The sequence below is a fragment of the Streptomyces sp. NPDC001980 genome, assembly GCF_040296885.1.
GTDB lineage: Bacteria > Actinomycetota > Actinomycetes > Streptomycetales > Streptomycetaceae > Streptomyces.
Genome location: NZ_JBEOYD010000046.1, coordinates 1 through 56,222, shown reverse-complemented (window position 1 = coordinate 56,222; position 56,222 = coordinate 1). Strand labels below are relative to the sequence as shown.

Sequence of the window (56,222 nt, the reverse complement as noted above, 5' to 3'; positions counted from 1 at the left end):
CCAGCCGTTGGTGTACTTCTGCCAGTCGGCGGCGTGCCCGTAGTCCAGGGACCAGGAGGCTTCCAGGTGGATCGGGCGGCCGGTGGCGGCGATCGCCTTGTGCCAGGCGGCGACGTCGGCGACGTTGTCGTACTGGTCGCCGCTCTTGCCGGAGCCCGGGCCGACGCCGTCGAGCTTGAGGAAGTCGTAGCCCCAGTCGGCGATCAACTGGGCCTGGGAGTCTATGTACTTCTGCGCGCACGGCTTGTCGAAGTCGATCTTGTACGAGCTGTCCCAGCCGTTGGTGGTACGCAGGTCGTCGTAGACGATGTCGGCGGTGGTGCAGCCCTCGGCGTTCCAGATCGGCGTCTTGCCGTCGCCGTACGCGCCCTTCTCCAGGCCGGCCGGGAGGTAGATGCCGGCCTTGAGGCCCTTGGCGTGGATGTGGTCGGCGACGGCCTTCATGCCGCTGGGGAAGCGGGCGGGGTCGGCCTTCTGGCGGCCGTACTGGTCGTAGCCCTGCTTCCAGTTCCAGTCCATCCACCAGCCGGCGTCGATGTTGACGTAGTCGTAGCCGTACTTCTTCAGCTTGCTCGCCAGGGCGTCGGTCTGCTTGAGGACGTTCGCCTCGGTGAGGTAGCTGTAGTCGCCCTTGTCGTTCAGGCCCGGGTACTTGGACGACTGCATGCTCCAGCTCGACCAGCCCATGTACGGCTTGGCGGCGATCGGGGCGGGCGTGTCGGCCTGCGCGGCGGGCACGGTGGCCGCGAAGGCGGCCGTCAGCGCCAGCACGAGGACGGTTCTCAGCCCGCGTACGGGCAGGGCGGAATTCGAAGGTGACCGCATGGGCCCTCCAGGGTTCGGGGTCTTGGGCGGCTCAGCCCTTGCCCGTCGGTGTGGGAGAAGAGGTGATGAAGGACTGGATCGCGGCGGCCGCGGCCCCGCGCGCCCACTCCTCGAAGGCGAGTGGGCGGGTCTGTACGTCGCTCTGCGCGGCGGAGCCGAAGGCGGCCGCGGTGAACGAATCGAGGATCTGCTCGGCGAAGAGGTCGTAGGCGGCGAGTCCCTCGCCGGAGATGATCACGCGTTCGGGGCCGAAGAGATTGGCCACCGTCGCGATGCCCCGGCCGATGGCCTCGCCGGCCCGGGCGTACACCTCGCGCGCTCCGGGCACGCCCTCGTGGGCGAGGGCCACCGCCGCCGCGGAGTCGGCGACCTGACGGCCGGTCACCTCCCGCATGCGGGTGACGATCGCGGCGTCCCCGGCGATCGCCTCCACACAGCCGCGGTTGCCGCAGTGGCAGAGGGGCCCGGCCGGGTCGATGGCCACGTGCCCGATCTCCCCCGCCACGCCGTGCGCGCCGGACACCACCTGGCCGTGGATCACCAGTCCGCAGCCGATGCCGGCGCCGACGGTGACGACGGCGAAGTCGGAGAGCCCGACCCCGGCGCCGAACCACTGCTCGGCGACGGTCAGGGCGCGGACGTCGTTGTCGACGACGACCGGCAGTCCGGTGGTCATCGCGGCGAGTTCGGCGAGCGCCACGTTCCGCCAGTCGAGGAAGGGCGAGTAGCGCACCACCCCTTCGGCGCGGTCCACGTCGCCGGAGACGGCGATGCCGAGGCCGAGCACGGGGGCGCCGAAGTCCTCGGCCTCGGTGCGCAGTTCGTGGGTCAGGTCGGCGACGGAGGTCAGGACGGCCTTGGCCGCGCGGTCCGTGACCGGCAGCCGGCGGGCCAGCAGGATCCGGCAGCACAGGTCGGTGAGGACCGCGATGACCTCGTCGCCGGTCACCTTGACCCCGATGAACAGTGCGCGTCCGCCGTCCACCCGTACCAGGTTGGCGGGGCGCCCGAGGGCGGGCCGGGCCTCGCCGTCGGCGTCCTCCGCCAGGTACCCGGCCGCGAGCAGCGGCCGGACGGCCTTGGTCACGGCCGCCGGCGACAGGCCGGCCCGGCGGGCCGCCTCCAGCCGGGTGAGGGGGCCGTGGGACAGGACCGTGGTGAAGATCTGCGAGACGGCCGGCGTGTGGGCCGGGAACGTCTCGGCACGGGAGGTGGAGCGCATGGCCGGGAACTTAGGTGGCTTATTTTCCGCTGTCAATAAAAGAAACAGGAATCACCTGATGGTTGACTGTGAGGCTCCCGTGGCCTTCAAATAGCGGGTGAGGCGGGGGCGTTGGCCCGTGTTCCGCCGACAGGACTCATCCGCTTGCGCCAGTTGGAGTGATCCGCTGCCACCAGCGGAACCGATCCGGGTGCCCAGCCCCCCGACGGGGCACCCGGATCAGCGGTGGGGCGCGCCCGTCAGTGGCGGGCGGCCGGCGTGTCGGCCTCGGTGACGTTGACCGCGGCCCAGGCCTGGTCGACCGTGCGGTACTCGACGCCGCTCGCGCCGTAGAGGTCCTCGGCCGCCTTCAGCGTCGCGATCCGCGCGTCGTGGAAGTCGGTCGAGGAGACCATGTACCGCGTCAGGGCACGGTAGAAGATGGCCGTGGCCTTGGCGCGGCCGATGCCGGTGACCGTGGACCCGTCGTAGGTCGGCGAGTCGTAGGTGGTGGCGCCGATGGTCTTGCGGCCGCTGCCCTCGGCGAGCAGGTAGAAGGCGTGCGAGGAGACGCCGGAGCCGGCGTGCACCTCGGCGTCGGCCACCTCGGGCGACCAGTAGTCGACGGTGCCTTCGAGGCGGTCGAGCGAGGGGTGGTCGAGGCGGCGCAGGAACTTCTGGCGCAGGCCCAGCTTCTCGCCCAGCAGATAGTTCGGCGGGTTCTTCTGGTTGTTGGCGAAGAACTCCACGCCGGAGCCGAAGATGTCGGCCAGCGACTCGTTCAGCGCGCCCGGTTCGCCGAACTGGTTGCCGTCGTTGTCGACGCGCGTCGGTTCGAGCTTGGCGGTGGCGTCCACCACGCCGTGGGTCAGCTCGTGGCCGGTGACGTCGAGGACGACCAGCGGCTTCTTGATCTCGGCGCCGTCCCCGTCGCCGTACAGCATGCAGCCGCAGACCGAGTCCCAGAAGGCGTTGCCGACCTTGTTGCCCCAGTGGACCATGGCACGGGCGGGCTTGGAGTTGTTCGCTATGCCCTTGCGGCCGAAGGTCTTCTTGTAGAAGTCCAGGGTCTCGGTGATGCCGTACTGGGCGTCGGCGGCGGCGCTGCCCCGGCTGGTGGTGGTGCCGTTGCCCCAGCTGTCGGTGGTGCTGGTGAACTTGACGCCCTGGCCGAAGCTCTCGGTCTCCTTGCCCTTGGCGTCCCGGGTCTCGGTGCCGTAGCGGGTGGGGTCCTTGAGCAGGAAGCTCTTGCGGGCGGTCTGCGTGGTGGTGAGCGGGACCTTGCCGACGAAGAGGGACCTGCCGGAGCCGTGGGCGGTCGCCGGGTAGTGGGCCGCGGCGGAGACGGACGCGCCGGCGAGGGCCCGGGCCTGCGCGCCGATACCGGTGGCCGGGTCGAGGGTCTCGCCGTGGCTGCGGAGGGTGTCCAGCAGCCTGGGCGAGAGGAACTCGTCGCTGTCCGGCGTGTTGCTCCGCACCTCGCCGGTGAGGGCGTCGACGACGACCGTGCTGGAGCCGTTCGAGCCGTCGACCGCCACCTGGTAGGCGAGGGCGGCGGCGCCGTCCCGGGCGTCCACCACGAGCTGTGCGGTGCCGGCGTCGCCGTCGGCGGCCGCGGCGGCCTTCTCCTCGGCCTGCCGGGCGGTCAGCCTGGCCTCGGTGGCGGCGGGCCCGACGGTGTGGTCGGCCGCGCGGGTGACGCCGGTATAGGCCAACCGGTGGGAAAGATGGACGACGAGGTCGCCGCCGAGCACCGGCATGCCCAGGTGGGTGCGGACGAAGCGGACGTGACGTGCCCCTTCGGGGTCGATCATCACGTCCTGCGGCTGGAGCTCGTCGCCCGCGCCGACACCGGTCGCCGCGGCATGGGCGAAGGCGGCGGCCCGGGCCGCCGCCACCACCTGCGCGGCCGTCGTGGCAGAGGCCGTGGCCGACTGCCGTTCCCCCGTCGCGGGACCGGCGAAGGCCGTGCCGGCCAGGCCCGTGGCGGCCGTGGTCACGGCGACGGCGACCGCCACGCTGCGTATGTGCGCGCTACGCACTGATCAGGGTTCCTTCGTTCGAAGACGGCCGGGGTCACCAACCGCCTTGCGGCAGGGCGCCGTTGGGCGCCAAGGGGGCTGGTCGGGCCCCAGGCCGCAACCCTTCCGGACGAATCATGTCCATGTAAAGCGCAATTCGTTACGTTTCTTGCCTTTGGTGGCAATACTTGACGAACCCGCACCGCACGGTGATCAGGGAGTGACCAACTGTGCGTCGGCTGTGGAGATGTGACGGGATGCGAGAGGGTTCCCCGAACCGGATGTGACTCATCTCGCATCGAAGGCAGCTCAGAAGAGGAGCAGGTCCGAATGGTCTCGGCAATGGTGTGCAGAAGTGCGGTGCTCGGGGCGGTGACGCTGTCGCTGCTCGCGGTCCCGGCCCAGGCGGCGCCCCTGAAGACGGCGGCGAAGGCGCGGGCGGCCGCCGCCCTCCCGGCGCCCGACACGGCGGGGCTGACCGCGGTGCTGCGCTCGGTGGTGGCGAAGGGCGCGCCCGGCGCGATGGCCCGCATCGACGACGGCACGCAGGTGTACCGGTCCGCGCAGGGCATCGCCGACCGCGGGACCCGGCGGGCCCTCACCACCACCGACCGCTTCCGGGTGGGCAGCGTCACCAAGACGTTCTCGACGGTGGTCCTGCTGCAGCTGGTGGACGAGCACAGACTCGCCCTGGACGCGCCGGTCAACCGCTACCTGCCGGGGCTGCTGCCGGACGACCGCATCACCGTGCGGCACGTCCTGAGCCACCGCAGCGGTCTCTACGACTACACCAACGACATGTTCGCCAGCAGCGTGTCCGGCTTCGAGGCCGTGCGGAACAAGGTCTTCACCTACCGCCAGCTGATGGACCTGTCCCTGAAGAAGGCGCGCACCAACGCGCCGGGCGCCGCCTACTCGTACTCGAACACCAACTTCGTGGTCGCCGGCATGCTGATCGAGAAGCTCACCGGGCACAGCGTGCGCACGGAGTACGTGAACCGCATCTTCAAGCCGCTGAAGCTGAACGACACCTTCTACGTGCACCCCGACACGAAGATCCCGGGGCAGCACGCCAGCGGCTACCTCACCGCGGACCGGGCGGGCGCCGCGCCCGTCGACGCCACGGACCAGACGGTCTCCTGGGCACAGAGCGCGGGCGCCATCATCTCCAGCGCACGCGACCTCGACACGTTCTACTCGGCGCTGGTGCGCGGAAAGCTGACGTCGGCCGCCCGCCTCGCGGAGATGGAGCGCTTCACCCGCGTCAACGCCAACACCTCCTACGGCCTCGGGCTGCGCCGCCGCGACCTGTCCTGCGGGGTCTCGGTGTACGGCCACACGGGCGCCGTGCAGGGCTACTACACGTACGCCTTCACCAGCAAGGACGGCAAGCGCAGCCTCACCGCGCTCGCCAACGCCTCCAACAGCTCCGACGTGCTCAACACGCTGGCGGCCACGCTGGAGCCGGCGTTCTGCGGCAAGCAGAAGTCGCCGCGGAGCACGGCCGTGCCGCTCGAGCGCGAGGACGTGGCACCGGCCGCGCCGCGCGAGCAGTAGCGCCCCGACTCCCGGAGGGAACCTCGCGCCCGGGCCGGACGTTCAACCGGCGACTCCCCCACCGGGCGCGACGTTCGGCCCCCGACCGCGTAGAGGCGGCGCGATGAGCGAGCTGGTCCCCGGGGGCAATCTGCCCCTTCCGGGCGGCGCGCTGACCCTGCGGGTGCCCGGTCCCTTCGACGTGTCGGCGCTGATCACCGACGAGAGCGGCAAGGTCGGCGGGGACGCCGACTTCGTCTTCTACAACCAGCCGGACGCGCCCGGCGTCCGGCTGCGCGGTGACACGCTGACCGTCGAGCCGGGCCTGCTGCGGGCCGGCGCCCAGCGCGTCACCCTCACGGTGACCGCCGCCGAGCCCGGCACCCCGCTCGGCCGGCTGCCCGCCGCCACCCTGCACGTGACCGACCGCCTCGGCCGTACCCTGGCCCGGTTCGCACCGCCGCGCCCGCAGACGGAGACCCTGCTGCTGCTCTCCGAGATATACCGCCGGGGCACCGGCTGGAAGCTGCGCGCGATCGGCCAGGGATACGCGGACGGACTGGCCGGGCTGGCCCGGGACTTCGGGGTCGACGTGGTCGAGGACCGGCAGCCGTCCCCCGGTTTCCGCGCCACGATCCCGACCCAGCGCACGGCGGCCTCCCCGGCCCGCCCCTCGACGGCGGCGCTCCCCGATCCGGACGGTCTGCTGGGCCTGGTCAACTCCGCCCGCGCCCGTGCCGGCCACCCGCCGGTGGCCCCGGACACCCGGCTCACCTCGGCCGCCCTCGCCCACGCCACGGCGATGGCCGACGCCGGCCGGCTGGCGACCGAGAGCCGCGACGGCGTCTCCGTCCACCAGCGGATCAGCGGTGCCGGATTCGCCTATGTCACGGTCGGCGAACACCTCGTCTCCGGTCCCCGCACCCCCGCCGAGTTCGTCGACTACTGCCTGCGCACCGAGGACGCCCGGCGCACCCTGCTCGACCCGGCGTTCACCCACGCGGGCCTCGCCCACGCCCGCGGCCCGCGGGACGGGGACACCTACTGGACCGCGCTGTGGGCCAGACCCCTCACCCAGGCCGAACTGACCCGCACCCGCGCCGAGGTCGTCGACCTCACCAACCGGGAGCGCACCCGGGCCGGGCTGCGGCCGCTCGCGGCGGATCCGCAGCTGGCGGCGGCCGCACAGGCGTACAGCACGGACATGGCGACCCGCGACTTCTACTCGCACACCTCCCCGGAAGGCACCCAGCCCTGGGACCGGGCCGCCGCCGCGGGCTCCCGGCGGCGCACCATCGGCGAGAACATCGCCTGCGGCCAGCGCTCCGCGGCCGAGGTGGTGGAGGGCTGGATGAACAGCCCGGGCCACCGGGCCAACATCCTCAAACCGGACTTCACCCACATAGGCACCGGCTTCGCCGGCGGCGGCCGGGCCGGCACCTACTGGACCCAGCTGTTCGGTGCCTGAACCGGTACCGTCCGTGATCTTGGCGGAACGGGTCCGTCCGGGACACCATGCCCGACATGAAGGGTGATCTCTTTTCCAGTCAGCACATGGTGGCGCCGGCGCTCGAGCCCGGCATGACGGTCGAGAACGCGAAGTGCGTCAGGTACGCGGTCAACGGCGAGATGTACGCCCGCCAGGGCGCGATGATCGCGCACCGCGGCAGTCTGAAGTTCGAGCGCAAGGGCCAGGGCGTGGGCGGAATGCTCAAGCGCGCGGTCACCGGCGAGGGGCTGCCGCTGATGTCCGTGCAGGGCCAGGGCGAGGCCTGGTTCGCGCACGAGGCGCAGAACTGCTTCATCGTCGAGATAGAGCCCGGCGACCAGTTCACCGTGAACGGCCGCAACGTCCTGTGCTTCGACGCCACACTGTCGTACGAGATCAGGACGGTGAAGGGGTCGGGCATCGCCGGCGGCGGTCTGTTCAACAGCGTGTTCTCCGGCTACGGCAAGCTCGGTCTGATCTGCGACGGGAATCCGCTCGTGATCCCGGTCTCGCCGCAGGCCCCGGTGTACGTCGACACGGACGCCGTGGTGGGCTGGACCGCGCACCTGCAGACCTCGCTGCACCGCTCGCAGTCCATCGGGTCGATGCTGCGCGGCGGTTCGGGCGAGGCGGTCCAGCTGATGCTCCAGGGTGAGGGCTATGTCGTGGTCCGGCCGAGCGAGGCGACCCCGCAGAAGGCGCAACAGCACTGACACCGGCGCCCTGGTCCGAGCGGACCGGCCGCCGCGGCCGGTCCGGGTTGACCAGGGCGGTCCGGCCGGGTCAGGGTGCGAACGGCGCGGACCGTCGCTCCCGCGCCGGAAGGGTGAACCGCCTTGAACGGCATCATCGGCATCTCGGACATCGAAGCCGCGGCCCGGCTGGTCGCCGGACACGTCGTACGCACCCCCACCGTGCCCAGCCCCGGCCTGTCGGAGCTGCTCGGCGCGCCGGTCACCGTCAAGCTCGAACTCCTCCAGCGCACCGGCTCCTTCAAGGCGCGCGGTGCCACGGCGAAGCTGCTCTCGCTGACCGAGGCCGAGCGGGCGGCCGGCGTGGTGGCGGTCAGCGGCGGCAACCACGGCATCGCCCTCGCGGTGATGGCCGCGGCCCTCGATGTGAAGGCGACGGTGGTGATGCCGCGGACGGCGCCCGCTCGGTCGATCGCGCTCGTCGAGGCGGCCGGTGCGTCGGTGCGGCTCACCGACGGCATGGACTCGGCGTTCGAACTGGTGCCGCGGCTGCGGGACGAGGGGCTCACCCTGGTCCATCCCTTCGACGACCCGGTGGTGATCGCCGGACAGGGCACGGTGGGCCTGGAACTCGCCGAGGACGCGGACGACCTCACCGACGTGATCGTCAGCATCGGCGGCGGGGGCCTGATCGCGGGCGTCGCGGCGGCCCTGCGGGCCCGCCGCCCCGGGGTGCGGGTGTGGGGCGTGGAGACGGCGGGCGCGCAGGCCATGTCCGAGGCGCTCGCGGCGGGCGGTCCGCTGCCGGTCGCGGTGTCGTCGATCGTGACGACGCTCAGCGCGCCGTCCGTGTCCCGGCTGACGTACGACCATGCGGCGGCGCTGGTGGCGGAGGTGCTGGTGGTGCCGGACCGGGAGGCGGTGCGGGGCAGTCTGGAGTTCGCCGAACACGCCAAGGTGTGGACCGAGCCGGCCGCCGGCTGTCTGCTGCCCGCGGCCCGGCAGGTGCTCGAGCGGGTCGGTGCCGGGGCGCGGATCGGCCTCGTGGTGTGCGGGGGCAATGTGACACACCGGGAGATCTCGGAGTGGACGGAGCGCTTCGGACTGGGCTGACCAGCGGATCGCAGCCGGGCTTTTACCGTCGGTTACCCGCAGGTCGAAGCCCGGTCATTCACTGTTTTCCCCAAGTACCCGGCCGGTGCCGCCAGTTGAATAAAAGGCAAGAACGGTCCCCGAGTTGCAGATTCTTTGAACAAACCCAGGCACGTCCCGCGTACCTCTGGTTAATGACGAGGCAGGGGTTTCAGCGAGGGATGACGATGGTCAAGGCGCATGTCTCCGCACAAGAGTTGGTCGCCGGAAGGTACCGGCTCCTCGAAGTCGCCGACCGCGAGCCGAACCGCGTCAGCTGGTACGCGGAGGACGTGCAGGCCGAGCGACCGCGTCTGGTGACCGAGATCGCGTTTCCCGAGGCGCCCACCGAGGACACCGTGCGCCGGGCCACCGCCCGTATTCTGCGTTCCTCCGAGGTGATGAGCGCGCTGCGGCCCGGCCGGGTCGCCATGGTGATCGACGCCTTCGAGGAGGCGGGCGTGCTGTGGACGGTGACGGAGGTGATCGACGGCACGCCGCTCAGTGAACTGCTCGCCCAGCAGTCCACGTTCAACTACGTGCGGGCCGCGCGCATCGGGCTGGAAGTGCTCGACGTGCTGGAGGCCGCGCACGCCGACGGCTACACGCACGGCGAGCTCAGCCCCGGCCAGATCTTCGTCCGCGACCGGGGCCCGGTGGTCATCACCGGGTTCGGCCTGGCCGGCGCGACGTTGTCGCCCCGGGTCACCGCGCCGTCGTACGCCTCGCCGGAGCAGGCCCGCGACGAGCGCATCGGCCCCGCCGCCGACCTGTGGGCGCTCGGCGCGATCCTCTACACGATGGTCGAGGGGCGGCCGCCGTTCCGGGACCGGGGCAAGGCCGAGGCCACCCTCAAGGGCGTGGACCGGCTGCCGTTGCGCACCCCGCTGCGGGCCGGCCCGCTGACCCAGGTGGTGCAGGGGCTGTTGCGGAAGAACTCCCGTGAGCGGCTGAGCCGGGCGGTGGTGCGTCAGGCACTGACACGTGTCCTGGACGAGGACCCCGACACGGTCGAACAGCCCGCACCCGTCTCCCGGCTGCGCGGCGCCTATGTGGCCGCCCGGGCCTCCGGGTGGAGCAGATCCACCATGATCGGCGGAACCGCGCTGGCCGTGGTGACCGTCTCGGTCGCGGTGCTGGCCGCGACCCAGGGCCTGCCGGGCGCCTTCTCGGCGGGCTCGGCCCCGACCGCCTCCGCCACGGCCGGCGACCCGGCCAACCGCACGGACGGCAACGCCCCCAGCCCCTCCCCCTCACAGACGGCGTCCTCCTCCCCCTCACAGACGGCGTCCTCCTCCCCCACCCCGTCGGCCTCCGCCTCCGCCTCTCCCTCGGCCACGGCCTCGCCGGGTGCCCTGCCGGCCGGCTTCCACCGCTACACCGCCCCCGAGGGGTTCTCCGTGGCCCTCCCGAAGGGCTGGAAGCGCCTCGACACCGCCCGGGACGACGTCGCCTACCGCGTCACCTTCGGCCCGGGCGGCGACGACCTGCGCACCCTGGCGGTCACCTACAGCACCCAGGCGGGGCCGGACCCGGTCGCGATCTGGCGGGACGACGTGGAGCCGGGGCTGGAGAAGCTGGACGGCTACCAACGGGTCGGCGAGATCAAGGCGATCACCTACCAGGGCCACAAGGCCGCGGACATGGAGTGGCTGTCCGGCACGGGTGCCGACCGGGTGCACACCTTCGGCCGCGGCTTCCTGCTCGGCGGCGGCCGCAGCTTCTCGCTGCGCATCACGACACCCGCCGCCGCCTGGGACGACGCCGCGGACAAGCTCGCCCTGAAGACCTTCCTGGAGACGTTCCGCACCTCCGCGAGCTGATTCGCCGGGTGCGGCGCGACGCCCTCGGCCGGTCTTCGACGGTCCGGCAAACCCCGGCCAATAGGTCGATATAGGCTGCCCGTCGGTACGTATGCAGTTCGGCAGCCTTCAGGAGTGTCCTCCGTGACCCTAGCGATCGACCCGACCGAGACGTCCAGCGCGTCCCCGGCTCCCCTCTCCGATCTGGTGGCGCGGGACGCCCGCGAGTTCGGCGCGTATGTACGGACCGGAGGCTGGACGTTCGGGCTGATGGTGGCCCGCAGCGTGCGGCCGGGAGGGCAGGGCGCGGAGGAGACGCCGAAGGTGTCGGCGAAGGAGTTCGCCGAACTGGCAGGCTGCTCCGCGGAGCGCGTCATGCGCTACTACAAGGCCTGGGACAAGGCCGCGGACGACGGTCTGGTCCCGCACTTCGAGGCCCTCGCACCGGGGCAGGAGGTGGAACTCCCGGACTCGGACGTCTGGTTGACCTACTACGTCTCCCGCAGCAGCGCCGGCTCCGAGCGTGGCACCGCCATCGCGGAGGCCGCCGAGGCCGAGGGCATCCGGCCCACCAAGGCCCTCGAGGTCGCCGAGAACCCCACCGCGCTGCGCGCCGCGATCCTCGCCGACCCGTCCACCGCCCGCGCCGCCCGCTCGGCCCTCCTCGACCGCATCAAGGAGGACCCGGACCTGCAGACCGTGCTGGCCCGGGACGTGGTCCGCACCGCCGACCTGAAGAAGGCCGTGGCCACCGAGAGCCGCTCGGCCGACCGGATCGGCTACGTCCGGCAGATCGCCGAGTCCGGCCAGATCAAGACCCCGGCCGGGCAGACCGTGGACGCGCCGTCGGAGCTGCGCCAGGAGGCCGAGCGCCATCTGTCGCTCCTCGACGAGCTGGACGAGGACGAGGACACCGGCGAGTGGGCTACCGAGGCCTACGACACCATGAAGAACCTGGTCGTGGAGGCCGTGGAGGCCGACCCCGAACTGCGCGTCCAGGAGAAGCGCACCAAGTTCTACAACAGCCTCCAGAAGGCGACCAAGGCGTTCGAGGAGCTGACCTTCGACGACGCCCAGGACTTCTACGAGGACGACATGGTCCAGCGCCTGGAGGACCTCCAGCAGGCCATCGGCTCCTGCCTGGCCGCACTGCGCGGCACGACGGGCACGCAGGACTCGTAAAACGGGTGGAACCCGCAGGACTCGAAGGGCAATTCCGCTCGGGATTGAGCGTTTTTCCCGCGAGAGGGGTACTAGAGGGCACCAAGCCGATCGTTCTCGGAGGCCACTCGCGTGAACCCCATCGTGCACAGGACCTTGGTCGTACAGCTCCGGGCGGACGGGACGGGCCGCTGTCCCGTCCTCGTCCATCTGTCGTACGACGCAGGTGACCCGTTCGCCGTCACCGCGGTGTTCACCCTGGACGGCCGGGTGCTCGCCCGGTGGCGGCTGGACCGAGAGATGCTGAACGACGGGCTGAGAGAGCCGGTCGGAGTCGGGGATGTGCGGCTGCGTCCCGTACGGCAGGGGCGCTGGAGGGAAGTGCGCATGGACTTCCTCGGCGACCCCCTGCCCGGCGGCAGCCGCCACCACGCGGTGGTGTTCGCGTGGGCGCCCGCGCTGGCCTCCTTCCTGAGCGACACCTACCTGGCCGTGCCGCCCGGCCGCGAAGAGATCCCGGTGGACGACGTACTCGCGGAGATCCTCGCCACCGGCTGAGCAGCCGTGCTCGGCTCAGCGGGTCGTGTGACGGTGCCGGGACCACAGCGGCATGCCGTACCAGCACACCAGGTACCAGACGACGACGGCCGCCACCGCCCAGGTCACATGGCTGCCGCCGGTGGCCACCCGGAGGATCAGCACCAGGGAGGCGGTCATGGTGGCCAGCAGCAGGAAGAGGCCGATCAAGGTGAGCCGGGACGCCATCCGCACCGCCTGCGGCTTCACCTTGCGGCCGGCGACCAGCCGGTGCAGCGACACCGGGCCGATGAGGGCACCCGTGGCGGACGCGCCCAGGATCACGGTCACGATGTAGATCGTCTTGTCCACGTCGGACAGCTGGGCGTACTTCTGCTGGAAGACCACGGTGAGCAGGAAGCCGAACAGGATCTGCACACCGGTCTGGGCGACGCGTACCTCCTGGATGAGCTCGCCCCACATCCGGTCGGCGCGCTCCTCCTCCGTCTCGTCGCGCCCGGTCCGCCGCTCCTGGTCGGTCATGGAATACGGGTAACCGCCGGGCCGGTCCGCCAAACGGTACGGGCGGCCGGGAGCGGCACCGCTCCGCTCCCGGCCCACACCACTGCTACCAGCGGGTTTCCACCTGGTCCTTGATCCGGCGGTCGTACAGCTCGCGGATCGCGGCGACCGTCTCCCCGGACAGCTCCGGGAGCTTCGCGGCGGCCGCGTTGGCACGCGCCTGCTCCGGGTTGCGGGCGCCCGGGATCACTGTGGTCACGCCAGGCTGGTCGATGATCCAGCGCAGGGCGAGCTGGGCCGGTGTGTATCCCTCGGGAGCGAGGGCGGCGAACTCGGCGGCGGCCTCGACGCCCGTCGCGTAGTCCACGCCGGAGAAGGTCTCGCCCTGGTCGAAGGCCTCGCCGTGCCGGTTGTAGGTGCGGTGGTCGTCGGCCGCGAAGACCGTGTCCTTGGTGTACTTGCCGGACAGCAGCCCGGAGGCGAGCGGCACGCGCGCGATGATGCCGACACCGGCCTTCCGGGCGGCCGGGAGCACCTCGTACAGCGGCTTCATGCGGAACGGGTTGAGGATGATCTGCACGCTGGCCACGCCCGGGCGGGCGATCGCGGTGAGGGCCTCCGCGCTGGTCTCGACGCTGACGCCGTAGGCGGCGACGCGCTCCTCCTCGACCAGGGTGTCGAGGGCGTCGTACACCGCGTCGGAGGAGTAGACCGAGGTCGGCGGGCAGTGCAGCTGCACCAGGTCCAGGCGGTCCACGCCGAGGTTGCGGCGCGACCGGTCGTTCCACGCGCGGAAGTTGTCCAGGACGTAGTTCTCCGGGATCTGGTCGACCCGGCGGCCCATCTTGGTGGCCACCAGTACGTGCAGGTCCGGCCTGCCGCGCAGGAAGGCGGCGATGGTCTGCTCGCTGCGCCCGTCGCCGTACACGTCGGCGGTGTCGAAGAAGGTCACCCCCGACTCCGCCGCCGTCTCCAGGACGGCGAGCGCCTCCTTGTCGTCCACCTCGCCCCAGTCGGCGCCGAGCTGCCATGTGCCGAGGCCGACGACCGATGCCCGCTGTCCCGACCTGCCGATTACACGTTCGTCCATGGCGTCAGTCTGTCATTCGCCACCGACAACGGTGTCAGGGGCCGGTCCGTCCGAGCCCACCTGTGAATCCTTCACTCACACGAGTGATTGTGGTGGACGGAAACCGGAGGTGTGTCAACCAGCGCCTAGCGTGACGACATGGTTGACCATTCACCGAACAACGTGCCTTCCGCGGACGGCTGGAGCCGTCGGGGCTTTCTGCGGTCCGCCGCCGCGCTCGCCGCCGTTCCGGTACTGCTCGCCGCCGATCCGGCCGTGGCCGCCGCCGAGCTGCCCGGCTTCCCGACGGAGGTCGAGCTCTACCGTTCCGCGTACCGCAACTGGGTCGGCGAGATCACCGCCGACGGGCTGTGGGCCTGTGCCCCGGCCGACGCCGGTCAGGTGCTCGCGGTCGTCGACTGGGCCTGGCGCAACGGGTGGCGGGTACGCGCGCGTGGCTCCTCGCACGGCTGGTCGCCCTTGACGATCACGGAAGGGACCGGAGCCGACGACCAGGTTCTGCTCGTCGACACCGCGAGCCGTCTCACCGGGCTCTCCCTGGACTCCGATGCGGCGGTCCGGGCCGGGACCGGGGTCACTTCGGAGGCGCTGCTCACCTTCCTGGAAGGCCACGGCCTCGGGCTCACCGCAGCGCCCGCGCCGGGCGATCTGACGCTCGGCGGCGCGCTGGCGATCGACGCGCACGGTACCGCCGTGCCGGCCGACGGCGAGGAGCCGCTGCCCGGCCGCACCTACGGCTCGCTGAGCAATCTGGTGCTGTCGCTGACGGCGGTGGTGTGGGACGGGAGCGCCGGAGCGTATGTCCTGCGGACGTTCCGGCGCGACGAGGCGGACTGCGCGGCGCTGCTGACGCATCTGGGCCGTGCGCTGGTCACCGAGGTCGTGCTGCGGGTGGGGGCGAACAGCAGTCTGCGGTGCGTCAGCCGGACCGACATCCCGGCCGCCGAACTGTTCGCCGCGCCCGGTTCGGGCGGCCGGACCCTGGACGGCTTCCTGCGGCGCTCGGGGCGGGTCGAGGCGATCTGGTTCGCCTTCACCGAGTACCCGTGGCTGAAGGAGTGGAGCGTCGCACCGACCAGGCCGCTCACCTCGCGGCACGTCACCTCGCCGTACAACTACCCCTTCTCCGACAACGTGCCGACCGTCGTCGCCGACCTGGTGGGGCGGATGGTGTCCGACGCCGCCTGGTACCTGGCGCCGGTCCTCGGGAACGCGCAGCTGGACGTGGCGGCGCTCGGGTTGGTGGCGACGCTGTCCTCGGACATCTGGGGAGCGTCGAAGAACACGCTGCTGTACATCAAGCCGACCACCCTGCGGGTCGGCGCGAACGGGTACGCGGTGCTGACACGGCGGGCCGACGTGCAGGCGGTGGTGCACGAGTTCACCTCGTTCTACCGGGAACGGCTCACCGCGTACGCCGCGTCGGGGCGGTTTCCGGTCAACGGGTCGGTGGAGATCCGGGTGACGGGGCTGGACGAGGCGTCCGATGCCGGGGTGGCCGGGGCGCAGGTGCCGTTGCTGTCGGCGGTGCGGCCTCGGGAGGGGGCCGACACCGCCGTGTGGCTGGATGTGCTGACGCTGCCGGGGACGCCTTACGCGGAGGCGTTCTTGCGGGAGTTGGAGGGGTTTCTCTTCGAGAGGTTCGAGGGGACTCGGGTCGAGTGGTCCAAGGGGTGGGGTTATACGGAGTCGGGTGTGTGGAGTGACGAGGTGGTGCTCGGTACGAGGATTCCGGAGTCGTTCGGGGGTGCTGTGTGGGATGCGGCGGTCGAGGTACTGGATCGCCTTGACCCACACCGGGTTTTCGGCAATGGGTTCCTGGACGGGGTGCTGGTGCGCCGTTGACGGCTGCGGGCCGGTGGGGGCTGGTCGCGGCCACGCGGCGGAGCCGCAGATCTGCACAGCCCCGCGCCAATGAAGGGGCGCGTCACGTAACCGGCGTTCAGAAGTAATGGCCCTCTTCCAAGTCGGCGATCAGGCCCGGCTGTTCCGGCTTCCAGCCCAGGAGGTTCCGGGTTCGCTCGCTCGATGTCGCGTTGTCGATGGCCGCCGCCCTGCCCAGCCAGCCGAAGTGGGCCTGCGCCTCCTCGGCCGGGATGCTCTTCAGCGGGACGTCGAGGCCGCTGCCTATCGCCGCCGCGATGTCCTTGAGGGGGATGCCCTCGTCGGCCGCGCCGTGCAGGCCGGTGCCCGCCGGGGCCGACTCCAGGGCCAGGCGGAACAGGCGGGCGGCGTCCAGGCGGTGGACGGCCGGCCAGCGGTTGGTGCCGTCGCCGACGTACGCGGCGACGCCCTTCTCGCGCGCGACGTCGATCAGCCGGGGCAGGAAGCCCTTGTCACCGTGGCCGTGCACCGAGGGGGCCAGGCGGACCACCGCGCTGCGTACGCCGCGCTCGGCCAGGGCGAGCGCGGCGAGGTCGGGGTCGGCGCGGTAGGTGCCCGGTACCGGGGTGTCCTCCTCTGTCGCCACCCCGTCGACCGAGGCGAGCATCATGGTTCCCGAGGTGACCACGAAGGGCCGGTCCGAGCCCGCCAGGGCCGCTCCGATCGCCTCGATCACGCGCAGGTCGCTCTCCGCCGCGCGGGTGAGGTCCGGGAAAATGTCGTGGTTGAAGGCCAAGTGGATCACGCCGTCGGTACCGGCCGCCGCGCCGGCCAGGTCCTCCGGGTCGTCGAGGCTGCCGCGGTGCACTTCGGCGCCCGCGGCCCGCAGGGTCTCGGCCGACCCGTCCGAACGGGCGAGGGCGAGGACCTGGTGGCCCGCGCCGAGGAGTTCGGGGATGACGGCGGAGCCGATGAAGCCGCTGCCGCCGGTGACGAATACCCGCATGGTGGGTGCTCCTTCGAGGGAGGGGATGGTGCCTCCATCGTTCGGCCGGCGGGCGGCAGGCGTCCAAAGCCTGTTTCGAGATACGCAATGCATTTCAGGCATCGGCGCAGGTCGTCGGCCGTATCCTGGCGGCATGGCTGATCCGGCTTCCGCCCCTGACCTCGATCTCCGGCTCGTGCGGTACTTCACCGTGGTCGCCGAGCAGCGGCATTTCGGGCGGGCCGCCGGCGCCCTGCACATCACCCAGCCGGCGCTGAGCCGGCAGATCCAGCGGCTGGAGCAGGTGCTGGGGGCGCGGCTCTTCGACCGCACCCCCCAGGGCGCCCGGCTCACCGAGGCCGGCGAGGTGTTCCTGCCCCGGGCCAAGGCGTTGCTGCGGGCGGCCGGCGAGGCGGCCGCCGTCACCCGGGCCGCCGCCGAGCCGAGCCGGATCACCGTCGGGTACATCAACGGGATCTTCGTCACCCCGGCCGTGCGGGATCTGCGCCGCCGGTTCCCGGACGCCGACGTGCGGACCCTGCACCTCGACTGGGACGAGACGCGCGAGTCCTTGCTGACGGGGCGCGTGGACGCGGCGGTGACCCGGCTGCCGCTGCGCACCGACGGCCTGCGGGTGACGGTCCTCTACGACGAGCCGCGTGTGCTGGTGGTGCCGCTGGACCACCGACTGGCCGGGAAGGAGTCGGTCACGCTCGACGACATCGCCGACGAGCCGCTGCCCCGGGGGAAGGACCCGCTCTGGAACGCGTTCTGGCGCGTCGATCCCCGGCCGGACGGCAGCCCGGCGCCCGACGGTCCGCTGATCGGCGCGGTGGAGGACAAGTTCGAGCATGTCGCCGCCGGGCAGGCCGTGGCGATCGTGCCCCTGGTGCCCGGCGCGACCATCCGCCCCGACCTGACCACGGTCCCGCTGCACGGCGTCGAGCCGAGCCACGTGGTGCTGGCGACCCGCGCCGGGGACGGCCACCGGCTGACCGCTGCCTTCCGCAGGTCGGCCGAGGCGCTGCTGACGGGACCGACGCCGGAGCCGGACTAGGCGCTCCGCCGGAAGTGCCGCGATCTGCCGTCTGCCGAGGACCCGCTCAGGGCGTCAGCTGGGCCTGGACGGCCGGGCCGTAGCGGTCGGCGATGTCGCCGACGTCGGTGGCCGCGGAGTCGCGCAGCCGCGGGCCGCGCGCGATGCCGTACATCACGCCCAGGCCGATGAGCTGGGCGACGGCGAGTTCGGCGCGCAGGTCCGGGTCGGGTCCGGTGAGCCGGGCGGCGAGGGCGTCGACGACGTGGGCGCGGAAGTTGGCGCGCAGCACCTCGCCGTGGTCGCCGTGCAGCGGCGCGAAGGCGATGCGCAGCAGCGGGTCGGCGCCGCGGTCGCGCTGGCTCTCCAGGACGTGCCGGACCATGTGGCGGCCGAGGTCCTCGAGGGGTGCGTCCAGCAGGGCGGCCGCGTCGGTGTCGAAGGACATGACCCGGGCGAACAGGCTGTCCTTGTTGCCGAAGTACTTGAGGATCAGCGGTGCGCTGACCCCGGCGCGTTCGGCGACGTCCTTGAGGGTGATGTCGGCGTGCGCGTGCCGGGCGAGGAGGTAGCGGGCGGCCTTGAGGATGGCCGCCTTGGTGGCCTCGGCGTCCCGGCGGGCGGGGGCGGGCGCGGCGGGGGTGCCGGATCGGGTGCTCACGGCACTCATGCTCCCTCCAGTGCGTCGTCCCTGGCGCTCTCGGCCCGGCCCCGGGCGCGGGGGGTGTCGTCGGGGCTCTTGTCGCCGGGGATGGAGAGGGCGGCGGCACCGGCCGCGAGGGCGACGACGCCGGCCATCGCGAAGGCCAGCAGGTAGCCGTGGAGCGTGGCGGTCGGAGCGCCGCCGACGAGGCTGGTGTGGTGGGTGAGGACGACGGCCACGGCGGCGCTGGAGGTGGCCTGGCCGATGGTGCGCATGAGGACGTTGACGCCGTTGGCGGAGGCGGTCTGGTTCGCCGGGACGGCCCGCAGGATCAGTGTGGGCAGCGCGGAGTAGGCGAGGGTGGTGCCGGTGGCGACGACGGTGGCGCCCAGGATGATCATCCACAGGTCGCGGCTGTCGGCGATGCGGACCACGTATCCGCAGGCGATGACCGCGGCGCCGAGGGCCAGGGTGATGCGCGGGCCGCGGGAGGCGGAGATCCGCGCGGAGAGCGGCGAGAACAGCAGCATGGTCACGCCGCCCGGGAGCAGGCACAGGCCGGTGGCCACGATCGACAGGCCGAGGCCGTATCCGGTGGCCTTGGGCGCCTGCACCAGCTGGGCGGTGACGAGGGAGTTGGCGTAGAAGGCGAACCCGGTGAGCAGGGCGGCGACGTGCGAGAGGCCGACCCGCGGCCGGGTCACGAGGTGCAGGTCGACCAGGGGCTGCTCGGTCCGCAGCTGCTGCCACCACCACAGGGCCAGCACGAGGACGGCGGCGCCGAAGAGTCCGAGGACGCGCGGGCTGCCCCAGCCCCACTCGCCGCCCTGCGAGACGCCGAGCAGCAGGCAGGTCAGCCCGACGGCCAGCCCGAGCGCCCCGAGGACGTCGAACCGGCCGCTCTCGCGCACCGGCGACTCCCGGACCGCCCACCAGACGGCCGCGACGCCCAGCGCCCCGAGGAAGCTGGTCAGCCAGAACATGGTGTGCCAGTCGTAGTACTGCACGACCAGCGCGGCCAGCGGCAGGCCCAGTGCGGCGCCGATGCCGACGGTGGAGCTCATCAGCGCCACCGCCGATCCCCGGCGCTCGGGCGGGAGTTCATCGCGCAGGATGCTGATCGAGAGCGGTACGACGGACGCGGCGGCGCCCTGCAACGCGCGGGCGACGATGAGCACGGTGATGTCCGACGACAGGGCGCACATCACGGAGCCCACGGTCATCAGCGCGAGGGCACCGGTGAGCACCCGGCGCTTGCCGTACATGTCGCCGGCCCGGCCGAGCACCGGGGTGAGGACGGCCCCGGCGAGCAGGGTCGCGGTGACCGTCCAGGAGACGGCACCGGCCGAGGAGTGGGTGAGCCGGGGCAGGTCCGGCAGGAGGGGGACGACGACCGTCTGCATGACGGCCATGAGGATCCCGCCGAAGGCCAGCACCGGAATGGTCAGCCGCTCCCGCAGCGGGGGCGGGGCGGCGGGCGATCCCGGGCGGCCGGCTATCGGGGCGGGCTGGTCCATCGACACTCCTGCGGGCGACGCGGATAACGAGGTGAATACCCATTCACCCTATCGAGTGAATAGTCTTTCACCCAAACCGATCCGCGGCCGTACGGCGCCTATGACCGCACGTGCAGGGCGCGCGCCGCCCGTGGTCCGAGCCACCGCTTGAGCCTGCGCAGCGCCTCCAGCCGCCCGGCGGCCTTGTCGAGGCCGTAGTAGAGCTGCGGCGGGACGTACGGCAGCAGGGGCGAGTGCCGCTGCCCGAGCAGGGCGAACATGCGGTGCGGGGGCAGGCCGATGTAGCGGGGCAGGTTCTCGTACCACTGGGCGCTGAGGCGGGCGGCGCTCTGGGCGGAGACCAGTTCGGCCCTGCGCCGCCGTTCGTAGGCGGCGAGGGCCTCGGGCAGGACGGCATGCTCGCGCAGCGCGTCGGCGAGGCACATCGCGTCCTCCAGGGCGAGGGTGGTGCCGGCGCCGATGGAGTAGTGGGTGGTGTGGGCGGCGTCCCCGAGCAGGACGAGGTTGCCGTGGTGCCAGGTGCGGTTGGTGAGTGTGCGGAAGGTCGGCCAGGCCGCCGAGGAGCCCCCGACCAGCGGGTGGCCGTCGAGGATGCCGACGAACAGCTTCTCCAGCAGACCCAGTTGGTCGGCCTCGCCCATCGCGTCGAGACCGAGGCCGGTGAGGGTGTCCGGGGCGCACTCGATGACGCAGGTGCTGTGCCCGTCGTCGTACGGGTAGCCGTAGCACCAGACCCAGCCGTGCCCGGTCTCGACGAAGGCGAAGGTGAAGGAGTCGAAGGCCCGGGTGGTACCGAGCCACACGTAGTGGTTGCGGCCCTCGGTGGCCTCGGTGCCGAAGTGGCCGGCGTGCTGGGCGCGCAGGGCGCTGTGGATACCGTCGGCGGCGACGACCAGGTCGGCCTCGGGGAGGTTCCCGGGGGTGATCTCGTCCTCGAACTCCAGCCGGACGCCGAGGCCGCGAGCGCGTTCGGCGAGGATCTCCAGGAGGCGGTGGCGACCGATGCCGTGGCCCGCGTCGCCGGGCTGCCGGGTCGCCTGGTCACGGATGTGGGCGACCCCCTGGGTCCAGCGCACCGAGCTCGCCTCGATGGCCCGGGCCGACTCGGGGTCACAGGTGTGGAGCCGGTCGAGCAGGGCGCGCCAGTAGGTGACGCCCCAGCCGTAGGTGGAGCCCTCGGGGTTGCGTTCGTGTACGGCGATGTCGTGGGACGGGTTCTGCCGCTTGAGCAGGATCGCGAGATACAGGCCCGCGGGCCCGCCTCCGACGCAGACGACCTTCACGCACACACCCCTAAGTGTCACCGAACGTGGTCAATTGGCACCGGAGGGTAGCAGCGCGAGGACACCCGGCCGGGTTTTCGAATCGCGCCAGATTGACGCCGTGAGCCACACCACCCGGACGGCGGACCACCGCGAAAGATCACCGGAAAGCCGCGCGCCCGAGCAAGGAATTCCCCGTTCCGGGTGCGGCGGGACCATCGCCACGGCAAGATCATCTTCGTTCAATCTTGTATGACATGTAGCTAATTGTCCTGATCGTAGCCAACCCGATCCGGGCGATTTCTCCCGCTCCGAGACCGCCGGATAGGCATACAGGGTCAGCACCCGCACCCGTCACAGGAGCACCCGTATGCCCGAACTCACCCGCCGTCGCGCGCTCACCGCGGCAGCCGCCCTCGCCGCCGCGGCCGGCACCCAGCCTCTCCTCGCGCCCGGCGCCTCGGCCGCCGGCCACTCGCACGAGGGATCACTCGAACCCTTCGACGAGGTCTACAAGGGCCGCCGAATACAGGGCCGACCGGCCGACATGGACGGCATGGGGGACATGGGCGGAATGAAAGGAATGACCGGCGGTCACCACCACGGACACGGCGCCGGATACGCGGTGTTCGTGGACGGGGTCGAACTCCACGTGATGCGGAACGCCGACGGCAGCTGGATCAGTGTGGTCAGCCACTACGACCCGGTCGCCACCCCGCGCGCCGCCGCCCGGGCCGCGGTCGACGAGCTGCAGGGCGCCGCGCTGCTGCCGTTCCCCGCCAACTGACCGCCCGCACAAGGAGCACCCCGCACATGACCGTACGCAAGAACCAGGCCGGACTGACCGCCGACGAGAAGCGGCGGTTCGTCGCCGCCGTCATCGAGCTGAAGCGCAGCGGGCGTTACGACGACTTCGTGCGCACGCACAACGCCTTCATCATGTCCGACACCGACGACTCCGAGCGCACCGGCCACCGTTCGCCGTCGTTCCTGCCCTGGCACCGCAGATTCCTTCTCGACTTCGAGCAGGCCCTGCAGTCCGTGGACTCCTCCGTCGCGCTCCCCTACTGGGACTGGAGCGCCGACCGGACCGTCCGCGCCTCGCTGTGGGCGCCGGACTTCCTCGGCGGTACCGGGCGCAGTTCGGACGGGCGGGTGACGGACGGGCCGTTCGCCGCCGGCGACGGGAACTGGCCGGTCAACGTCCGCGTCGACGGCCGTACTTATCTGCGCAGGTCGCTCGGGACGGGCGTGCGCGAGCTGCCGACCCGGGCCGAGGTCGACTCGGTCCTGTCCCTCGCCACGTACGACATGGCGCCCTGGAACAGCGCCTCGGACGGCTTCCGGAACCATCTGGAGGGCTGGCGCGGGGTCAACCTGCACAACAGGGTCCACGTCTGGGTCGGCGGGCAGATGGCCACCGGGGTCTCCCCCAACGACCCCGTGTTCTGGCTGCACCACGCCTTCGTCGACAAGCTGTGGGCCCGCTGGCAGCGTCGGCACCCGGAGGCGGCCTACGTGCCGGGCGGCGGCACGCCGGACGTGGTGGACCTGGACGAGACGATGAAGCCGTGGAACGACGTGCGGCCTGCTGACCTGCTCGACCACACGAAGTTCTACACGTTCGACACCCTGGAGGCCTGATCAGGCCGCTGTATCAGGCCGCTGTACCGGGCCGCTGTATCGGGCCGCCGCGTCAGGCCTCGGCCGCCGTACGGCACTCCGGGTGGCCCCAGCCCTGCGTGTTCTTGGCGATCGGCTCGCCGGCCGCGTAGGAACGGCCGCACAGGCAACGGCCGGGGAACTTCGCCTTGATGGTGCGGGGCGAGGAGCCGCCCGCCGCGCTCTTGCGGGGGGCAGCCTTGCGGCGCGGGGCCGCGGCGGAGGCGGCCGGCGCCTGTGACGGCGGCGGTGCCGCGGAGCCGAGGGCGCTGCCCGCGGCCTCCTGCACCGTGGCCGCCTGGCTGGCCGCGCGGTCGGCGAAGTCGTTCAGCGGGTCGCCGTCGACCTGGTGGGCGGGGACGTACCGGAAGTCGACCGTGCGGCCGTCGAGGAGTTCGTCGATGCGGACGACCAGGTCCTGGTTGGCGACCGGCTTGCCCGCGGAGGTCTTCCAGCCGTTGCGCTTCCAGCCGGGCAGCCAGGTGGTGACGGCCTTCATCGCGTACTGCGAGTCCATCCGCACCTCGAGCGGCACGTCCGGGTCGGTGGCCGCCAACAGCTGCTCCAGGGCGGTCAGTTCGGCCACGTTGTTGGTGGCCTTGCCGAGCGGCCCGGCCTCCCAGCGGGCGGGAGTCGCCGCGTCGTCGGACACCACCCAGGCCCAGCCCGCCGGTCCCGGGTTTCCCTTAGAAGCCCCGTCGCACGCGGCCACCACTCGTTCACGCATGGCCCCGATCATGCCACGGCCGGGCGGGGTGCCCGGCCGTGGCCCGGGATCCGCCCAGGTCAGACGTCCGTGGTCGGCGGCATCTCACCCTCGGTGGTCGTGACGTCGATCACCGAGAAGTTGGCGCCCTGCGGGTCGCTGAGCGCCGCGAACCGGCCGAAGGGGCTGGTCATCGGCCCGAAGCGGAGCACCGCGCCGAGCTTCGTCGCCTTGGCGACGGCCTCGTCGCAGTCGGCGACGGTGAAGTACACGTTGACGTACGAGGGCACCTCGGGCGGGAAGTCGTCGGTCATCCGCATCCGGCCGAGGACCAGCTGCTCACCGAGGCTGAACGTGCGGAAGTCGACGTTGTCGTCCTCGATCTGCCGGACCGTGTAGGGGAAGACGGCCGCGAAGAAGGGGTCGGCCTTCTCCGGCTCGCGGGTGAAGACCTCCGCCCAGCAGTAGGCACCGGGCACGGCCGTGGCCTCGAAGCCCTCGTGGACGCCGCCCTGCCAGATCCCGAACACCGCGCCGCTGGGCTCACGGGCCAGGCACATCGTGCCGAAGTCGCCGACCTGCATCGGCTCCATCAGCACCTCGCCGCCGTTCTCCCGGATCCGCGCGGCGGCGGCCGCCGCGTCCGACGAGGCGAAGTACAGGCACCACTGCGACTGCCCCTCCTGACCGGGCATGGGCGGTACGACGGCGGCGACGGCCTTGCCGTTCGCGTAGGCCTGGGTGTAGTTGCCGTACTCCGAGGACGACTCGCCGAAGGTCCAGCCGAGGACCTCGCCGTAGAAGCTCTTGGCCCCCTCCAGGTCGCTGAACATCGCATCGGCCCAACAGGGGGTTCCTTCAGGTTGTACCGCCATCGCCGCGGCCCTTCCGATCGTGCGGGTTCTCCCGGTTCCTCACGCTAGCCACCGGGAGGTCCGCCCGCGCGCCGAACGCCGGACTCCGGCGGACACTGGGGAAGGGAGTCGGCGGCCTTCGGCGGACGGGGCGCGGTATGGCGGACGTGATGCGGGCGTGGTCGGTGGATCGGCCCGGGCCGGTCGAGGCGGATCCGCTGCGGCTGGTCGAACGGGCGGTGCCGGTGCCCGGGGCGGACGAGCTGCTGGTGCGGGTGCGGGCCTGCGGGGTGTGCCGTACCGATCTGCATGTCACCGAGGGAGATCTGCCGGTGCACCGGGCCGGGGTGACGCCGGGGCACGAGGTGGTCGGCGCGGTCGCGGGCATGGGTGCCGAGGTGACGGACTTCGCGGTCGGCGACCGGGTCGGGGTGGCCTGGCTGCGGCGCACGGACGGGGAGTGCGCGTACTGTCTGCGGGGCGCCGAGAACCTGTGCCCGCACTCGGAGTACACCGGCTGGGACGCCGACGGCGGTTACGCGGAGTACACGACCGTGCCGGCCGCCTTCGCCTACCGGCTGCCCGGCACCCTCGACGACATCGCGCTCGCGCCGCTGCTGTGCGCGGGGATCATCGGCTATCGGGCGCTGCTGCGGGCATCGCTCCCGCCGGGCGGGCGGCTCGGTCTGTACGGCTTCGGGGGCAGTGCCCATCTGTGCGCGCAGGTGGCGCTCGCCGAGGGCGCGCGGGTGCATGTGCTCACCCGGGGTGCCGAGGCGCGGCGGCTGGCCGTGGAGCTGGGCGCGGCCTCGGCGCGGGACGCCTACGAGGCGCCGCCCGAGCCGCTGGACAGCGCGATCCTGTTCGCGCCGGTCGGCGACCTGGTGCCGGTCGCGCTGCGCGCCCTGGACCGGGGCGGGGTGCTGGCGGTCGCGGGCATCCACCTCAGCGACGTGCCGTCGCTGAACTACGAGCGCGAGCTGTTCTACGAGCGGGAGTTGCGCAGCGTCACCTCCAACACCCGTGCCGACGGGCGGGAGTTCCTCGCCCTCGCCGAGCGGCACGGCGTGCACGCGACCACCCACGCCTACCCGCTGTCAGAGGCCCCGCGGGCGCTGCGGGACCTGAAGGCCGGACGCTTCGACGGGGCCGCGGTGCTGGTGAACGACCTTTCCTGAGCCCAACCCCCGGGCAGCCCGGGTACGAGAGCGGGCGACCGGCGCACGATCGGGAAACACCACCCTTTCCACCCCGAACACCAGGTTTGCGCAACTAAGGCATGCAACCGCCCCTTTCGCGCCGTACCCGTAGATCACCAGGGCTGTTTGGCTTGTCCGTGCGCACCACCACCTCGCACACCACCGACCCTCCGGGTCACCGTTGTTCACCTCTCTGCTGGAGGGAATGTGTCCACACCGGACAGCGTCATCGGTTCCGCCGTCGACGAGCCCGAGCCGGATCCGACCGCCGACGGGCAGCTCACCAGCCTGAGCACCCGGGCGGCACGCCAGCTCGCCACGACCACCAAGTCCGAACCGCAGATGCAGGCCATCACCTCCCGGTGGCTGCTGAAGACGCTGCCGTGGGTGGACGTCAAGGGCGGCACCTACCGGGTCAACCGGCGCCTCCAACTGCGCACCGGGCGGGGCCGGGTGAGCTTCGAGCACAACGGCGGGGACGACATCCGGGTCATCCCTCAGACCCTCACCGAGCTGCCGATCCTGCGCGGTTACGACGACCCGGAGGCGCTGAACCAGCTCGCGGACCGGTTCCAGCCCCGCGAGGTCCGCGCCGGGCAGGTGCTGTTCGAGGCCGGGCAGCCGGTCACCGAGACCTATCTGGTGGTGCACGGCCGGTTCATCCGGTACGCGGCCGGCAAGTACGGCGAGGAGGAGGTCGTCGGGGTCGTCACCGACGGCGACCAGATGGGCGACGAGGCGGTCGGCCAGACCGATCCGCTCTGGCTCACCTCGGTGCGGGCCGAGACGGCGGGTGTGGTCCTGGCGCTGCCCTGGGCGGTCGCCGAGGAGATCATGGACCGGGTGCCGTCGCTCGGCGCCCATCTGCAGGCCTATGTCGACCGGCAGCGGCTGCCGATGAACCGCAAGGGCGAGGCCGAGGTGCCGGTGCAGGCCGGCCACACCGGCGAGCCGACCCTCCAGGGCGGCTTCGTGGACTACGAACTCGCGCCGCGCGAGTACGAGTTGTCGCTCACCCAGACCGTGCTGCGGGTGCACTCGCGGGTCGCCGACCTCTACAACCACCCGATGGACCAGACCCAGCAGCAGTTGCGTCTCACGGTCGAGGAGATCCGCGAGCGCCAGGAGTGGGAGCTGGTCAACAACCGGGAGTTCGGGCTCCTGCACAACATCGACTACGGGCAGCGGATCAGCTCGTTCACCGGTCCGCCGACCCCGGACGACATGGACGAGCTGATCTCCATGCGCCGCAAGACCAAGGTGATCCTGGCGCACCCGAAGGCGATCGCGGCCTTCTTCCGGCAGTGCAACCGGCGCGGCCTGGTGCCCCCGTCCACCAACGTCGACGGGCACGAGATCCCGGCCTGGCGCGGGGTCCCGATCTACCCGTGCAGCAAGATCCCGATCAGCGACGACCACACCACCAGCATCATCGCGCTGCGCACCGGCGAGGCCGACCAGGGAGTCATCGGCCTCTACCAGACCGGTATCCCCGAGGAGTTCCAGCCCGGCCTGAACGTCCGCTTCATGGGCGTCAACGAGCAGGCCGTCATCAACTACCTGGTCACCGCCTACTACTCGCTCGCCGTCCTGGTCCCCGACGCGGCCGGGATCCTGGAGAACGTCCAGCTCGGCCGCACCGCCGACTGACGGCCTGGAGCACATCCATGAGCACAACCACCACCTCCTACGCCCTGCCGGGACCGCCGAACATCGCGGAGCGACTGCGACCGGCCAAGCGCACCGGGACGGTCCCCGGACTGCACTACCGGCCGGCGGTGCCCGCCGACCCGGAGAAGGCCGCCGAACTCGACCGCCGCCTGGAGGCCTGGGCCCACGAGCTGGACCTGTTCCCCGCGGCCTGGAAGGGGGACTTCTCCGACTTCCAGTTCGGCCGGGCCGTCGTCCTCCAGCATCCGGGCGGCCTCGACCTCGACCGGCTCAGCGCGGCAGGCAAGCTGCTGCTCGCCGAGAACATCGTGGACTCCTGCTACTGCGAGGAGGACGAGGGGCGCGGCGGATCCCGGCGGGGCCTCGGCGGCCCGCTGATCATCGCCCAGTCGGCGCTGGACCCCTACCACGGCATCCCGGAGCTGGAGGAGGAGTGGCGCGAGGGCATCCGGGCCACCGGACCCCTGCGGTCGTACCACTTCGCCCTCACCGACTTCGCGGCCTTCGCCACACCGAGCCAGACCGACCGGTTCGTGCACGACATCGCCCGGCTGCACCTCGGCTACCTCGGCGAGGCCGCGTGGATGGAGACCGGGTATGTGCCGCGGGTCTGGGAGTACCTGGTGATGCGGCAGTTCAACAACTTCCGGCCGTGTCTGTCGATCGTCGACGCGGTGGACGGCTACGAACTGCCCGAGCAGCTCTACGCCCGCCCGGAGATCCAGCGGATCACGGCCCTGGCCTGCAACGCCACCACCATCGTCAACGACCTGTACTCCTTCACGAAGGAGCTGGCGAGCGACCCGGACCACCTGAACCTGCCCCAGGTGGTGGCCGCCAACGACCGGCGCGGACTGAAGGCGGCCTATCTGAAGTCCGTCGACATCCACAACCGGGTCATGGAGGCCTTCGAGGAGGAGTCGGCCGCCCTGTCCGCCGGCTCGCCGCTGGTCGCGCGGTACGCCGAGGGGCTCGCCGCCTGGGTCGCCGGCAACCACGAGTGGCACGCCACCAACACCAACCGCTACCACCTGCCCGACTACTGGTAGCCACCGAGCCAATCCGAAACACCGTCAGAAACACTTCGAGGAGAACCTGTTGACCACCGCCCCTGTCGCTCGGAAGACCACCACGTCAGCCCCGGTGCCGACCCAGTCCAGGTACCAGAACAGCGTCGCGGAGTACTGGAACGCCGAGGAGAACCCGGTCAACCTCGAACTCGGAAAGATCGACGACCTGTACCACCACCACTACGGCATCGGTGAGGCCGACTGGTCGGTGCTCGACGAGACCGACCCCGCGCTGCGCAAGGAGCGGGTCACCGCCGAGCTGCACCGCCTGGAGCACGCCCAGGCCGAGCTGCTCGCCTCCCATCTCGGCGCCCTCAAGCCGGCCGACCGGGTCTTCGACGCGGGCTGCGGCCGCGGCGGCGGCAGCATCGTGGCGAACCTGCGGTACGGCTGCCACTCCGACGGGGTGACCATCTCCGCCAAGCAGGCCGACTTCGCCAACGAGATGGCCCGCAAGCGGGAGGTCGGCGACAAGGTCCGCTACCACCACCGGAACATGCTGGACACCGGCTTCGAGACGGGCGCGTACGCGGCCTCCTGGAACAACGAGTCCACGATGTACGTCGAACTGGAGCTGCTGTTCGCCGAGCACGCCCGGCTGCTGCGCCGTGGCGGACGCTATGTGACGATCACCGGCTGCTACAACAACGCCTACGGGCAGGCCTCCCGCGAGGTGTCCCTGATCAACGCGCACTACATCTGCGACATCCACCCGAGGTCGGAGTACTTCCGGGCGATGGCCGCCAACCGGCTGGTGCCGGTCCATGTGGAGGACCTCACCGCGGCGACGATCCCCTACTGGGAACTGCGCAAGCAGGCCGACCACCTGGTGACGGGGATCGAGGACGCGTTCCTCACCGCGTACAAGAACGGCAGCTTCCAGTACCTGCTGATCGTGGCCGACCGGGTCTGATCCGGCGGCGGGTCCACGAGGGGGCGGTGTCCGCGGGCACCGCCCCCTTCCCCGTACGGCTCACTCCCCCGCGTACGCCTTCTTCAGCGCGGCGATGTCCAGCTTGCCCATGGAGTACATGGCGCGGGTGGTGCGCGCGGCCTTCTCCGGGTCGGCGTCGCCGATCATCTCGATCAGCCCGTCCGGGATGACCTGCCAGGACACGCCGTACCTGTCCTTGAGCCACCCGCAGGGGCCGGGCTCGCCGCCGTTCTCGCTGAGCTTGGCCCAGTAGTGGTCGACCTCCTCCTGGCCGTCGCAGTAGATCTGGAAGGAGATCGCCTCGGTGAACTTGAACTGCGGGCCGCCGTTGATGGCGACGAACTTCTGCCCGTTGGCCGTGAAGTCGACGGCCAGCACGGAGCCCGCCTCCCCCGGCCCGGCCTCGTTGTACCGGCCGACCTTCCCGATGCTGGAGTTCTTGAAGATCGACACGTAGTAGTGGGCGGCTTCTTCGGCCTGGCCGTCGAACCAGAGACACGTGGTGAATCCGTCGGTGGTCATGGACACCTCCTGGGAGCGGGGAACGCGGTCATGTGTACCGACCCCCACTTGCCAGGAAACTAATCGCTGAGCGCCCCGACAGGGGCGCGGGGCTGTTGTGCATGTGCGGCTCCGCCGCGTGGGCGCGACCAGCCCCGACGGCGCCGCAGACAACCGACGACCGCACTTAGCATCCCCAACATGACCTCTTCGCCGGCGGACATCACTCCTTTCCGCATCTCCATCCCCCAGGCCGACCTCGACGACCTCCACGCCCGCCTGGACCGCACCCGCTGGCCGGCCGAGCTCCCCGGCGCAGGCTGGGCATACGGCGTCCCCACCCCGTATCTGCGGGACCTCGCGCACTACTGGCGGCACGAGTACGACTGGCGGGCTGCCGAAGCGGAGCTCAACGCGTGGCCGCAGTTCACCACCACGATCGACGGCACGAACGTGCACTTCGCCCACATCCGCTCCCCCGAGCCGGACGCCACCCCGCTGATCGTCACCCACGGCTGGCCGGGCTCCATCGTGGAGTTCCTGGACGTGGTCGGGCCGCTCACGGATCCGGCGGCGCACGGCGGGGACCCGGCCGACGCCTTCCACGTGGTGCTGCCGAGCATCCCGGGGTTCGGGTTCTCCGGGCCGACCACGGACTCCGGCTGGGAGGCGGGGCGGGTCGCGGACGCCTGGGCGGAGCTGATGCACCGGCTGGGCTACGAACGGTTCGGTGCACAGGGCGGTGACTGGGGCGCGGCGATCTCCCGGGAGCTGGGCCGCGCCCGTCCCGGCCGGGTGATCGGCGTGCACCTCAATCTGCTGCCGGGCGCCCAGCAAGGCACCGAGCCCACGGCCGCGGAGCTGGCCGCGCTGGACGCCGAGGAGCGGGCCAACACCCTCGACTCCTGGCGCCGTTGGGCCGCCTGGACCAAGGAGAGCACCGGGTACGCGATCCTGCAGAGCACCCGCCCGCACACGCCCGGATACGCGCTCACGGACTCGCCGGTGGGTCAGCTCGCCTGGATCGTCGAGAAGTTCCAGGAGTGGACGGACTCCGCGGAACTGCCCGAGGAGGCGGTGGACCGGGACCGGCTGCTGACCAACGTGATGCTGTACTGGCTCACCGGTACGGCCGCCTCCTCCGCCCGCATCTACTACGAGCGGGCACACGCCACCGGCGCCCGGGCCACCGCCCCCACCGAACCCTCCACGACACCGACCGCCCTCGCCCTGTTCCCGGCCGAGCCCCAGCGTCCGCTGCGGCACAAGGCGGACCGCACGGAGAACATCGTCCGGTGGACGGAGTTCGACCGGGGCGGGCACTTCGCTGCGATGGAGGAGCCGGATCTGCTGGCGGGCGATGTCCGGGCCTTCTTCCGGCAGCTGCGGGACCAGCGCGAGGGCTGAGGCGTCCCCGGAAAGCGCTGGCACCGCGGTAGGGGCACCGGCATCCTGGCCTGCGTGGACGCACTGGAATTCAGGGTGAAGGATCCGAAACTGCGGGACATCTTCGACCAGGACGCCGAACGGTACGAACGGGCCCGGCCCCGCTACCCCGGCGCGCTGGTCGAGGAGCTGGTCCGGATCACGGGGGCCGGGCCGGGCATCCGGGTGCTGGAGATCGCCCCGGGCACCGGCAAGCTCACCGTCGACCTGGCCGCGTCCGGCTGTTCGATCACCGGCGTGGAGATCGGCCCGAGCATGGCCGCCGCGGCCCGCCGGCAACTGGCCGCGTTTCCCGAGGCGGACGTGGTGGTCGCGGCCTTCGAAGAGTGGGAGCTGCCGCCGGAGCCGTTCGACGCGGTGGTCTGCGCGACCGCCTTCCACTGGATCGACCCGGCGGTCCGGGTGCCGAAGTCCGCCCGCGCGCTGCGCCCCGGCGGGCTGCTCGGTGTCGTCGCCACCCACCATGTGGCGGGCGGCACCGAGGACTTCTTCGCCGAGGTCCAGGAGTGCTACGAGCGCTGGGATCCGGCCACCCCGCCGGGCCTGCGCCAGACCCGCGAGGCCGACCTCGCGACCGACACGACCGAGTTCACCGGATCCCCGTACTTCACCGACGTCACCGTGTGCGGCCACGCCCAGGAGATCACGTACACCACCGGCCAGTACCTGGACCTGCTGCTCACCTACTCCAACCACCGCGCGCTCCCGGAGACCGCCCGGAACGGGCTGCTCGCGGGCATCCGTGAACTGATCGACTCCCGGTACGGCGGTGTCGTCACCAAACGGTACTGGCACGCGCTGATCACCGCCGTACGCGTCGGGCCGTAGCCACCTCGTCCGCAGACCGCCACCGGCGGTTTTCCGCCAGAGCGGGAAACAGGGCGCATGCGTCGCGTCACCCCGGGTACCCGAGCTTCGAGGCACGCATGAGACGTCCCGTTCCGGGTACCCGGGCGAGGGCGCAACGTGGACAGGGCCGGAACGACACCGGCCGAAGAGGCAGCCGCCGAACCATGAGTGACCTGGGAGAGGCAATGAATACCGCCGGGATCCGGTCGGAAGCAGTGAACACCGCTCACCCCGTCGAGGCGTGGACGCCGGAGGGGGCACTGCCAGGAATCGAGGACCCGAGGACCATCGCCCCGCGCGACGCACGCGAGCTGTCCCGCCAGTTCTTCCAGCGGCTCGGTGAGCTGGAGGAGGGCACGCCGGAGTACCAGTACGCCCGCAACACGCTCATCGAGATGAACATGTCGCTGGTGCGGTTCGCGGCCGGACGGTTCCGCAACCGTGGCGACGACATGGAGGACATCGTCCAGACCGGGATGATCGGCCTGATCAAGGCCATCGACCGGTTCGAGCTGTCGCGCGAGGTCGAGTTCACCTCCTTCGCGCTGCCGTACATCGTGGGCGAGATCAAGCGGTTCTTCCGTGACACCACCTGGGCGGTGCACGTACCGCGCCGGCTCCAGGAGCTGCGCGTGGAGCTGGCCAAGGCGCGCGAGGAGCTCTCCAGCCGCCTGGACCGGGAACCGACCGTCGCCGAGCTCGCCACGCTGATGAACCTGTCCGAGGACGCGGTGGTCGAGGGCCAGCTGGCCGCCAACGGCTACAACTCCTCCTCCCTGGACGCCGCGCTGACCGGGGACGGCCCGGAGGACGGCGAGGCGGTGCTGGCCGACTTCATCGGGGTCGAGGAGGACGGGCTGCGGCTCGTGGAGGACTTCCAGTCGCTGGCCCCGCTCATGGCCGAACTGAGCGAACGGGACCGGGAGATCATCCATCTGCGGTTCGTGGAGGAGGCCACCCAGGCGGAGATCGGCGAGCGGCTCGGCTGCTCCCAGATGCATGTCTCGCGCCTGATCAAGCGGATCATCACGCGGCTGCGCCAGGGGATGCTGGGCGAGCTCGGCTGCGCCTGACGGCGAGATCACGGGCGCTGCCCCGCACCGACAGGTGGGGCGGCGCCCGTGGCGACTCACCGACTCACCGACTCACCGACTCATCCGGGAAAGCGCACCAGCGCGCGCACCCGCTTGCCGACCGGTACCCGTTCGGCGATCACCTCCGCGGCCAGGGCATGGACGATCTCCAGCCCGTGCCGGCCGACCCGCTCGGGGTCCTTGGGGAAGCGCCGGGGCAGGGCGACGCTGCTGTCGTACACGGAGACCAGGACCGCGCTGTCCGTGCCCTCCAGTTCGAGGATGTACGGGCCGTTGCTGTGCCGGTCCGCGTTGGTGACCAGCTCACTCACCACGAGGAGCAGCTCACCGTCGGCCCGCGGATCGATCGCCGCGCACCACTCGGTCCTGAGCTGCTCCAGAAAGCCGGCCGCGAAGTCCCGCGCCTCGGCGATGCAGCCGGGCTCGCCGGTGTAGTGCGCCGCGCGTCGCAGCGGCTCCACGGGTACGTCGAAGCCAGTCGGTATCACTGCCCCGCCCAGGTTTTCGATCATGCGTGTCTCTCCAGGAGGCCGGCCGGGCCGGTCGCTGTTGCATCCATGCTCGTACCCCGAGCGCGCTCCGACAGTCCCCAGGGGTGTTCGCCGACCGCGCACACCTCACGTCGCGCTGGTCACACTCCCGGCGAGCCGGCGCCGGCCGAGCCGGGCGGTGCCTGCTGGGCCGGGGACTCCGGAGCGACGGGCGACAGCGCGGACTCGGGGCCGGGCGACGCCGGGGACAGCGGTCCCGGCTGCTGCGCGGAGGACGGCGGCCCCTGGGAGACAGGCCCCTGCGACGCAGGGGGCTGCGACGCCGGCGACTCGTTCTTCGGGGACTCGGTGCGAGGGGACTCGTTTCCGTTACTCGGGGGCTCGGAATTCGGTGACTCGCTCTTCGGGGGCTGCGACGAGGGGGGCTCGGCGGACGGCGGCTTCGAGGCCGGCGACTGCGAGGACGGCGGCTGCGAGGACGGCGGCTCGGACGAGGGCGGCTTCGAGGCCGGCTTCCCGGACGGCGACTGCGACGGCTTCGAGGACGGCGAGTTCGAGGACGGCGAGTTCACCGACGGGGACTTGGAGCCGTGCCCCGGGCTCGCCGGCGTCGACGGCCCGGACGGGACCGGCGGGCACGGGGTGGTGCCGGGTGACCCGGGTTTCCCGGACGCGGGCAGGCAGCCGTGATGGCCCGGCGGGTTGATGGGGTCCGGATCGGCCGGAGGCCTGGCCGGGCGGTCGTGGTGCCCGGTGTGGTCGCCCCGGTGGCGGCCGAACCAGTCGTCGTGCTCGTGGTCGAAGACGACGAACACCTTGATGATCTGCGCGGCGGGTGCGACGACGACGACGCTCGCGGGCCGGTACGCGGCCCAGGCGGTACCGGTGGTCCTCGGGGTGGTCCGCTGCGCGACCGGCGGGGCCAGCGGGTTGCCGCAGGCGCACCGCAGCCGGGGCACGCCGTGCTCGTCGACCAGGACGGCGGTACCCGTCTGGAGGACGGACTGGTAGGTGGTCGCCTTGCCGTCGCGGTAGCCGTGGGCGGTGACCCGGGTGTCCGCGCGCAGCTGTACGGGGGTGAGGGAGCGCAGGTAGGCGGGGACGCCGGACGGCTGGACGCCGACCTGGGAGGCGAACGCCCTGTTGCGGGACGGCGCGGCCTGGAAGTACTTGACCTGCTGTTCGACGTCGCAGCTGGCGCTGTTCTTCGTGCCGCTGTAGAGGCCGGGCGCCCCGCCGTCCACCCCCCGCACCTCGTTCGCCGACGCCGCCGACGCGGCCGGGGCCGCGGACAGCGGCGCCGCGGAGCTCTTCTGGGCGGTGGACTCGGTGAACGGGTCCTGGCCGGAGCTGTTGGCGGCCTGCAGGAAGACCTCGCCGCGTTTCCCGGAGCTGTCGCCCGAACGGGTGAGGACCAGGGCCAGGGCGGCGGCGACCACCACGGCCGTGGTGAGCGTCGCGACCCGGGGCGCCGACCTCCACCACGGCCGGTGCGGCTCCCCGCCCTGGCCGTCGCCGCCTCCGGGCGGCTGCGAGGGGGGTCCGGGGGGTGGCCCGGAGGGTCCGGACAGGGGACCGGAGGGGGGTCCTGTGGGGCGGCCGGACGACGGCGGTTCGACGCTCACGCGCTCATCTCCCCAGTGCAGTAAACGGCATTCATGAAAAATGCCTCATTTGGGGCATATCGAGCCCAATGTGCGCTGGTCCGGTACCGCCCGCAAGCCGACGCGGCACGGACGCGGCACGGACGCGGAGCCGACGCGGACGGCCCACCCGGCGGGCGGCGGGTCCGGGTGTTGCCTAGCGTGACAGCGTGCGTCCCCGGATCGCCTCCGAGCGGCCGGTGGCCGCGCCGGCCGGCCGGTCCGTGGCCCGGCACGGCTGGCCGCCCGCCCTGGCCGTGGTGCTGGCCGCGTCGGTCGCGATGCTCGTGGTGGCCGCGGTGGGGCTGTGGGCGGCGGGCGCGGCGGACCTGCCGAAGGGCGCGTTCCTGCCGGTGGTCCTGGCGACCGTGGTGACGGCGGTCGGCGGCGCCGTCGAGCTGTCGGGGAACGCGGGTGAACTGGCCCGTACGAACGCCGGGCTGACGGTCGTACCGCTGTCGGTGACGCTGGTCGGGGCGCTGGTCGCCGCCGGGGGCTTCCTGCGGCCGCTGCGGCACCGGGCGGTGGCCGGGGCCAGGGAGCTGGCCGGGTGGGCGGCGCGGATCGCGGTGCTGTGGCTGCTCCTGCTGGTCGGGCTCGCGGCCGGTGCCCGGCACACCTTCGCCGTGGACGTGGGCAACGGCACCCTCAGCGATCTCACCGACGCGTTCGGCGCGGCACCGCAGGCGGGCTTCACGACGGACGTGCCGCTGACGGCCGGGTTCAGCCTGCTGTGGCTGGCGGGGATGCTGCTGCTGGCGCTGCTGGTGTCGCGCGGGGCGCCGCTGCCGGGGCGCCTGCTGCGCTTCCAGGCCTCGGTGCGCCCGGCGGCGTACGCAATGGTCGTGCTCGTGCTGGCGTACGTCGTGCTGGCCCTGGTGATCGCCCTGGCCGCGATGGTGACCCGCGGGCACGCCAGGGAGACCCTCGCGGTGATTTTGCTCGGGCTGCCCAACCTGGCCTGGCTGGCCCTGACGCTCGGGCTCGGCGCCACCTGGAGGGGCAGGGTCGACGGCCCGTTCGGGCTGCCGGTGCCGAAGGTGCTCGCCGAGGTGCTGCGCACGCCGGACGTCTCGACCCTGAACCTGCGCACCGTCACCGCCCACGACGGCCGCTGGTGGTGGCTGGCCTGGGTGGCCGCGGTACTGCTGCTGGCGGCCGCAGTCCTGATGGCGGCCCGCTCCCCGGCCGGGATCCGCGCCTGGCAGCACGCCCTGCACCTGGCGGTCGCCCTGGCGCTGACGATGCTGACGCTGTGCCTGAGCGGACGGATCTCCGCCCACTACGGCCTCTCCCTGCTCGGCATCGGCGACCTGGGCGGAAATCTGTCGGGCGAACTGCTGCTGGAGCCCGTGCTGTGGTCGGCGGTGGGCCTGGGCCTGCTGTGGGGCCTGGTCGCCGGGTTCCTGGGCGCGCTGCTGGCCCGCCCGGTGCACCGGCGGGGCGAGGTGGCCGCCTGAGGGCCGTCGGCCGGCTCCGGCTCCCCCAACGGCCCCGGAAGACCGGGCCCGCCCAGGGCGGCGGGCGAGTCAGCGGCCGCTCGTCCCGCGACGTGGGTTCGGAGAGCAGGTCGGCGCCGCCCGGCATCAGCGGTCACCGTCGGGGGTGACCACCCGGGTCGGATCGCGACCGGGGCCGTCGCCGCCCGGCTCCGCCCGGTCGGTGACGTACGTGGACAGCCGCCGCCCGTCGCCGTACAGCCAGCGTCCCTCGGCCGGGTCGTACAGCCACATCGACTCCCCGTCGACCACCACGCCGATGCGCAGTCCGTGCGTACGGCCGCGGAAGGACTCTCCGTCGAGGCCGCCGACGGCCAGTTCCTCCACGGCGGCCCGGTAGCCGGTGAGTGCCTCGGCGGCGCGGGCAAGGAGCGGGCGCGGGTCGGTGGCCTCGGTGGGCGGGCCGCCGGTGACGGGCGGGTCCTGGGGTACGGCGACGAGGTAGCGGCCGTCGACCCAGGCGGACCAGCCGTTGGCGCAGCTGATGTGCGCCCAGTCGCCGCGCCGTTCCACGAGCTGGACCGGCAGCAGCGCGTCGAGGGGCACGGTGGGCCGGGCCGGGTCGGGGGCCTCCCAGGCGGGCATGCCGTCGCCGGGGACGACATGGGTGGGCCGGAATCCTGGCGTCGTCGTCATCGGTCGCCTACTTCCGCATCACGGCCGGTTCGTGCCGGCGCAGCAGCCGGGACAGCACACAGCCGAAGACCACCGACAGCACCACCAGCATGACCATGTTCCGCAGCCAGACGCCCGCCGAGTGCCGGAACAAGGGGTCGGCGGTGAGGGTGCCGGGCACGATCCGGTGCAGTTCGACGGTGCCGGCCATGGCGCCGAGCGCCCAGCGTGAAGGCACCAGCCAGGCGACCTGTTCGAGACCGGGCACGCCGGTCAGCTTCAGCAGGGTCCCGCAGAAGACGACCTGGACGACGGTGAGCAGCACCAGCAGCGGCATCGTCACCTCCTCCTTGCGGACCAGCGCGGAGATCAGCAGGCCGAGCATCATCGCGGTGAAGGAGAGCACGGCCACGGCGACGGTGATCTCCAGCAGGGGCGGCATCAGCACCCCGTCGCCGCCGGGCGCGTTGAGGTCGACGCCGGCCAGGCCGACCTGGGTGAGCACGATCGCCTGGAGCACGGTGATGGCGCCGAGGACGACGACCTTCGACATCACGTACGCCGATCGGGGCAGGCCGACGGCTCTCTCCCGCTGGTAGATCACCCGTTCCTTGACCAGCTCGCGCACGGCGTTGGCCGCGCCGGTCAGCACCCCGCCCACGCACAGGGTGAGCAGGGCGTTGGTCGCGGTGTCGAAGGTGAGCTTGTTGCCGGCGACGGCCCGGGCCATGGCGCCCATCACGAACGGCAGCCCGATCATGATGGCGAGGAAGGTCCGGTCGGCGGCGAGCGCGGCCGTGTAGCGGCGCACCAGCGTCGAGAACTGGGCGCCCCAGCTGCGCGGCCTGGGCGGCGGGTCCGCGGCCACCGGCCCGGAGCGCGGCACCACCGGCTGCGCGCTGGAGTTCACGATGTACTTCCGGTGGTACGACGAGGCGCGGTAGTCCCCCGCCCAGTCCCGGCCGGTGTCCCGCTCGAACGCCTCGAACGCCTCGGGCCACTCGTCGAACCCGAAGAAGCCGAGGGCGTCGCCGGGCGGCCCGAAGTAGGCGGTCCGGCCGCCCGGCGCGAGGACCAGGAGGCGGTCGCAGACGTCGAGGCTCAGCACGCTGTGGGTGACGACGATGACGGTACGGCCGTCGTCGGCGAGGCCGCGCAGCATGTTCATCACCGAGCGGTCCATGCCGGGGTCGAGTCCGGAGGTCGGCTCGTCCAGGAAGAGCAGGGACGGCTTCGTGAGCAGCTCCAGGGCCACGCTGACCCGCTTGCGCTGCCCGCCGGAGAGGCTGTGCACGGGCTGCTCGGCACGCTGTTCGAGGCCCAGTTCGCGGATGACCTCGTCCACCCGCTGCCGGCGCTCGGCCTTCGCGGTGTCCTCGGGGAAGCGCAGTTCGGCGGCGTAGGTGAGGGCGCTGCGCACGGTCAGCTGGACGTGCAGGATGTCGTCCTGCGGGACCAGTCCGATGCGCTGACGCAGCTCGGCGTAGTCGCGGTACAGGTCGCGGCCGTCGTAGAGGACGGTGCCGTGCTCGGCCGGACGCTGCCCGGTGAGGGCGTTGAGCAGGGTGGACTTGCCGGCGCCGCTCGGTCCGACCACGGCGAGCAGGGACTTCTCCCCCACCGGGAAGGAGACGTGGTCCAGCAGGATCTTGCGGCCGTGGTCGACGGCGACGGTGAGTTCCTGGACGTCGAGGGAGACCTCGCCGGTGTCGACGTACTCCTGCAGCTCACCGTCGACCAGGCAGAACGCGGAGTGGCCGATGCCGACGACGTCCCGGGGGCCGAGCGGGGCCCGGGTGACGGCGCGGCCGTTGAGGTAGGTGCCGTTGTGGCTGTCGAGGTCGACGATCTCGTGGCTGTCGTCGGGGTGGCTGCGCAGTTCGGCGTGGTGGCGGGAGACGATCAGGTCGTCGACGACGATGTCGTTGTCGGTGGCGCGGCCGATGCGGACCGTGCGGGCCGGGAGCCGCATCACCGAGGAGGGCTGCCGGAAGGTGCCGGTCCGGGCGGGCATGGAGACGACGGAGGGACGGTCGGCGGCGGGCGCCGGGCGGCCGCTCAGGACGGCGGACGGCCCGTCGGCGGGGCTGCCGAAGCGGATCACCGTGCCCGGTCCGACCTCCCACTCCCGGATGCGGCGGCCGTCGGCGTAGGTGCCGTTGGTGCTCTGCTCGTCCTCGAGGGTCCAGTGGCCGTCGTCGGGCCGCAGCACCGCGTGGTGCCACGAGACCCGGGCATCGTCGATGACGATGTCGCTCAACGGATCCCGCCCGACGTGGTAGTCGCGGCCCGGGCTCATCACCGTGGATCCCGTGTCGGTCTCCAGGACGAGTTCGGGCGCCGTCGAGGCGACCGGCCGCTCCGCCATGGGTAGAATTCTACCGATCCGACCTCTTCTGTGCCTGGTCATGGCCGCGCCGGCGGCGGCCGTCACGTGTCAGGCGACGGGGACGACGAGGGCCGGGATGGTGCGCTGCATCCGCAGGGCGTCGATGGACTCGGCGAGCAGTTCGTACTCCGTGGTGTCGTCCTGGAGCGCGATCCGCACCAGCCGCCCGTCGGCCAACTCGTCGGCGACCAGTTCCTGCCGGGCCGCGTCGGCGCACCAGGCGCGCAGCAGGCCGGGTATGTCGGAGACGGTCTCCGCGACCGGGACGAGCGCCCCCTGCGGGAACCTGGGGTTCTCGGGTAAGGGGTCGAGGCGTTCCGCGATCCAGGAGGCCCGGTCCCGTAACCACCACAGGGCCAGTGCCAGGGTCGGCGCACGGTAGGTGCCGAGGGGAACGCCGATGCGTTGCCCGCCGCACATGCCGTATGCCGTGACATGGCACAGGAATTCGTCGTGCACGATCACTCCCCCGTAGCTCGCCGGTGTGCCGTCGCGGCCGGGTTTCCGTGCGGCTCCTGTGCGGTGAAGTGCTCCTGACATTCGAGTATGTTCACTTTCGAAACACTGTCACCACACCTTTCCGGCCAGTCTCTTGGCATATTCCCCCTGCGAATTGGCCGAAATGCGCGAGCTGCACCGGCCGGCCTTCATTACCCGAGGGGTGAGCGACCCGGCACGCGGACCGGGGCATGGTGGCGCCAACGGATCGCCGCGCACCGCGATCAACCCCCTGACCAGCAGTGACGACCCCGATGAAGGCCGATTCACCATGCCCGTGAACACCGACCGTCACCAGGCCGCAGCCGTCCGTCGCTTCGAGGCCTGGAATGCCACCGAGCCGGAGGCGCCCGGAAAGTCGCCCGCCGAGACCTGAGCCCCGGAGGGCAGTGACACCGGCCCGCTCGCGGATGTCGCCGGACACGCGCAGATCACGGCCGTGATCGCGGCCGCGCGCGAGCAGTTCCCCGGTGTCGTCTTCCGTCCGCTCGGGATCGTCGACGGCCACCAGGACACCGCCTGCTTCGGCCGGGAACCGGTGGACGAGGCGGAAGGCCCGGCTCCGGTGGCCGGTTTTGACGTGGTCACGCTCGGTGAGGACGGCCGGATCCTCCGGGTACCGGGCCTTCCGGACGGGTTCCGGCCCGGGCGTGAGCCGGCGCCCGCGATGAGTTCCCGCGCTCACGGCGGTCTCTCCGACGAGCCAGACCACCGCAAGCGGAGGACCGTCATGAGTACGACCGCACATCTCGACGTGGAATTCACCGCCGTGCTGCGTCGCAGCCCCGCCAAGGGCGGCTGGACCTACGTGGTCTGGCCCGAGTCCGCCGTGTTCTTCGGCACCCGGGGACTGGTCAGAATCCTCGGCACGGTCGACGGGCACCCGTTCCGGAGTTCCTTCATGGCCCTGGGCGACGGCACGCACAAGCTCCCCGTGCGGCCCGACGTCCGCAGGGCGATCAGAAAAGGTGAGGGGGACGCGGTGTGCGTCCGCCTCACCGGACGGATCACCGGTTGACGATCGCGTCGGTCGCCGGGTGACGATTCGGGTCGATCACCCGGCGACGATTCGGCTCGGTCACCGGGTGACGATTCGGGTCGATCACCGGGCGACGACCGGCTGGACTACCGGTTGATGATCGCGTCGATCCGCACCAGCTCCTCCGCGTCGAAGTCGAGGTTCCCGATGGCGCCGACACAGTCCTCGACCTGCTGCGGGCTGCTCGCGCCGATCAGCGCCGAGGTCACCCGGCCGCCGCGCAGCACCCAGGACAGGGCGAGCTGGGCCAGGGTCTGGCCGCGGCCCTTGGCGACGTCGTCGAGGTCGCGCAGCTGGGCGACCAGGTCCGCGGTGACCGCGTCCGAGTTCAGGAACGGGCTGTCGCTCGCGGCCCGCGACCCCTCGGGGATGCCGTCGAGGTAGCGGCCGGTGAGCAGGCCCTGCTCCAGCGGGGAGAAGACGATGGAGCCGACCTGGAGCTCGTCGAGGGCGTCCAGGAGGCCCCCGGTCTCCGGGCGGCGGTCGAGCATCGAGTAGCGCGGCTGGTGGATGAGGAGCGGGGTGCCGAGCTCGCCGAGAATCCGGGCGGCCTCGCGGGTCTGCTCCGCCGAGTAGTTGGAGATGCCGACGTAGAGCGCCTTGCCCTGCTGGACCGCGGAGTGCAGGGCCCCCATCGTCTCCTCCAGGGGAGTCTCCGGGTCCGGGCGGTGCGAGTAGAAGATGTCGACGTAGTCCAGGCCCATCCGGGTCAGGGACTGGTCCAGCGAGGACAGCAGGTACTTGCGCGAACCCCACTCGCCGTACGGGCCGGGCCACATCAGGTAACCGGCCTTGGTGGAGATGACCAGCTCGTCGCGGTAGGCCGCGAAGTCCGCCTTGAGCGCCTCGCCGAACGCCGACTCGGCGGCGCCGGGCGGCGGGCCGTAGTTGTTGGCGAGGTCGAAGTGGGTGACGCCGAGGTCGAAGGCGCGGCGCAGGATGGCGCGCTGGGTCGTCACGGGCCGGTCGGGCCCGAAGTTGTGCCACAGGCCGAGCGACAGCGCGGGGAGCTTCAGGCCGCTGCGGCCGCTGCGGCGGTACGGCATGTCGGCGTAGCGGTCGGGGTGTGCGGTGTACAACGCGACTCCAGAGGGTTGCCACAGGATCTACCGGTTCCACTCTTTCCCGAGCCCCGTGCAGTGGTCCAACAGGAGAATCCGATGGAATTGTGCGACTACCCTTCTCAATCATGGAACTGCGCCACCTCCAGCATTTCGTCGCCGTCGCCGAGGACCAGCACTTCACCCGGGCCGCCGAGCGGCTCATGGTGTCCCAGTCCGGTCTGTCGGCCTCGATCCGGGCCCTGGAGCGGGAGCTGCGGGCGCCGCTGTTCGTGCGGACGACCCGCCGGGTGACGCTGACCGAGGCGGGCCGGGCGCTGCTCGGCGAGGCGGAGCGGATCCTCGCCCAGGTGCGCTCCGCGCACGAGGCGGTGGCCGCGGTGCAGGGCGTGCTGCGCGGGACGCTGGCGCTGGGCACCGAGCAGTGCATCGCCGGGGTGCACGTGGCCGGTCTGCTCGCCGCGTTCCGGCGCCGCCACCCGGACGTGGAGATCCGGCTGCGGCAGGCCGGTTCGGGCGCGCTCGCCGAGGAGGTGGCGGCGGGCCGGCTCGACCTGGCCTTCGCCTACCGCACCCAGGACGACACCGACCAGCTGCGCTCGGTGTCCCTGACCGGCGAGCCGATGACCGTGCTGTGCCATCCCAGCCACCGGCTGGCGACGGCCGGCGCGGCCGTGACCCCGGAGGACCTCGGCGGCGAGGTGTTCGTCGACTTCCACCCGGACTGGGGTCCGCGCCGCACCACCGACGCGGCCTTCGCCGAGGCGGGCGTGCGGCGCACGGTCGCCCTTGAGGTCAACGACGTGCACAGCCTCCTCGACCTGGTCGACGAGAACCTCGGCATCGCCGTCGTACCCCGCCACTTCCGCCACAAGCGCCCCACGCTGACCGCGCTCGCGCTCAAGGACACGGACGAGACCGCGTACGAGACGGTCGCCCTGCTCCCGCCCGAGACGGCCACCAGCCCGGCGGCCCGGGCGCTGATCACCCTCCTCGAAACAGGGGGCCTGGCAACACCCCCGGACGGGGCCTGCCCCTCCTGACCCCGGCTGCCCGTCGCCGCAGACTCGTGGATGTCCACGACGACGACGGGGAGTACGGAGATGGCGGAACACACACGGCGCACGGTGCTGCGCGGGGCGGCGGGCATCGCGGTGGCGGGCGCGCTGACGGGAACGGCGGTCCGTCCGGCGGAGGCAGCGGCAGCCTCAGCGGATACAGCGGATCGTCACTATCCCTTCCTGGAGGGCGCGTTCGCCCCGGTCACCGAGGAACTCACGGCCTTCGACCTGCCGGTCACCGGCCGCATCCCCGCCGACCTGAACGGCCGTTACCTGCGCAACGGCCCGAACGTGCTCGGTCTGGAGGATCCGCGTGCCCACCACTGGATGCTGGGCGAGGGCATGGTGCACGGGGTACGGCTGCGCGGCGGCCGCGCCGAGTGGTACCGCAACCGCTGGGTGCGGTCCTCACAGGTGACGGCGAAGCTCGGCGAGTCCTACCCCGGTCCGGTCCCGCCGGACGACTTCGCCTGCAACACCCACGTCGTCCCCTACCGGGGGCGGATCCTCGCGCTCCAGGAGAGCGGCCCGCTACCGTACGAACTCGACGGCGAGCTCAACACCGTGGGCACCTACGACTTCCGGGGCACCCTGGAGGGCGCGTTCACCGCGCACACCAAGTACGACGCGCACGCGGACGAGTTGCACGCGATCGCCTACTACCCGACCTGGGACCATGTCCGGCACCTGGTCGTGGACCCGGGCGGCCGGCTCGCCCGCACCACCCGGATCCCGGTCCGGGACGCGCCGATGATGCACGACTTCGCGCTCACCGAGAAGCACGTGGTGGTCTTCGACATCCCGGTCACCTTCGACGCGGCGGCCGCCGAGGCGGGCGCGCCGGTGCCGTACGTCTGGAACCGTGAACACCCGGCCCGGGTGGGCGTGATGCCCCGGTCGGGGGGCGCCGTCCGGTGGTTCGGCGTCGACCCGGTCTTCTACTCGCACACCCTCAACGCGTACGACGAGGGCGGGTCCGTGGTGATCGACCTGACGACCTATCCGGCGCCGTTCGACGTCGCGAGCGCCACCACCGACGGACCGCACGCGGTGGGCACCGCGAAGCTGGAGCGCTGGACCGTCGACCTGCGCCGCGGGCAGGTCCGCAGGCGCACCCTCGACGACCGGCCGCAGGAATTCCCCAGGGTCAACGAGGAGTTGGTGTCCCGCCGGCACCGCTACGGCTACTCGGCGGCCGCCGCCGAGATGTCCGTCGCCTATCTGGCCGGCGACGGCAATCCACCGGACCGCGCCTTCTCCAACGCCCTCTTCAAGCACGACCTTTCACGCGGCACGGCCGAGGTGCACCGGCTGCCGAGGGGCGCGGCGGCGGGAGAGGCGGTGTTCGTGCCGGGCGAACACGGGCGGCGGGAGGACGACGGGTACGCGATCGCCTACGTCCACAATCCGGACCGGGGCGCCGCCGACCTGCTGATCCTCGCCGCGCAGGACTTCACCGGCGAGCCGCTGGCCCGGGTGCACCTGCCGGGCCGGGTGCCGCTGGGCTTCCACGGAAGCTGGATTCCGGACGCATGACGACCGGCGATGCGCGATCGTGGTCGCATGCATGCAAGGGACATCCTCATCGACGGCTTCGGCCGCATCCAGGAAGAAGTCCATGCCGCCCTCGACGGCCTCGACTCCGATGTGCTCAGCAAGCTCCCTGCCCCCGGCGCCAACTCCATCACCTGGCTGGTCTGGCACCTCACCCGGATCCAGGACGACCACGTCGCCGACGCCTTCGACCTCGACCAGGTGTGGCCGGCCCAGGGCTGGGAGAAGCGTTTCGGCCTCGACCTGCCGCCCCGTGACCACGGGTACGGCCACACGCCGGCGCAGGTCGCGAAGGTCACGGTGGACTCCGGCGATCTGCTGACCGGCTACTACGACGCGGTGCACGAGCAGACCCTGGGGGTGCTGCGCGAGCTCCCGGCCAAGGATCTCGAACGGATCGTGGACACCCGCTTCGATCCGCCGGTCACGCTGGGCGTACGGCTGGTGAGCGTCCTGTCCGACGACCTTCAGCACGTCGGACAGGCCGCCTATCTGCGGGGGCTGCTTCAGAGCGCGGAGGCGTAGCCCGGCAGGACGACGTCCTCGATGAGGGCCCTGCGCTCGTCGAACGGGATGAACGCGCTCTTCAGGGCGTTCACCGTGACCGTGCGCAGGTCCTCGACGGTCCAGCCCGCCTCCGCCACCAGAAGGGACATCTCCCGGGTCATCGTCGTCCCCGAGACCAGCCGGTTGTCGGTGTTGAGGGTGACCCGGAAGCCCAGTTCCTTCAGCGCGGTGATCGGGTGCTCGGCGATGGACGTGGCGCAGCCGGTCTGGAGGTTGGAGGTGGGGCACATCTCCAGCGCGATACGACGGTCGCGCACCCAGCCGGCGAGGCGGCCGAGCTTGCCGTCGACGATGTCCTCGGTGATCCGCACGCCGTGCCCGATGCGCTGGGCGCCGCACGCCTGGACCGCCTGGTGGATGCTGGGCAGGCCGAACGCCTCACCGGCGTGGATGGTGAAGGGCACGCTCTCGCCGCGCAGGTACTGGAAGGCGTCCAGGTGGTCGGCGGCCGGGAAGCCGGCCTCGGCACCGGCGATGTCGAAGCCGACGACACCGGCGTCCCGGTAGGCGACGGCCATTTCGGCGGCCTCGCGGACCCGGTCGAACATCCGCATCCCGCACAGCAGGGTGCCCACGCGGACGGGCGTGCCGGCGGCAGCGGCCTTCGCCATACCGGCGGCGAGCCCCTCCTGCACGCTCTCCACGACCTCGTTCAGCGTGAGCCCGTCCGTGACGTTCAGCTCCGGCGCGTAGCGGACCTCGCCGTAGACGACACCGTCGGCGGCCAGGTCGAGGACGTACTCCTCGGCGACCCGCCGCAGTCCCTCCTTGGTCTGCATCACCGCGAGGGTGTGCTCGAAGGTGGCTATGTAGCGGACCAGGTCGCCGGAGTTGGCGGCCTCGAAGTACCAGGCGGCCAGCTCGTCGGGGTCGGTGGTGGGCAGGGTGTGACCGACCTCCGCCGCGAGCTCGACGAGGGTGGCGGGGCGCAGGCCGCCGTCGAGGTGGTCGTGCAGGACGGCCTTGGGAAGGCGACGGATCACGTCTGCGTCTACGCGCGTAGCAGTCATGGTGGAGCTGTCCTCGGCAGGTGGTTCGGAGTGGTCGGTCAGGCGGCGGGCTGGAGCAGGTCCCAGCGGTTTCCGTAGAGGTCCTGGAAGACGGCGACGCTGCCGTACGGCTCGTGCCGCGGCTCCTCCAGGAAGGTCACGCCGGCGGCGGTCATCCGGGCGTGGTCGCGGGCGAAGTCGTCCGTGTGCAGGAAGAAGCCGACACGGCCGCCCGTCTGGTCGCCGACGCGGGCACGCTGGTCCTCGTCCTTGGCACGGGCGAGCAGCAGTCCGGTGCCGTGCCCCTCCCCGCCGGGCTCCACGACGACCCAGCGGGAGCCGTCCGGGCGCGGGGCGTCCTCGACGAGCCGGAACCCGAGGGCCTCGGTGTAGAAGCGGATCGCCTCGTCGTAGTCGCCGACGACGAGAGTGACCAGGGCGACGCGTCGCATGGGGGCCTTTCGGTGGAGCGGTTAGCGGGAGAGGTTATACGTAAAACTCCAGGGATGCCAGTCGCCTATTCCGGGGGGACGAATTCTCGGAGGGACGACTATTCAGGGGGCGACGACTGGAGCGCCCCGTCAGGGGCGCTGGGGGTACCCCCAGCCGAAAGCTGGGGGAGGAACTGCGCGACCAGCCACAACGGACCCGCACCTTCCAAACGGCGCCCCGACTACCGCTCCGCTTCCCCCTGAGCGACCTCCACCCGATGGTGAAAGTCGGCCATCCCGGTCGCGGAGGCGACACACGACACCCCGGCGCAAGCCACCAGCAGCACCGCGACCCACCTCCCGGCCCGCCGCCGCCCGCGCGGCGCGGCCAGCAGCGCCTGCACCCGCTGCGGCACCGGCCCCGACGCGGCACCCGGCGCGAACGCCGGCCGCTCCACACCGCCGCCCTGCCCCGCCAGCGCGGCCCGGGCGATCGCACGGGCGGTCAGCCGCCGGTCGCCCACCGCGCTCGCCGCGGCCTCGTCCGCGGCCCGCTCCACGGCCAGCCGAATGACGTCCCGAACCCCGCGCAGCGCCGGATGGCAGTGCGCGGCGAGCTCGGCCGCGGCGAGAAAGTAATGATGCCCGCCCGCATTGTGCGCCCGTTCGTGCGCGAACAGCGCCTCCCGCTCGCTCCCGTCGAGGCTGCGCAGCATCCCGGTGGTCACCACGATCCGGTGCGGCCTGCCGGGCAGCGCGTACGCGTCCGCACACGGCGAGTCGACCACGCACAGATCACCCGCCGCGGGCCCTCGCCCGGCCTCCGTGCGGGCCGCGCGGAAGGCGCGGACCTGTCGGAGCACCGACCGTGCGAGCGTCCAGACACACACGGCGAGGCCGCCCACCGACACGGCGGCCAGCGGCAGCACGTAGCGGTCGGCGGCGGTGTGCAGTGGCCGGATCAGCTCGCCGAGCGCCGCGAAGAACGGCAGGCTGAGCAGCCCGGTGAGGACGAACGCGCCGAGCGCGGCGAGCGAGCACCCCGCGAGGGCGACGGCCGAACCGGTGATCGCCCGGAGCGCGACGACGGGGGCCAGCCGGTCGAGGGCCCGTCGGGCCAGGGCCGGCAGGGCGAACGGCAGCAGCAGCGGCAGGATCAGTAGTGCGATCATCATCCACCGGATTGCTCGTCGGCTTCGAGCAGGCCGCGCAGCACGCGCTCGTCGTCGGGGCTGAGCTGGGCGACGAACCGGGCGAGCACGGTCTGCCGGTCGGTGTCCCGGTCGAGTTCGGTGTGCATCCGCTTCGCGGTGAGGCCCTGGGCGTCCTGGACGGGGACGTAGGCGTAGCCGCGCCCCTGTCGGTGCCGTTCGACCACGCTCTTGTCGTGCAGCCGGGTCAGGATCGTGGTCACCGTCGTCCGGGCCAGGTCGGTGCCGAGGCTCCGCTGCACCTGTCCGGGGGTCTGGGGCGCACCGGCGGCCCAGAGAGCCGCCATGACGCTCGCCTCCAGTTCGCCGGCCGGCCGGCGTTCGTCCTTCGGGTCGGCCATGGAAGGTTCCTCACCCCTTCTTCGTCCTCGGTCCGCAGACCGTCTACTGCAGTGTAGTCAGCCCGGCGGCGGCCGACGCCCGTGCACCCATTATGGGGAGCCCGTCGCGGGAGGGGGGGCGCCGTCGCCGGCCGGGGAGTCATCCCGGGGTGCGCGGTACCGGTGACCCAGGACGCGGGCCCGAGGCGCGGGGCGGGCCCGACCGGCAGCGTCGCGGCCATGGAGATCACGAACCCGGCCCGTTCCCCCGAGCAGCGCAACCACGACGTGCTCGGTCGTCCGGAGCGGGCGACGGACATCTGGGCGGCCACGGCGGACGACGGCGGGCCGGCACCCGTGCCAGGACAGCCCGTTTGTGATGCGGGACCGGGTGCGGCGGTGTGCGCCGGACCGTCAACCGGCCTTGGTGTGGAGGGCGTTCAGCCGGGTCAGCTCGTCCTCGGTGAGCCGGATGGCGCCGGCCGCCACGTTCTCGGCCAGGTGGTCCGGGTTGCCGGTGCCGGGAATGGCGAGGACGTGCGGGCCCTGGTGCAGGGTCCAGGCGAGGCGGATCTGGGCGGGGGTGGCGCCGTGGGCGCGGGCGACGGCGAGCACTTCGTGGTCGTGGTTCGCGGTGGCGCCGAGCGCCCCGGCGTCGCCGGCGACGGCGAAGAACGGCACGAAGGCGATGCCCCGTTCGCCGCAGATGCGCACGACCTCGTCGGTGGCCGGGTTCGCCGCGTCGAGTCCCCAGCGGTTCTGCACGCACACCACGGGGGCGATGGCCAGCGCCTCGTCGAGATGGCGCGGTTCGACGTCGGAGACGCCGAGATGCCGGATCAGCCCGGCCTCGCGCAGTTCGGCGAGGGCGCCGAAGTGCTCCGCGATCGAGTCCTGGCGCATCCGGCGGAGGTTGACGACGTCGAGGTGGTCGCGGCCGAGCTGGCGCAGGTTCTCCTCGACGTGCCCGCGCAGCTGGTCGGGGCGGGCGGAGGTGCCCCACTCACCGGAGTAGTCGCGGTAGGGGCCGACCTTGGTGACGATGACCAGGTCGTCGGGGTACGGGGAGAGCGCGGTGTTGATGAGCTCGTTGGCGGAGCGCAGGGCGGAGAAGTAGAAGGCCGCCGTGTCGATGTGGTTCACACCGAGCTCGACGGCCTTGCGCAGGACGGCGATCGAGCGGTCGCGGTCGCTCGGGGTGCCGTGGTGGAAGGCGGCGCTGCCCGTCAGCCGCATCGCGCCGAAGCCGAGGCGGTGGACGGGCAGGTCGCCGAGTTTCCAGGTGCCGGAGGCGTCCGCGGTGATCGTTTCGGAGGTCATCGGCGGAGTGTCGCACACGATCCTGACGACGATCCTGACGAAGGGGTCAGCAGTAGAGGTTGCTGCCGGTCGGGACGCCGAGGATCTGGGTGAACTTCTGGTAGGCGCTGACCCGGCTCTGCACCTGCGCCGGGTTCTTGCCGTCGCACTCCAGGGAGCCGTTGATGGAGCGGATGGTCTGGCCGAAGCCGGCCTGGTTGACCATGGCGTTGTGGCCGGTCATGGTGCCGGGGCCCTTCTGGGTGTTCCAGTACCACAGGCCGGTCTTCCAGGCGACGGCGGAGTTGTTCTGGACCTGCCAGGGGTTGCTGAGGAGGTCGATGCCGAGCGCGTCGCCCGCGGCCTTGTAGTTGAAGTTCCAGCTGAGCTGGATGGGGCCGCGTCCGTAGTAGGCGGACTGGCCTGCGGGGCAGCCGTAGGACTGGCTCCAGTCGCAGTAGTGCGAGTAGTTGGCGGTGTTCTGCTCGACGATGTAGACCAGTCCGCCGGTCTCGTGGCTGACGTTCGCGAGGAAGGCGGCCGCCTCCTGCTTCTTCACGGTGTCGCTGCCGGTGTTGGCGAAGGCCGGGTAGGCGCTGAGGGCGGCGGTGAGGCCGCTGTAGCTGTAGAACGAATTCCGGTTCGGGAACATCTGGTTGAACTGCGCCTCGCTGACGACGAAGCCGGCGGCGGAGGCAGAGGGGGCCGCCTGGAGCACCAGGACGGAGCTGCCTATGGCCAGCGAGGTCAGGAGTGCGGCGATACGGCGCCTCAACACGGATCAACTCCTTTGCGGAGCACGGCCGCGCCCCTCGAAGGGGGTGCGGCCGCGGTGGGGGGTGTGAGGCACACTCAACTGCCTTGGTCTGTACCAGTCAAGGGTGTAGACCAGTCAACCGGCCGTCGGGCCCCGGGCCACGGCAACCGCAATTGCGCCCGGAAACAGGAAAGTCGGGCAGTCGAGGCCGACGGCCCGCCCCCTCGCCACCCCACGGCATGGCACGGCACGGCACGGCAGCAGTCGGGCCCGGCCGCGTCGGTGCGGTCGGGCCCGGAGGGTGGTGGGGGGGTCAGCTCAGGGGCTTGGCGAGGATCGCCTTGCGGTGGCTGAACGTCTCGATGGAGTAGCGGCCGTGGTAGCTGCCCATGCCGCTCTCCCCCACCCCGCCGAACGGCAGGTCGGAGACGGTGAGATGGGCGAGCGGCAGGCCGTGGCCGAGGGCGCCTGAGGACGTCTCGGCGGCGATCCGCTCCCGGGTGGCGTCGGACTCGCTGAACACGTAGAGCGCGAGGGGCTTGTCGCGGTCGTTGATGAAGTCGATCGCGCCGTCGAGGTCCGGGACGGTCACGATGGGCAGGATCGGGCCGAAGATCTCCTCCTGCATCACGGGGGACTTCGGGTCGACGTCGGCCAGCACGGTGGGCGCGATGTACTTGGCGGCACGGTCGGTGTCGCCGCCGACGGCCACCCGGCCCGAGCCGAGCAGTGCGCTGAGCCGGTCGAAGTGGCGCTCGTTGACGATCCGGCCGTACTCGCCGGACTCCTTGGGCTCGCTGCCGAACAGCCCCTGGACGGCCTCGGCCAGGGCGGGCTCCAGGGCCGCGGCCGTCTCGGGGTCGGTCAGGACGTAGTCGGGGGCCACGCAGGTCTGCCCGGCGTTGAGGAACTTGCCGCGCGCCAGCCGCTGCGCGACCGCGGTGAGGTCGGTGTCGCGGTCGACGAACGCAGGGGACTTGCCGCCGAGTTCGAGGGCGACCGGGGTGAGGTGCTCGGCGGCGGCGCGCATGACGATCCGGCCGACCACGCCGTTGCCGGTGTAGAAGATGTGGTCGAAGCGCTCGGCGAGCAGGGCCGTGGTCTCGGGGATGCCGCCCTCGACCACGGCGACCGCCTCGGTGTCGAGGTAGGCCGGGAGCAGCCGGGCCAGGGCGGCCGAGGTCGCGGGGGCCAGCTCGCTGGGCTTGGCGACGACCGCGTTGCCGGCGGCGAGGGCGCCGGCCACGGGGGCGAGCAGCAGCTGGGCCGGGTAGTTCCACGGGGCGATGACGAGGACGACGCCCAGCGGGTCGTACTGCGTCCAGGCGGTCGCGTCGTCGCCCAGGTGCCTGGGGACCGGCGCGGACTCGGGGCGGAGCCACTCCTCCAGGTGGTCGAGGGTGTGGTCGATCTCCCGGACGGTGAAGTCGATCTCCGAGCCGTAGGCCTCGCGGGTGCTCTTGCCCAGGTCCGCGTGGAGGGCCGCGGCGATCTCGTCGCCGCGCTCCGTGAGCATGGCGCGCAGCCGACGGAGCTGGCCGGTGCGCCACTCGACGGGCTTGGTGCGGCCGGTGCGGAAGGTGGCGCGCAGCCGGGCCACGATGTCGGCGGGCTGCTCGGGGGTGGGCTGGTTCACGGATGCCTCGCTGGTGATGCGCTCGGGCCGCACGGCCCGACCGGGGTCTCGACGATCAGATGCATATTGCAACCTTTCATGGACCGAAGTAAATTCCGGCAGCCCGAAACTACTGGGTTTGACGAAGGTCACATCCGCTCAGCCGGTGAGTTCGCACCGCCGCCGTTCGAGGTGTACCCGTTCGGGCAGGCTGCCGGTGAGCGCGATGGCCGCGTCGTACTCCGCCACCGCCTCGCGGTCGCGGCCGAGCCGACGCAGCAGGTCGGCGCGGACGGCGTGCAGCACGTGGTATCCGGGCAGGTCGAGCGCGTCGACCAGCTCCAGAGCCGTCTCCGGGCCCTGCATCTCGGCGACCGCGACCGCCCGGTTCAGGGCCGCGACCGGACTCGGGGCGACCGCCATGAGCTGGTCGTACAGCGCCAGGATCTGACCCCAGTCGGTGGCCCCGGCGCTCGGCGCGTCGCTGTGGACGGCGTTGATCGCGGCCTGGATCTGGTAGGCCCCGGGCCGGTTGCGCCGCAGGCACCGCCGGACGAGGTCCTGTCCCTCCGCGATCAGTTGCCGGTCCCAGAGCCCGCGGTCCTGCTCGGGCAGCGGCACCAGTTCGCCGGCCACCGGCTCCCGGGCGGGCCGCCGGGCCTCGACGAGCAACATGAGCCCGAGGAGCCCGGCCACCTCCGGCTCGTCCGGCATCAGTTCGTACAGCAGCCGCCCCAGGCGTACGGCTTCGGCGCACAGCGCGGGGTCGCCGCCGTAGCCCTCGTTGAAGACGAGGTAGACGACGGCCAGGACCCCGTTCAGCCGGTCGGGGAGGTCGGCGTCCTTCGGTACCCGGTAGGGGATGCCCGCGTCGCGGATCTTCGCCTTGGCGCGCACCAGGCGCTGGGCGAGGGTGGGCTCGGGGACCAGGAAGGCGCGGGCGATCCGGGCCGTGCTGAGCCCGCCGAGCAGACGCAGGGTCAGGGCCACCCGGGACTGGAGGGCGAGCGCGGGGTGGCAGCAGGTGAAGATCAGCCGGAGCCGTTCGTCGCGCACGGGGCCCTCCTCGGCCGGTCGGTCGGGCGCGTACAGCCGGGCGGCCTCGGCGTGCCGGGCGTCCCGGGAGGACTCGCGGCGCAACCGGTCGGTCGCGCGGTTGCGCGCGGTGGTGATGATCCAGCCGGCCGGGCTCGGCGGCACTCCGGTGCCCGGCCAGCTGTCGAGTGCCGTGGTGAAGGCGTCCTGGACCGCTTCCTCGGCGAGGTCGATGTCGCCGAGGAAGCGGACGAGGACCGAGACCGCGCGCCCGTACTCGGCACGGAACACGGCCTCGACGTCGGCGGCGTCCGCCATCAGTGCTGGTCCACGAAGGGCCGTACCTCGATGGGGAGGGTGGTGGCGAGAGCGGCCTTGCGGCCCCATTCCAGGGCGGCGTCGAGATCCTCGGCACGGATGAGGCAGAGGCCGCCCAGGTACTCCTTGCCCTCGGCGTACGGCCCGTCGGTGATCAGTACGTCCCCGCCTTCGGGCCGCAGCATCGTGGCCGTCTCCGGACCGTGCAGTCCGCCCGCGAAGACCCAGGCGCCGGCCGCGCGCAGTTCGTCGTTGAAGGCCTCGACGTCGCGCATGATCGCGGCGAGCGCGTCGGGGGAGGGCGGGGTGCCGCCGGCCGGCTGGACCACGCTGAGCAGGTAGTGCTTCATGACGTTCTCCTCGATCGTCGTGAGGTGTTCCGTGGGGTGTGTTCGCCTTCTACACGAACGGCAGGCCCCCGGATCGACACCTCGCACCGCGCAACCGAAAGAATCTTCTCCATGACCATCGCCGCACATCCGCTCGTCGCCCGCGCCCGGGAGCTCGCCGACGGCCTCCTCTCCCCCGCCGCCGAGCGCGTCGACCAGGAGGGCGTGCCCGCGAGCCACATCGAGGCGGTCAAGCGCTCGGGCCTGCTGGGGCTGAACGCGCCGGTGGCGTACGGCGGCTCGGCGGCGCCCGCGGCCGTGGCGCGGGAGACGGCGGAGATCCTGGCCGGGGCGTGCTGCTCGACCTGGTTCGTGCAGACGCAGCACCACACGCCGGTGCTGACCCTGGCCGGGTCCGGTCTGCCGGTGCGGGAGCGCCTGCTGGGTCCGCTGGCGCGCGGTGAGCTGCTGTCGGGGGTCGCGTACGCGCATCTGCGGTCGTACCCGCGGGTTCCCGTGCGGGTCCGGCGGGAGGCAGGCGGGTGGCTCTTCTCCGGCACCGTGCCCTGGTTCACCGGTTGGGGCCTGAACGACGTGCTGCTGCTGGCCGGGGTGACCGAGGCGGACGAGGCCCTGTTCGCCTTCGTCGAGGCCCGGGAGCAGCCGGGCCTGCGGCCGTCGGAGCCGATGCGCCTGGCCGCGCTCACCGCGTCCCGGACGGTGTCCCTGGACCTGGACGGCCTGCGGGTCCCGGAGGAGGCGGTCGCGCTCCGGATGCCGTTCGAGGAGTGGGCGGCGACGGACCGCCCGAAGACCCGCAACACCGGTCCGGCGGTCTTCGGGATCGCGGAGGCGGCGCTGGCGCTGGTGGCGGAGGAGTACGCGGCCGGCCTGCGGGGCCGTCTGGCGGAGGTCCGCCGCCGGGCCTACGCGCTGGCCGACCATCCGGTGCCGTACGAGCACGCGGAGGAGCGGCTGGCGCTGCGGGCGGAGGCGTTCACGCTGATGCGTACGGCCACGACGGCGGCCGTGGTGACGGGCGGCGGCCGGGCGATGTCGCTGCACCACCGCGCCCAACGGCTGGCCAGGGAGGGTCTGTTCCTGCTGGTCCAGGGCCAGACGAGCGAGTCGCGCACGGCGCATCTGACGGGACTCGCGGAGCGGCACCACTCCGGTCGTTGACGCGACCGGCGGACGCATGCGTTGCGCATCGCACAGAGTAGTGCGCCAAGTAGAACGTTACCTCTTGACCCGTCGACCCTCTTGGCTGGACCATGTTGCGTATCACTCATGTCGTTGCGCAATGTGCATCAGGGAGGATGTCGTGTCCCCTCGACCGCAGCCCGGCCGCGAGTTCGTCCTCACCCTTTCGTGTCCCGACCGGGCCGGTCTGGTCCACGCCGTCACCGGGTTCCTGGTCGGCCACGGCGGCAACATCCTGGAGAGTCAGCAGTTCGACGACCGGCTGCAGGACCGCTTCTTCATGCGGGTGCACTTCGACGTCCCGGCCGGCGCCGGCTCGCTGGAGGAGCTGCGCGCAGGTTTCGTCCCGGTCGCCCAAGAGCACCGGATCACCTGGCGGCTGACCGACGCGTCGACCCCGACCCGCACCCTGATCATGGTGTCGAAGTTCGGCCACTGCCTCAACGACCTGCTGTTCCGCAGGTCCACGGGCGCGCTCAACATCGAGATCCCGGCGATCGTCTCCAACCACCGTGACTTCGAGCCGCTGGCCCGGACCTACGGCATCCCCTTCCACCACATCCCGGTGACACCCGACACCAAGGCGGAGGCGGAGGCCCGGCTGCTGCGCCTCGTCGGCCACCTGGACGTCGACCTGGTGGTGCTCGCCCGGTACATGCAGATCCTCTCCGACGACCTGTGCAAGCAGCTCGACGGCCGGGCCGTCAACATCCACCACTCCTTCCTGCCGAGCTTCAAGGGGGCCCGGCCCTACGTCCAGGCGCACCAGCGCGGCGTCAAGCTGGTGGGCGCCACCGCGCACTATGTGACGCCCGACCTGGACGAGGGCCCGATCATCGAGCAGGACGTCGTCCGGGTGAGCCACGCGCACGCGCCGGACGAGCTGGTCGCGCTGGGCCGTGACGTGGAGGCCCAGGTGCTCGCCCGCGCCGTGCGGTGGCACAGCGAGAGCCGGGTCCTGGTCAACGGCCGCTGCATGGGCCAGAATGAGCCCGTGCCTTCCCTGTTGCTGATCGAGGACGACGACGCCATCCGCACGGCCCTGGAGCTCTCTCTGAC

51 protein-coding genes and 2 pseudogenes (1 of these 53 running past the window's edge) are annotated in these 56,222 nt (G+C 71.9%); 26 read left to right on the top strand and 27 right to left on the bottom strand.

Annotated features, from left to right (window positions below):
• From ABT137_RS42830 to ABT137_RS42820, 3 genes are all read right to left on the bottom strand, one after another.
• Positions 1–825 carry the start of an alpha-galactosidase D gene (locus ABT137_RS42830; RefSeq protein WP_351717662.1) on the bottom strand. 972 nt of this gene lie to the left of the window's left edge, so the window shows 825 of its 1,797 coding nt (coding positions 1–825); it begins with the start codon at positions 823–825; its stop codon lies off the left edge, out of view.
• 31 nt (positions 826–856) lie between these two features.
• A complete protein-coding gene (locus tag ABT137_RS42825; protein WP_351717661.1) occupies positions 857–2,047 on the bottom strand; it encodes an ROK family transcriptional regulator in 1,191 nt (396 codons plus the stop codon).
• Positions 2,048–2,286: 239 nt separating this feature from the next.
• Positions 2,287–4,068 (bottom strand): M4 family metallopeptidase, encoded by a 1,782-nt coding sequence (locus tag ABT137_RS42820; protein ID WP_351717659.1) that lies wholly within the window; start codon positions 4,066–4,068, stop codon positions 2,287–2,289.
• Positions 4,069–4,377: 309 nt separating this feature from the next.
• Between ABT137_RS42820 and ABT137_RS42815 the strand changes: the two genes are divergently transcribed.
• The 7 genes from ABT137_RS42815 (at position 4,378) to ABT137_RS42785 (ending at position 12,416) form a co-directional block, all read left to right on the top strand.
• Positions 4,378–5,604, top strand: a complete 1,227-nt coding sequence (locus ABT137_RS42815; protein WP_351717657.1) for a serine hydrolase domain-containing protein — start codon at positions 4,378–4,380, stop codon at positions 5,602–5,604.
• Between the two features lie 103 nt (positions 5,605–5,707).
• The gene (locus ABT137_RS42810; protein WP_351717655.1) at positions 5,708–7,051 is read left to right on the top strand and encodes a CAP domain-containing protein; all 1,344 of its coding nucleotides are present in this window, start codon (positions 5,708–5,710) and stop codon (positions 7,049–7,051) included.
• Positions 7,052–7,107: 56 nt separating this feature from the next.
• On the top strand, positions 7,108–7,785 hold the full coding sequence (locus ABT137_RS42805) for an AIM24 family protein (RefSeq protein ID WP_351717653.1): 678 nt from the start codon (positions 7,108–7,110) through the stop codon (positions 7,783–7,785).
• A 132-nt stretch (positions 7,786–7,917) separates the two neighbouring features.
• Positions 7,918–8,877: a threonine/serine dehydratase family protein gene (locus ABT137_RS42800; RefSeq protein WP_351717704.1), complete on the top strand. Its 960-nt coding sequence runs from the start codon at positions 7,918–7,920 to the stop codon at positions 8,875–8,877.
• A gap of 200 nt (positions 8,878–9,077) precedes the next feature.
• Positions 9,078–10,718, top strand: coding sequence for a serine/threonine protein kinase (locus ABT137_RS42795; protein ID WP_351717652.1), 1,641 nt, complete (start codon positions 9,078–9,080; stop codon positions 10,716–10,718).
• 123 nt (positions 10,719–10,841) lie between these two features.
• Entirely contained in the window at positions 10,842–11,879 is a 1,038-nt protein-coding gene (locus ABT137_RS42790) for a hypothetical protein (protein ID WP_351717650.1), read from the top strand.
• 111 nt (positions 11,880–11,990) lie between these two features.
• Positions 11,991–12,416 carry an SsgA family sporulation/cell division regulator gene (locus ABT137_RS42785; protein ID WP_351717648.1) on the top strand — a complete coding sequence of 142 codons (426 nt, stop codon included), beginning with the start codon at positions 11,991–11,993 and terminating at the stop codon, positions 12,414–12,416.
• A gap of 15 nt (positions 12,417–12,431) precedes the next feature.
• Here the strand turns inward: ABT137_RS42785 and ABT137_RS42780 are convergent, their stop codons facing one another.
• Both ABT137_RS42780 and ABT137_RS42775 read right to left on the bottom strand, forming a co-directional pair.
• Positions 12,432–12,917 carry a DUF6328 family protein gene (locus tag ABT137_RS42780; RefSeq protein WP_351717646.1) on the bottom strand — a complete coding sequence of 162 codons (486 nt, stop codon included), beginning with the start codon at positions 12,915–12,917 and terminating at the stop codon, positions 12,432–12,434.
• An 85-nt stretch (positions 12,918–13,002) separates the two neighbouring features.
• Positions 13,003–13,986: an aldo/keto reductase gene (locus tag ABT137_RS42775; RefSeq protein WP_351717644.1), complete on the bottom strand. Its 984-nt coding sequence runs from the start codon at positions 13,984–13,986 to the stop codon at positions 13,003–13,005.
• Positions 13,987–14,124: 138 nt separating this feature from the next.
• Between ABT137_RS42775 and ABT137_RS42770 the strand changes: the two genes are divergently transcribed.
• Positions 14,125–15,831, top strand: coding sequence for a cholesterol oxidase substrate-binding domain-containing protein (locus ABT137_RS42770; protein ID WP_351717643.1), 1,707 nt, complete (start codon positions 14,125–14,127; stop codon positions 15,829–15,831).
• A 97-nt stretch (positions 15,832–15,928) separates the two neighbouring features.
• On the opposite strand, the gene ABT137_RS42765 is transcribed toward ABT137_RS42770, so the two are convergent.
• A complete protein-coding gene (locus ABT137_RS42765; protein WP_351717642.1) occupies positions 15,929–16,816 on the bottom strand; it encodes an SDR family oxidoreductase in 888 nt (295 codons plus the stop codon).
• 133 nt (positions 16,817–16,949) lie between these two features.
• Between ABT137_RS42765 and ABT137_RS42760 the strand changes: the two genes are divergently transcribed.
• Positions 16,950–17,852 carry a LysR family transcriptional regulator gene (locus ABT137_RS42760; protein WP_351717640.1) on the top strand — a complete coding sequence of 301 codons (903 nt, stop codon included), beginning with the start codon at positions 16,950–16,952 and terminating at the stop codon, positions 17,850–17,852.
• Positions 17,853–17,898: 46 nt separating this feature from the next.
• Here the strand turns inward: ABT137_RS42760 and ABT137_RS42755 are convergent, their stop codons facing one another.
• From ABT137_RS42755 to ABT137_RS42745, 3 genes are all read right to left on the bottom strand, one after another.
• Entirely contained in the window at positions 17,899–18,501 is a 603-nt protein-coding gene (locus ABT137_RS42755; RefSeq protein ID WP_351717638.1) for a TetR/AcrR family transcriptional regulator, read from the bottom strand.
• A complete protein-coding gene (locus ABT137_RS42750) occupies positions 18,498–19,991 on the bottom strand; it encodes an MFS transporter (protein ID WP_351717637.1) in 1,494 nt (497 codons plus the stop codon). Before ABT137_RS42750 ends, ABT137_RS42755 begins: the two co-directional genes overlap by 4 nt.
• Positions 19,992–20,089: 98 nt before the next feature.
• On the bottom strand, positions 20,090–21,280 hold the full coding sequence (locus ABT137_RS42745; RefSeq protein ID WP_351717635.1) for an FAD-dependent monooxygenase: 1,191 nt from the start codon (positions 21,278–21,280) through the stop codon (positions 20,090–20,092).
• Positions 21,281–21,623: 343 nt separating this feature from the next.
• On the opposite strand from ABT137_RS42745, the gene melC1 reads away from it, so the two are divergent.
• Complete coding sequence (melC1, locus tag ABT137_RS42740; protein WP_351717633.1) at positions 21,624–22,040, top strand: apotyrosinase chaperone MelC1; 417 nt, start codon at positions 21,624–21,626, stop codon at positions 22,038–22,040.
• Positions 22,041–22,066: 26 nt separating this feature from the next.
• A complete protein-coding gene (melC2, locus tag ABT137_RS42735; protein WP_351717631.1) occupies positions 22,067–22,897 on the top strand; it encodes a tyrosinase MelC2 in 831 nt (276 codons plus the stop codon).
• A gap of 52 nt (positions 22,898–22,949) precedes the next feature.
• Here the strand turns inward: melC2 and ABT137_RS42730 are convergent, their stop codons facing one another.
• Positions 22,950–23,654 carry a ribonuclease H family protein gene (locus ABT137_RS42730; protein WP_351717630.1) on the bottom strand — a complete coding sequence of 235 codons (705 nt, stop codon included), beginning with the start codon at positions 23,652–23,654 and terminating at the stop codon, positions 22,950–22,952.
• A gap of 47 nt (positions 23,655–23,701) precedes the next feature.
• Entirely contained in the window at positions 23,702–24,496 is a 795-nt protein-coding gene (locus ABT137_RS42725; protein ID WP_351717628.1) for a VOC family protein, read from the bottom strand.
• A gap of 149 nt (positions 24,497–24,645) precedes the next feature.
• On the opposite strand from ABT137_RS42725, the gene ABT137_RS42720 reads away from it, so the two are divergent.
• From ABT137_RS42720 to ABT137_RS42705, 4 genes are all read left to right on the top strand, one after another.
• A complete protein-coding gene (locus ABT137_RS42720; RefSeq protein ID WP_351717703.1) occupies positions 24,646–25,653 on the top strand; it encodes a zinc-binding alcohol dehydrogenase family protein in 1,008 nt (335 codons plus the stop codon).
• Positions 25,654–25,881: 228 nt separating this feature from the next.
• Complete coding sequence (locus ABT137_RS42715) at positions 25,882–27,324, top strand: family 2B encapsulin nanocompartment shell protein (RefSeq protein ID WP_351717626.1); 1,443 nt, start codon at positions 25,882–25,884, stop codon at positions 27,322–27,324.
• A 17-nt stretch (positions 27,325–27,341) separates the two neighbouring features.
• Positions 27,342–28,394 carry a family 2 encapsulin nanocompartment cargo protein terpene cyclase gene (locus ABT137_RS42710; RefSeq protein ID WP_351717624.1) on the top strand — a complete coding sequence of 351 codons (1,053 nt, stop codon included), beginning with the start codon at positions 27,342–27,344 and terminating at the stop codon, positions 28,392–28,394.
• 49 nt (positions 28,395–28,443) lie between these two features.
• Positions 28,444–29,328, top strand: coding sequence for a geranyl diphosphate 2-C-methyltransferase (locus ABT137_RS42705; protein WP_351717622.1), 885 nt, complete (start codon positions 28,444–28,446; stop codon positions 29,326–29,328).
• Positions 29,329–29,388: 60 nt separating this feature from the next.
• On the opposite strand, the gene ABT137_RS42700 is transcribed toward ABT137_RS42705, so the two are convergent.
• Complete coding sequence (locus ABT137_RS42700; RefSeq protein ID WP_351717620.1) at positions 29,389–29,871, bottom strand: VOC family protein; 483 nt, start codon at positions 29,869–29,871, stop codon at positions 29,389–29,391.
• 180 nt (positions 29,872–30,051) lie between these two features.
• Here ABT137_RS42700 and ABT137_RS42695 point away from each other — a divergent pair, with 180 nt between their 5' ends.
• From ABT137_RS42695 to ABT137_RS42685, 3 genes are all read left to right on the top strand, one after another.
• Entirely contained in the window at positions 30,052–31,257 is a 1,206-nt protein-coding gene (locus tag ABT137_RS42695; protein ID WP_351717618.1) for an epoxide hydrolase family protein, read from the top strand.
• A gap of 45 nt (positions 31,258–31,302) precedes the next feature.
• Entirely contained in the window at positions 31,303–32,124 is an 822-nt protein-coding gene (locus ABT137_RS42690; protein WP_502984664.1) for a class I SAM-dependent methyltransferase, read from the top strand.
• Positions 32,125–32,330: 206 nt separating this feature from the next.
• Positions 32,331–33,218, top strand: a complete 888-nt coding sequence (locus tag ABT137_RS42685) for an RNA polymerase sigma factor SigF (protein ID WP_351717615.1) — start codon at positions 32,331–32,333, stop codon at positions 33,216–33,218.
• Positions 33,219–33,298: 80 nt separating this feature from the next.
• Here the strand turns inward: ABT137_RS42685 and ABT137_RS42680 are convergent, their stop codons facing one another.
• Both ABT137_RS42680 and ABT137_RS42675 read right to left on the bottom strand, forming a co-directional pair.
• On the bottom strand, positions 33,299–33,751 hold the full coding sequence (locus ABT137_RS42680) for an ATP-binding protein (protein ID WP_351717613.1): 453 nt from the start codon (positions 33,749–33,751) through the stop codon (positions 33,299–33,301).
• Between the two features lie 350 nt (positions 33,752–34,101).
• Positions 34,102–35,355, bottom strand: a pseudogene (locus ABT137_RS42675) (DUF6777 domain-containing protein); the annotation flags it as partial.
• Positions 35,356–35,543: 188 nt separating this feature from the next.
• Between ABT137_RS42675 and ABT137_RS42670 the strand changes: the two are divergent.
• Positions 35,544–36,833: a streptophobe family protein gene (locus ABT137_RS42670; protein ID WP_351717609.1), complete on the top strand. Its 1,290-nt coding sequence runs from the start codon at positions 35,544–35,546 to the stop codon at positions 36,831–36,833.
• Positions 36,834–36,959: 126 nt separating this feature from the next.
• Here the strand turns inward: ABT137_RS42670 and ABT137_RS42665 are convergent, their stop codons facing one another.
• From ABT137_RS42665 to ABT137_RS42655, 3 genes are all read right to left on the bottom strand, one after another.
• Positions 36,960–37,508 carry an SH3 domain-containing protein gene (locus ABT137_RS42665; RefSeq protein WP_351717607.1) on the bottom strand — a complete coding sequence of 183 codons (549 nt, stop codon included), beginning with the start codon at positions 37,506–37,508 and terminating at the stop codon, positions 36,960–36,962.
• 7 nt (positions 37,509–37,515) lie between these two features.
• A complete protein-coding gene (locus ABT137_RS42660) occupies positions 37,516–39,855 on the bottom strand; it encodes an FHA domain-containing protein (RefSeq protein WP_351717605.1) in 2,340 nt (779 codons plus the stop codon).
• A 69-nt stretch (positions 39,856–39,924) separates the two neighbouring features.
• Entirely contained in the window at positions 39,925–40,335 is a 411-nt protein-coding gene (locus ABT137_RS42655) for a hypothetical protein (protein ID WP_351717603.1), read from the bottom strand.
• Between the two features lie 310 nt (positions 40,336–40,645).
• Between ABT137_RS42655 and ABT137_RS42650 the strand changes: the two are divergent.
• Positions 40,646–41,008, top strand: a pseudogene (locus ABT137_RS42650) (nuclear transport factor 2 family protein); the annotation flags it as partial.
• A 96-nt stretch (positions 41,009–41,104) separates the two neighbouring features.
• Positions 41,105–41,392, top strand: a complete 288-nt coding sequence (locus ABT137_RS42645; protein ID WP_351717701.1) for a DUF1905 domain-containing protein — start codon at positions 41,105–41,107, stop codon at positions 41,390–41,392.
• A gap of 107 nt (positions 41,393–41,499) precedes the next feature.
• Here the strand turns inward: ABT137_RS42645 and mgrA are convergent, their stop codons facing one another.
• A complete protein-coding gene (mgrA, locus tag ABT137_RS42640; protein ID WP_351717601.1) occupies positions 41,500–42,492 on the bottom strand; it encodes an L-glyceraldehyde 3-phosphate reductase in 993 nt (330 codons plus the stop codon).
• A gap of 110 nt (positions 42,493–42,602) precedes the next feature.
• Between mgrA and ABT137_RS42635 the strand changes: the two genes are divergently transcribed.
• From ABT137_RS42635 to ABT137_RS42625, 3 genes are read left to right on the top strand one after another with little or no spacing between them, the layout of a single operon-like run.
• The gene (locus ABT137_RS42635) at positions 42,603–43,517 is read left to right on the top strand and encodes a LysR family transcriptional regulator (RefSeq protein ID WP_351717599.1); all 915 of its coding nucleotides are present in this window, start codon (positions 42,603–42,605) and stop codon (positions 43,515–43,517) included.
• Between the two features lie 60 nt (positions 43,518–43,577).
• Positions 43,578–45,071, top strand: coding sequence for a carotenoid oxygenase family protein (locus ABT137_RS42630; protein WP_351717597.1), 1,494 nt, complete (start codon positions 43,578–43,580; stop codon positions 45,069–45,071).
• 27 nt (positions 45,072–45,098) lie between these two features.
• Positions 45,099–45,614 (top strand): mycothiol transferase, encoded by a 516-nt coding sequence (locus ABT137_RS42625; protein WP_351717595.1) that lies wholly within the window; start codon positions 45,099–45,101, stop codon positions 45,612–45,614.
• Here ABT137_RS42625 and ABT137_RS42620 read toward each other — a convergent pair.
• The 9 genes from ABT137_RS42620 to ABT137_RS42580 form a co-directional block, all read right to left on the bottom strand.
• Positions 45,596–46,666, bottom strand: coding sequence for an adenosine deaminase (locus ABT137_RS42620; protein WP_351717593.1), 1,071 nt, complete (start codon positions 46,664–46,666; stop codon positions 45,596–45,598). The two genes, ABT137_RS42625 and ABT137_RS42620, sit on opposite strands and share 19 nt — an antisense overlap.
• Positions 46,667–46,704: 38 nt before the next feature.
• On the bottom strand, positions 46,705–47,097 hold the full coding sequence (locus ABT137_RS42615; protein WP_351717592.1) for a VOC family protein: 393 nt from the start codon (positions 47,095–47,097) through the stop codon (positions 46,705–46,707).
• A 221-nt stretch (positions 47,098–47,318) separates the two neighbouring features.
• Positions 47,319–48,248, bottom strand: coding sequence for a M48 family metalloprotease (locus ABT137_RS42610; RefSeq protein ID WP_351717699.1), 930 nt, complete (start codon positions 48,246–48,248; stop codon positions 47,319–47,321).
• Positions 48,248–48,628, bottom strand: coding sequence for a BlaI/MecI/CopY family transcriptional regulator (locus tag ABT137_RS42605; protein ID WP_351717590.1), 381 nt, complete (start codon positions 48,626–48,628; stop codon positions 48,248–48,250). The genes ABT137_RS42610 and ABT137_RS42605 overlap by 1 nt, the downstream gene beginning before the upstream one ends.
• Positions 48,629–49,021: 393 nt before the next feature.
• Positions 49,022–49,927, bottom strand: coding sequence for an oxidoreductase (locus tag ABT137_RS42600; RefSeq protein ID WP_351717588.1), 906 nt, complete (start codon positions 49,925–49,927; stop codon positions 49,022–49,024).
• Between the two features lie 46 nt (positions 49,928–49,973).
• Positions 49,974–50,648, bottom strand: a complete 675-nt coding sequence (locus ABT137_RS42595; RefSeq protein WP_502984663.1) for a chitinase — start codon at positions 50,646–50,648, stop codon at positions 49,974–49,976.
• A 328-nt stretch (positions 50,649–50,976) separates the two neighbouring features.
• Positions 50,977–52,431: an aldehyde dehydrogenase family protein gene (locus ABT137_RS42590; protein ID WP_502984662.1), complete on the bottom strand. Its 1,455-nt coding sequence runs from the start codon at positions 52,429–52,431 to the stop codon at positions 50,977–50,979.
• Positions 52,432–52,437: 6 nt separating this feature from the next.
• Positions 52,438–53,631, bottom strand: a complete 1,194-nt coding sequence (locus tag ABT137_RS42585; RefSeq protein WP_351717585.1) for an RNA polymerase sigma factor — start codon at positions 53,629–53,631, stop codon at positions 52,438–52,440.
• Positions 53,631–53,981 (bottom strand): YciI family protein, encoded by a 351-nt coding sequence (locus ABT137_RS42580; protein ID WP_351717583.1) that lies wholly within the window; start codon positions 53,979–53,981, stop codon positions 53,631–53,633. The genes ABT137_RS42585 and ABT137_RS42580 overlap by 1 nt, the downstream gene beginning before the upstream one ends.
• A 111-nt stretch (positions 53,982–54,092) precedes the next feature.
• Between ABT137_RS42580 and ABT137_RS42575 the strand changes: the two genes are divergently transcribed.
• Positions 54,093–55,142 carry an acyl-CoA dehydrogenase family protein gene (locus ABT137_RS42575; RefSeq protein WP_351717581.1) on the top strand — a complete coding sequence of 350 codons (1,050 nt, stop codon included), beginning with the start codon at positions 54,093–54,095 and terminating at the stop codon, positions 55,140–55,142.
• Between the two features lie 142 nt (positions 55,143–55,284).
• Positions 55,285–56,222, top strand: a 938-nt coding sequence (gene purU, locus ABT137_RS42570; protein WP_351717579.1) for a formyltetrahydrofolate deformylase, incomplete at its 3' end; no start/stop codon positions are given.

Bases quoted from the DNA above. Each gene is read 5' to 3' on its own strand.
- melC2 (WP_351717631.1), top strand. From the start codon at position 22,067: ATGACCGTACGCAAGAACCAGGCCGGACTGACCGCCGACGAGAAGCGG.
- ABT137_RS42730 (WP_351717630.1), bottom strand. From the start codon at position 23,654: ATGATCGGGGCCATGCGTGAACGAGTGGTGGCCGCGTGCGACGGGGCT.
- ABT137_RS42765 (WP_351717642.1), bottom strand. From the start codon at position 16,816: ATGCGGGTATTCGTCACCGGCGGCAGCGGCTTCATCGGCTCCGCCGTC.
- ABT137_RS42810 (WP_351717655.1), top strand. From the start codon at position 5,708: ATGAGCGAGCTGGTCCCCGGGGGCAATCTGCCCCTTCCGGGCGGCGCG.
- ABT137_RS42625 (WP_351717595.1), top strand. From the start codon at position 45,099: ATGCATGCAAGGGACATCCTCATCGACGGCTTCGGCCGCATCCAGGAA.
- ABT137_RS42720 (WP_351717703.1), top strand. From the start codon at position 24,646: ATGCGGGCGTGGTCGGTGGATCGGCCCGGGCCGGTCGAGGCGGATCCG.
- ABT137_RS42805 (WP_351717653.1), top strand. From the start codon at position 7,108: ATGAAGGGTGATCTCTTTTCCAGTCAGCACATGGTGGCGCCGGCGCTC.
- melC1 (WP_351717633.1), top strand. From the start codon at position 21,624: ATGCCCGAACTCACCCGCCGTCGCGCGCTCACCGCGGCAGCCGCCCTC.
- ABT137_RS42660 (WP_351717605.1), bottom strand. From the start codon at position 39,855: ATGGCGGAGCGGCCGGTCGCCTCGACGGCGCCCGAACTCGTCCTGGAG.
- ABT137_RS42585 (WP_351717585.1), bottom strand. From the start codon at position 53,631: ATGGCGGACGCCGCCGACGTCGAGGCCGTGTTCCGTGCCGAGTACGGG.
- ABT137_RS42700 (WP_351717620.1), bottom strand. From the start codon at position 29,871: ATGACCACCGACGGATTCACCACGTGTCTCTGGTTCGACGGCCAGGCC.
- ABT137_RS42760 (WP_351717640.1), top strand. From the start codon at position 16,950: ATGGCTGATCCGGCTTCCGCCCCTGACCTCGATCTCCGGCTCGTGCGG.
- ABT137_RS42575 (WP_351717581.1), top strand. From the start codon at position 54,093: ATGACCATCGCCGCACATCCGCTCGTCGCCCGCGCCCGGGAGCTCGCC.
- ABT137_RS42770 (WP_351717643.1), top strand. From the start codon at position 14,125: ATGGTTGACCATTCACCGAACAACGTGCCTTCCGCGGACGGCTGGAGC.
- ABT137_RS42665 (WP_351717607.1), bottom strand. From the start codon at position 37,508: ATGACGACGACGCCAGGATTCCGGCCCACCCATGTCGTCCCCGGCGAC.
- ABT137_RS42795 (WP_351717652.1), top strand. From the start codon at position 9,078: ATGACGATGGTCAAGGCGCATGTCTCCGCACAAGAGTTGGTCGCCGGA.
- ABT137_RS42610 (WP_351717699.1), bottom strand. From the start codon at position 48,248: ATGATCGCACTACTGATCCTGCCGCTGCTGCTGCCGTTCGCCCTGCCG.
- ABT137_RS42685 (WP_351717615.1), top strand. From the start codon at position 32,331: ATGAATACCGCCGGGATCCGGTCGGAAGCAGTGAACACCGCTCACCCC.
- ABT137_RS42630 (WP_351717597.1), top strand. From the start codon at position 43,578: ATGGCGGAACACACACGGCGCACGGTGCTGCGCGGGGCGGCGGGCATC.
- ABT137_RS42750 (WP_351717637.1), bottom strand. From the start codon at position 19,991: ATGGACCAGCCCGCCCCGATAGCCGGCCGCCCGGGATCGCCCGCCGCC.
- ABT137_RS42620 (WP_351717593.1), bottom strand. From the start codon at position 46,666: ATGACTGCTACGCGCGTAGACGCAGACGTGATCCGTCGCCTTCCCAAG.
- ABT137_RS42580 (WP_351717583.1), bottom strand. From the start codon at position 53,981: ATGAAGCACTACCTGCTCAGCGTGGTCCAGCCGGCCGGCGGCACCCCG.
- ABT137_RS42645 (WP_351717701.1), top strand. From the start codon at position 41,105: ATGAGTACGACCGCACATCTCGACGTGGAATTCACCGCCGTGCTGCGT.
- ABT137_RS42825 (WP_351717661.1), bottom strand. From the start codon at position 2,047: ATGCGCTCCACCTCCCGTGCCGAGACGTTCCCGGCCCACACGCCGGCC.
- ABT137_RS42695 (WP_351717618.1), top strand. From the start codon at position 30,052: ATGACCTCTTCGCCGGCGGACATCACTCCTTTCCGCATCTCCATCCCC.
- ABT137_RS42605 (WP_351717590.1), bottom strand. From the start codon at position 48,628: ATGGCCGACCCGAAGGACGAACGCCGGCCGGCCGGCGAACTGGAGGCG.
- ABT137_RS42600 (WP_351717588.1), bottom strand. From the start codon at position 49,927: ATGACCTCCGAAACGATCACCGCGGACGCCTCCGGCACCTGGAAACTC.
- ABT137_RS42775 (WP_351717644.1), bottom strand. From the start codon at position 13,986: ATGGACGAACGTGTAATCGGCAGGTCGGGACAGCGGGCATCGGTCGTC.
- ABT137_RS42680 (WP_351717613.1), bottom strand. From the start codon at position 33,751: ATGATCGAAAACCTGGGCGGGGCAGTGATACCGACTGGCTTCGACGTA.
- ABT137_RS42725 (WP_351717628.1), bottom strand. From the start codon at position 24,496: ATGGCGGTACAACCTGAAGGAACCCCCTGTTGGGCCGATGCGATGTTC.
- ABT137_RS42615 (WP_351717592.1), bottom strand. From the start codon at position 47,097: ATGCGACGCGTCGCCCTGGTCACTCTCGTCGTCGGCGACTACGACGAG.
- ABT137_RS42815 (WP_351717657.1), top strand. From the start codon at position 4,378: ATGGTCTCGGCAATGGTGTGCAGAAGTGCGGTGCTCGGGGCGGTGACG.
- ABT137_RS42710 (WP_351717624.1), top strand. From the start codon at position 27,342: ATGAGCACAACCACCACCTCCTACGCCCTGCCGGGACCGCCGAACATC.
- ABT137_RS42780 (WP_351717646.1), bottom strand. From the start codon at position 12,917: ATGACCGACCAGGAGCGGCGGACCGGGCGCGACGAGACGGAGGAGGAG.
- ABT137_RS42755 (WP_351717638.1), bottom strand. From the start codon at position 18,501: ATGAGTGCCGTGAGCACCCGATCCGGCACCCCCGCCGCGCCCGCCCCC.
- ABT137_RS42635 (WP_351717599.1), top strand. From the start codon at position 42,603: ATGGAACTGCGCCACCTCCAGCATTTCGTCGCCGTCGCCGAGGACCAG.